This window comes from Paracoccus bogoriensis (genome assembly GCF_019431455.1).
GTDB lineage: Bacteria > Pseudomonadota > Alphaproteobacteria > Rhodobacterales > Rhodobacteraceae > Paracoccus > Paracoccus bogoriensis.
Map to the genome: position 1 here is coordinate 1 of NZ_JAHYSR010000012.1, position 54,769 is coordinate 54,769.

At 65.4% G+C, this 54,769-nt stretch carries 56 protein-coding genes and 1 tRNA gene (1 of these 57 cut by a window edge); 25 read left to right on the forward strand and 32 right to left on the reverse strand.

Going from position 1 to position 54,769, the window contains the following annotated elements; translation table 11 throughout:
• Positions 1-273 precede the first annotated feature (273 nt).
• Both KY389_RS07540 and KY389_RS07545 read right to left on the reverse strand, forming a co-directional pair.
• Complete coding sequence (locus KY389_RS07540) at positions 274-606, reverse strand: MliC family protein (protein ID WP_219830284.1); 333 nt, start codon at positions 604-606, stop codon at positions 274-276.
• Between the two features lie 5 nt (positions 607-611).
• The gene (locus KY389_RS07545) at positions 612-1,112 is read right to left on the reverse strand and encodes a GNAT family N-acetyltransferase (protein ID WP_219830285.1); all 501 of its coding nucleotides are present in this window, start codon (positions 1,110-1,112) and stop codon (positions 612-614) included.
• A 152-nt stretch (positions 1,113-1,264) separates the two neighbouring features.
• Between KY389_RS07545 and KY389_RS07550 the strand changes: the two genes are divergently transcribed.
• From KY389_RS07550 to KY389_RS07560, 3 genes are read left to right on the forward strand one after another with little or no spacing between them, the layout of a single operon-like run.
• On the forward strand, positions 1,265-1,963 hold the full coding sequence (locus KY389_RS07550) for a type 1 glutamine amidotransferase (protein WP_219830286.1): 699 nt from the start codon (positions 1,265-1,267) through the stop codon (positions 1,961-1,963).
• Positions 1,960-3,315 carry a glutamine synthetase family protein gene (locus tag KY389_RS07555; protein WP_219830287.1) on the forward strand — a complete coding sequence of 452 codons (1,356 nt, stop codon included), beginning with the start codon at positions 1,960-1,962 and terminating at the stop codon, positions 3,313-3,315. Before KY389_RS07550 ends, KY389_RS07555 begins: the two co-directional genes overlap by 4 nt.
• Positions 3,312-4,619, forward strand: a complete 1,308-nt coding sequence (locus tag KY389_RS07560) for an NAD(P)/FAD-dependent oxidoreductase (protein WP_219830288.1) — start codon at positions 3,312-3,314, stop codon at positions 4,617-4,619. Before KY389_RS07555 ends, KY389_RS07560 begins: the two co-directional genes overlap by 4 nt.
• Here KY389_RS07560 and KY389_RS07565 read toward each other — a convergent pair.
• The 5 genes from KY389_RS07565 to cobD form a co-directional block, all read right to left on the reverse strand.
• Positions 4,616-5,077: a tellurite resistance TerB family protein gene (locus KY389_RS07565; RefSeq protein ID WP_219830289.1), complete on the reverse strand. Its 462-nt coding sequence runs from the start codon at positions 5,075-5,077 to the stop codon at positions 4,616-4,618. The genes KY389_RS07560 and KY389_RS07565 overlap by 4 nt on opposite strands.
• A 4-nt stretch (positions 5,078-5,081) precedes the next feature.
• Positions 5,082-5,393: a DUF1330 domain-containing protein gene (locus KY389_RS07570; protein ID WP_219830290.1), complete on the reverse strand. Its 312-nt coding sequence runs from the start codon at positions 5,391-5,393 to the stop codon at positions 5,082-5,084.
• Positions 5,394-5,487: 94 nt separating this feature from the next.
• Positions 5,488-6,393, reverse strand: coding sequence for a polyphosphate kinase 2 (gene ppk2 / locus KY389_RS07575; RefSeq protein ID WP_219830291.1), 906 nt, complete (start codon positions 6,391-6,393; stop codon positions 5,488-5,490).
• A 58-nt stretch (positions 6,394-6,451) separates the two neighbouring features.
• A complete protein-coding gene (locus KY389_RS07580) occupies positions 6,452-6,940 on the reverse strand; it encodes a hypothetical protein (protein ID WP_219830292.1) in 489 nt (162 codons plus the stop codon).
• A 31-nt stretch (positions 6,941-6,971) separates the two neighbouring features.
• Positions 6,972-7,934 carry a threonine-phosphate decarboxylase CobD gene (cobD, locus tag KY389_RS07585; protein ID WP_219830293.1) on the reverse strand — a complete coding sequence of 321 codons (963 nt, stop codon included), beginning with the start codon at positions 7,932-7,934 and terminating at the stop codon, positions 6,972-6,974.
• 215 nt (positions 7,935-8,149) lie between these two features.
• On the opposite strand from cobD, the gene KY389_RS07590 reads away from it, so the two are divergent.
• Genes KY389_RS07590 through KY389_RS07605 form a run of 4 tightly spaced genes read left to right on the forward strand, consistent with a single transcriptional unit; the run spans position 8,150 to position 11,049 of the window.
• Positions 8,150-8,653 carry a type III secretion system chaperone family protein gene (locus KY389_RS07590; RefSeq protein WP_219830294.1) on the forward strand — a complete coding sequence of 168 codons (504 nt, stop codon included), beginning with the start codon at positions 8,150-8,152 and terminating at the stop codon, positions 8,651-8,653.
• Positions 8,654-8,690: 37 nt separating this feature from the next.
• On the forward strand, positions 8,691-9,506 hold the full coding sequence (gene proC, locus KY389_RS07595; RefSeq protein WP_219830295.1) for a pyrroline-5-carboxylate reductase: 816 nt from the start codon (positions 8,691-8,693) through the stop codon (positions 9,504-9,506).
• Positions 9,503-9,835 carry a tRNA-binding protein gene (locus KY389_RS07600; RefSeq protein ID WP_219830296.1) on the forward strand — a complete coding sequence of 111 codons (333 nt, stop codon included), beginning with the start codon at positions 9,503-9,505 and terminating at the stop codon, positions 9,833-9,835. The genes proC and KY389_RS07600 overlap by 4 nt, the downstream gene beginning before the upstream one ends.
• Complete coding sequence (locus tag KY389_RS07605; protein ID WP_219830297.1) at positions 9,832-11,049, forward strand: NAD(P)-dependent oxidoreductase; 1,218 nt, start codon at positions 9,832-9,834, stop codon at positions 11,047-11,049. The genes KY389_RS07600 and KY389_RS07605 overlap by 4 nt, the downstream gene beginning before the upstream one ends.
• Positions 11,050-11,111: 62 nt before the next feature.
• On the opposite strand, the gene KY389_RS07610 is transcribed toward KY389_RS07605, so the two are convergent.
• The 8 genes from KY389_RS07610 to KY389_RS07645 all read right to left on the reverse strand — a co-directional run bounded on the left by KY389_RS07610 (position 11,112) and on the right by KY389_RS07645 (position 18,220).
• Positions 11,112-12,119 carry a sn-glycerol-3-phosphate import ATP-binding protein UgpC gene (locus tag KY389_RS07610; protein WP_219830298.1) on the reverse strand — a complete coding sequence of 336 codons (1,008 nt, stop codon included), beginning with the start codon at positions 12,117-12,119 and terminating at the stop codon, positions 11,112-11,114.
• A 1-nt stretch (position 12,120) separates the two neighbouring features.
• On the reverse strand, positions 12,121-12,969 hold the full coding sequence (gene ugpE / locus KY389_RS07615) for a sn-glycerol-3-phosphate ABC transporter permease UgpE (protein WP_219830299.1): 849 nt from the start codon (positions 12,967-12,969) through the stop codon (positions 12,121-12,123).
• Positions 12,969-13,847 carry a sn-glycerol-3-phosphate ABC transporter permease UgpA gene (gene ugpA / locus KY389_RS07620; protein WP_219830300.1) on the reverse strand — a complete coding sequence of 293 codons (879 nt, stop codon included), beginning with the start codon at positions 13,845-13,847 and terminating at the stop codon, positions 12,969-12,971. The genes ugpE and ugpA overlap by 1 nt, the downstream gene beginning before the upstream one ends.
• Positions 13,848-13,935: 88 nt before the next feature.
• Positions 13,936-15,255, reverse strand: coding sequence for a sn-glycerol-3-phosphate ABC transporter substrate-binding protein UgpB (gene ugpB / locus KY389_RS07625; RefSeq protein WP_219830301.1), 1,320 nt, complete (start codon positions 15,253-15,255; stop codon positions 13,936-13,938).
• A 266-nt stretch (positions 15,256-15,521) separates the two neighbouring features.
• Positions 15,522-16,094: a fasciclin domain-containing protein gene (locus KY389_RS07630; protein ID WP_219830302.1), complete on the reverse strand. Its 573-nt coding sequence runs from the start codon at positions 16,092-16,094 to the stop codon at positions 15,522-15,524.
• 194 nt (positions 16,095-16,288) lie between these two features.
• Positions 16,289-16,852, reverse strand: a complete 564-nt coding sequence (locus KY389_RS07635) for a fasciclin domain-containing protein (protein ID WP_219830303.1) — start codon at positions 16,850-16,852, stop codon at positions 16,289-16,291.
• Positions 16,853-16,949: 97 nt separating this feature from the next.
• Positions 16,950-17,669 carry an anti-sigma factor gene (locus tag KY389_RS07640; RefSeq protein ID WP_219830304.1) on the reverse strand — a complete coding sequence of 240 codons (720 nt, stop codon included), beginning with the start codon at positions 17,667-17,669 and terminating at the stop codon, positions 16,950-16,952.
• The gene (locus tag KY389_RS07645) at positions 17,666-18,220 is read right to left on the reverse strand and encodes a sigma-70 family RNA polymerase sigma factor (RefSeq protein WP_343222921.1); all 555 of its coding nucleotides are present in this window, start codon (positions 18,218-18,220) and stop codon (positions 17,666-17,668) included. Before KY389_RS07645 ends, KY389_RS07640 begins: the two co-directional genes overlap by 4 nt.
• Before the next feature lie 130 nt (positions 18,221-18,350).
• Here KY389_RS07645 and cobS point away from each other — a divergent pair, with 130 nt between their 5' ends.
• The 9 genes from cobS to KY389_RS07690 all read left to right on the forward strand — a co-directional run bounded on the left by cobS (position 18,351) and on the right by KY389_RS07690 (position 28,988).
• Entirely contained in the window at positions 18,351-19,322 is a 972-nt protein-coding gene (gene cobS, locus KY389_RS07650) for a cobaltochelatase subunit CobS (protein WP_219830386.1), read from the forward strand.
• On the forward strand, positions 19,322-19,930 hold the full coding sequence (locus KY389_RS07655; protein WP_219830305.1) for a hypothetical protein: 609 nt from the start codon (positions 19,322-19,324) through the stop codon (positions 19,928-19,930). The genes cobS and KY389_RS07655 overlap by 1 nt, the downstream gene beginning before the upstream one ends.
• A gap of 51 nt (positions 19,931-19,981) precedes the next feature.
• Complete coding sequence (gene cobT, locus KY389_RS07660; protein WP_219830387.1) at positions 19,982-21,853, forward strand: cobaltochelatase subunit CobT; 1,872 nt, start codon at positions 19,982-19,984, stop codon at positions 21,851-21,853.
• 628 nt (positions 21,854-22,481) lie between these two features.
• Positions 22,482-22,772 (forward strand): hypothetical protein, encoded by a 291-nt coding sequence (locus KY389_RS07665; protein WP_219830306.1) that lies wholly within the window; start codon positions 22,482-22,484, stop codon positions 22,770-22,772.
• A 145-nt stretch (positions 22,773-22,917) separates the two neighbouring features.
• The gene (locus tag KY389_RS07670) at positions 22,918-23,736 is read left to right on the forward strand and encodes a glycoside hydrolase family 25 protein (RefSeq protein ID WP_219830307.1); all 819 of its coding nucleotides are present in this window, start codon (positions 22,918-22,920) and stop codon (positions 23,734-23,736) included.
• Positions 23,709-24,374 carry a CPBP family glutamic-type intramembrane protease gene (locus tag KY389_RS07675; protein WP_219830308.1) on the forward strand — a complete coding sequence of 222 codons (666 nt, stop codon included), beginning with the start codon at positions 23,709-23,711 and terminating at the stop codon, positions 24,372-24,374. The genes KY389_RS07670 and KY389_RS07675 overlap by 28 nt, the downstream gene beginning before the upstream one ends.
• 73 nt (positions 24,375-24,447) lie before the next feature.
• Complete coding sequence (aspS, locus tag KY389_RS07680; protein WP_219830309.1) at positions 24,448-26,223, forward strand: aspartate--tRNA ligase; 1,776 nt, start codon at positions 24,448-24,450, stop codon at positions 26,221-26,223.
• 120 nt (positions 26,224-26,343) lie between these two features.
• Positions 26,344-28,095, forward strand: coding sequence for an AMP-binding protein (locus KY389_RS07685; RefSeq protein WP_219830310.1), 1,752 nt, complete (start codon positions 26,344-26,346; stop codon positions 28,093-28,095).
• Complete coding sequence (locus tag KY389_RS07690) at positions 28,089-28,988, forward strand: bile acid:sodium symporter family protein (protein WP_219830311.1); 900 nt, start codon at positions 28,089-28,091, stop codon at positions 28,986-28,988. Before KY389_RS07685 ends, KY389_RS07690 begins: the two co-directional genes overlap by 7 nt.
• Positions 28,989-28,991: 3 nt before the next feature.
• Here the strand turns inward: KY389_RS07690 and KY389_RS07695 are convergent, their stop codons facing one another.
• Complete coding sequence (locus KY389_RS07695) at positions 28,992-29,726, reverse strand: response regulator (RefSeq protein ID WP_425517154.1); 735 nt, start codon at positions 29,724-29,726, stop codon at positions 28,992-28,994.
• Positions 29,727-29,853: 127 nt separating this feature from the next.
• Here KY389_RS07695 and mce point away from each other — a divergent pair, with 127 nt between their 5' ends.
• A complete protein-coding gene (gene mce / locus KY389_RS07700; RefSeq protein ID WP_219830312.1) occupies positions 29,854-30,258 on the forward strand; it encodes a methylmalonyl-CoA epimerase in 405 nt (134 codons plus the stop codon).
• The gene (locus KY389_RS07705) at positions 30,258-30,527 is read left to right on the forward strand and encodes a DUF1467 family protein (protein ID WP_219830313.1); all 270 of its coding nucleotides are present in this window, start codon (positions 30,258-30,260) and stop codon (positions 30,525-30,527) included. The genes mce and KY389_RS07705 overlap by 1 nt, the downstream gene beginning before the upstream one ends.
• On the opposite strand, the gene KY389_RS07710 is transcribed toward KY389_RS07705, so the two are convergent.
• Genes KY389_RS07710 through KY389_RS07720 form a run of 3 tightly spaced genes read right to left on the reverse strand, consistent with a single transcriptional unit; the run spans position 30,484 to position 32,039 of the window.
• Positions 30,484-31,203: an EI24 domain-containing protein gene (locus KY389_RS07710; RefSeq protein ID WP_246588017.1), complete on the reverse strand. Its 720-nt coding sequence runs from the start codon at positions 31,201-31,203 to the stop codon at positions 30,484-30,486. The two genes, KY389_RS07705 and KY389_RS07710, sit on opposite strands and share 44 nt — an antisense overlap.
• Positions 31,200-31,772 carry a nitroreductase family protein gene (locus tag KY389_RS07715; RefSeq protein WP_219830314.1) on the reverse strand — a complete coding sequence of 191 codons (573 nt, stop codon included), beginning with the start codon at positions 31,770-31,772 and terminating at the stop codon, positions 31,200-31,202. The genes KY389_RS07710 and KY389_RS07715 overlap by 4 nt, the downstream gene beginning before the upstream one ends.
• Positions 31,773-31,793: 21 nt before the next feature.
• Positions 31,794-32,039, reverse strand: coding sequence for a hypothetical protein (locus KY389_RS07720; protein WP_219830315.1), 246 nt, complete (start codon positions 32,037-32,039; stop codon positions 31,794-31,796).
• Between the two features lie 144 nt (positions 32,040-32,183).
• Between KY389_RS07720 and KY389_RS07725 the strand changes: the two genes are divergently transcribed.
• Both KY389_RS07725 and KY389_RS07730 read left to right on the forward strand, forming a co-directional pair.
• Positions 32,184-32,951, forward strand: coding sequence for a M48 family metallopeptidase (locus KY389_RS07725; RefSeq protein ID WP_246588018.1), 768 nt, complete (start codon positions 32,184-32,186; stop codon positions 32,949-32,951).
• A gap of 251 nt (positions 32,952-33,202) precedes the next feature.
• A complete protein-coding gene (locus KY389_RS07730; RefSeq protein WP_219830316.1) occupies positions 33,203-33,574 on the forward strand; it encodes a hypothetical protein in 372 nt (123 codons plus the stop codon).
• A 15-nt stretch (positions 33,575-33,589) separates the two neighbouring features.
• Here the strand turns inward: KY389_RS07730 and ilvN are convergent, their stop codons facing one another.
• The 3 genes from ilvN to KY389_RS07745 all read right to left on the reverse strand — a co-directional run bounded on the left by ilvN (position 33,590) and on the right by KY389_RS07745 (position 36,922).
• Complete coding sequence (ilvN, locus tag KY389_RS07735) at positions 33,590-34,150, reverse strand: acetolactate synthase small subunit (protein ID WP_219830317.1); 561 nt, start codon at positions 34,148-34,150, stop codon at positions 33,590-33,592.
• A 25-nt stretch (positions 34,151-34,175) separates the two neighbouring features.
• Positions 34,176-35,930, reverse strand: a complete 1,755-nt coding sequence (locus tag KY389_RS07740; RefSeq protein WP_219830318.1) for an acetolactate synthase 3 large subunit — start codon at positions 35,928-35,930, stop codon at positions 34,176-34,178.
• Positions 35,931-36,079: 149 nt separating this feature from the next.
• The gene (locus tag KY389_RS07745) at positions 36,080-36,922 is read right to left on the reverse strand and encodes an arginyltransferase (protein ID WP_219830319.1); all 843 of its coding nucleotides are present in this window, start codon (positions 36,920-36,922) and stop codon (positions 36,080-36,082) included.
• Positions 36,923-37,136: 214 nt separating this feature from the next.
• Here KY389_RS07745 and KY389_RS07750 point away from each other — a divergent pair, with 214 nt between their 5' ends.
• The gene (locus KY389_RS07750) at positions 37,137-39,938 is read left to right on the forward strand and encodes a [protein-PII] uridylyltransferase family protein (protein WP_219830320.1); all 2,802 of its coding nucleotides are present in this window, start codon (positions 37,137-37,139) and stop codon (positions 39,936-39,938) included.
• Here KY389_RS07750 and KY389_RS07755 read toward each other — a convergent pair.
• Together KY389_RS07755 and carA are read right to left on the reverse strand one after the other, a co-directional pair.
• Positions 39,935-42,025: a glycosyltransferase gene (locus tag KY389_RS07755; RefSeq protein WP_219830321.1), complete on the reverse strand. Its 2,091-nt coding sequence runs from the start codon at positions 42,023-42,025 to the stop codon at positions 39,935-39,937. The genes KY389_RS07750 and KY389_RS07755 overlap by 4 nt on opposite strands.
• 120 nt (positions 42,026-42,145) lie before the next feature.
• Positions 42,146-43,294 (reverse strand): glutamine-hydrolyzing carbamoyl-phosphate synthase small subunit, encoded by a 1,149-nt coding sequence (carA, locus tag KY389_RS07760; protein WP_219830322.1) that lies wholly within the window; start codon positions 43,292-43,294, stop codon positions 42,146-42,148.
• A 160-nt stretch (positions 43,295-43,454) separates the two neighbouring features.
• Here carA and KY389_RS07765 point away from each other — a divergent pair, with 160 nt between their 5' ends.
• Together KY389_RS07765 and KY389_RS07770 are read left to right on the forward strand one after the other, a co-directional pair.
• A complete protein-coding gene (locus tag KY389_RS07765; RefSeq protein ID WP_219830323.1) occupies positions 43,455-43,916 on the forward strand; it encodes a GatB/YqeY domain-containing protein in 462 nt (153 codons plus the stop codon).
• Positions 43,917-43,966: 50 nt separating this feature from the next.
• On the forward strand, positions 43,967-44,155 hold the full coding sequence (locus KY389_RS07770; RefSeq protein WP_219830324.1) for a DUF3008 family protein: 189 nt from the start codon (positions 43,967-43,969) through the stop codon (positions 44,153-44,155).
• Between the two features lie 18 nt (positions 44,156-44,173).
• Here KY389_RS07770 and KY389_RS07775 read toward each other — a convergent pair whose 3' ends face one another.
• The 7 genes from KY389_RS07775 to KY389_RS07805 form a co-directional block, all read right to left on the reverse strand.
• Positions 44,174-44,674, reverse strand: coding sequence for a DUF2244 domain-containing protein (locus KY389_RS07775; RefSeq protein WP_219830325.1), 501 nt, complete (start codon positions 44,672-44,674; stop codon positions 44,174-44,176).
• 14 nt (positions 44,675-44,688) lie between these two features.
• A complete protein-coding gene (gene ctaD / locus KY389_RS07780; RefSeq protein ID WP_219830326.1) occupies positions 44,689-46,365 on the reverse strand; it encodes a cytochrome c oxidase subunit I in 1,677 nt (558 codons plus the stop codon).
• 186 nt (positions 46,366-46,551) lie between these two features.
• Positions 46,552-46,992 carry a c-type cytochrome gene (locus KY389_RS07785; RefSeq protein WP_219830328.1) on the reverse strand — a complete coding sequence of 147 codons (441 nt, stop codon included), beginning with the start codon at positions 46,990-46,992 and terminating at the stop codon, positions 46,552-46,554.
• Positions 46,993-47,103: 111 nt separating this feature from the next.
• A complete protein-coding gene (gene lipB, locus KY389_RS07790) occupies positions 47,104-47,748 on the reverse strand; it encodes a lipoyl(octanoyl) transferase LipB (RefSeq protein ID WP_219830329.1) in 645 nt (214 codons plus the stop codon).
• A 9-nt stretch (positions 47,749-47,757) separates the two neighbouring features.
• Positions 47,758-48,567, reverse strand: coding sequence for a 3-methyl-2-oxobutanoate hydroxymethyltransferase (panB, locus tag KY389_RS07795; protein ID WP_219830330.1), 810 nt, complete (start codon positions 48,565-48,567; stop codon positions 47,758-47,760).
• A 35-nt stretch (positions 48,568-48,602) separates the two neighbouring features.
• Positions 48,603-49,460, reverse strand: coding sequence for a pantoate--beta-alanine ligase (panC, locus tag KY389_RS07800; protein WP_219830331.1), 858 nt, complete (start codon positions 49,458-49,460; stop codon positions 48,603-48,605).
• Between the two features lie 194 nt (positions 49,461-49,654).
• A tRNA-Gly gene (locus KY389_RS07805) sits at positions 49,655-49,729 on the reverse strand.
• A gap of 157 nt (positions 49,730-49,886) precedes the next feature.
• Between KY389_RS07805 and KY389_RS07810 the strand changes: the two genes are divergently transcribed.
• A complete protein-coding gene (locus tag KY389_RS07810; protein WP_219830332.1) occupies positions 49,887-50,936 on the forward strand; it encodes a DUF5671 domain-containing protein in 1,050 nt (349 codons plus the stop codon).
• On the opposite strand, the gene uvrA is transcribed toward KY389_RS07810, so the two are convergent.
• Entirely contained in the window at positions 50,920-53,772 is a 2,853-nt protein-coding gene (gene uvrA / locus KY389_RS07815; protein ID WP_219830333.1) for an excinuclease ABC subunit UvrA, read from the reverse strand. The two genes, KY389_RS07810 and uvrA, sit on opposite strands and share 17 nt — an antisense overlap.
• Before the next feature lie 230 nt (positions 53,773-54,002).
• On the opposite strand from uvrA, the gene pyc reads away from it, so the two are divergent.
• On the forward strand, positions 54,003-54,769 hold the 5' portion of the coding sequence (pyc, locus tag KY389_RS07820) for a pyruvate carboxylase (protein ID WP_219830334.1). The gene runs 2,668 nt beyond the window's last position; 767 of the gene's 3,435 nt are visible here — the first part of the coding sequence; it begins with the start codon at positions 54,003-54,005; its stop codon lies beyond the right edge, outside the window.

Consider the following 54,769-nt stretch of genomic DNA (forward strand, 5'->3'; position numbering starts at 1 on the left):
TGATTGATGGCTTCGCGCCTGCGCCCATTGCTCACGCCGCCGAATAATGGCACACAAAAAGAGAACAAACTCGACTTGCGAGTGGCCCTAAAACAGGGGCAGGTCGCCGATATTCCTGCCATCTTCCTATAACTCCTGAACTCCTGCAACCCCCGGGTCAACGCTTGGACGACCCGGCTCTATCGCTCCATCCAGTCGAGCCACGGAGGATTGCCTGTCGCTTCCATGGCGCCGGGCGTTCAAAGCCCAAGCCGCATGGCGTGCAGGGCCATATCAGCCGGGCAGTGCGCGGCATTGCGACAGCAGGACGGTTTGTGCATCTTCGGGTCCGTAAGACAGCACGGCCATGTCGCCCTTGCCCCAGATTTCGTATCCGGCCTCACCCTCGCGGTAGCGCGCGCCGGATGCCGAGCGGGCGATCCGCAGGATACGCAACCCACCCTCTATCCAGGCGACGGCCTGGGCATGCTCATCGGGGCCATTCACGTAGATGACGGGCAGCGTCACGCCGCGTTCGCATTCATAGGTAACGCGCTGCAAGTCCGGGGTCTCGGCCAAGGCAGCCAACGGCAGCAGCAGGAACAGGGCGGCAAGGGCAGGGCGCATCGGGGTCAGTCCAGCGCCAAGGTCATGAAGGTCGAATTGGGGTCGGGACGGTAATCCGCGAAGGGCGGGCATTCGACGAAGCCCTCGCTTGCATACAGCTTGCGCGCGGGGGCAAAGCTGGGCTGCGCGCCGGTTTCCAGCGAGAGACGCGAGAACCCCCTCTGGCGGGCAATGGCGATCATGTGACGCAGCAGCAGCCGCGACAGGCCGCGGCCGCGCGCTTCCGCCAGCACATGCATCGATTTGATCTCGGCCAGACCGCCGCCCAGATCGCTGAGTGCGCCCATCGCCAGCGGCTCGTTCCCCTGTCGCAGCACGAAGAAGGCGATGTCCCGCGAAGCCAGCGCCTCGCGCGGCATCATGTGAATCGATTCGGGCGGCGTATCGGCATGCATCGCCTGATGGTGACGCAGAAACAGCAGATCCAGTCCGGTTGCGCTGGGCGGTTCGGCCTGGATCGTCACGCCCTGCGGGAGTGGCGGCAGAGAGGGCTGGGGATAGGTCATGGCGCGCTTGACGGTTGCTGACGCGGCAAGCCTAGCCCTTTGGTGCCACCAGGTCCAGTCCGTCAAAGCCCTTGCAAAAGCGAGGCCAACCCCTTGCGGCCCCCCGGCCCGCGTGGCTACCTTGCTTCCATACCGCAACAGCAGGGGCATTCATGCGTATCGGCATCCTCCAATGCGGCCAGTCGCCCGCGCCGCTCAAGGACAGGCTCGGCGACTACCCCGACATGTTCATTCAACTTCTGGGCGGTCGGGGATTCGAGTTCAACACCTGGCATGTCGAGGCCATGGACTTTCCCGACGACGTTCATGACGCGGATGGCTGGCTTCTGACGGGCTCGCGCCACGGTGTCTATGAAGATCACGCCTTCATCCCGCCGCTTGAGGCGTTCATCCGCCGCGCCTATGGGGCGGGCGTGCCGCTGGTCGGCATCTGCTTCGGTCATCAGATCATCGCGCAGGCCCTGGGCGGGCGCGTCGTGAAATATCCGGGTGGCTGGGCGGTCGGCACACAGGATTACGATTTCGACGGCCAGACCTTGACCTTGAACGCCTGGCATCAGGATCAGGTCGTCGATCTGCCTCCGGGCGCCCGTGTCATCGCGCGCAATGCCCACTGCCAGGCCGCGGCGCTGATCTATGACGACCGCGCCTTGACCGTGCAGGCCCATCCCGAATTCACCGATGATTTCATCCGCGGGCTGATGGAAACGCGCGCCAAGGGAATCGTGCCGGACGATCTGCTGGACGGGGCGGGGCGCCGCATGGGCACGCCCAAGGATTCGGCGCTGCTGGCCGACAGGATCGAAGCGTTCTTCAAGGCGCCCCGCGTCCTGCAGGAGGGCGCGGCATGAGCGACTGGACTCAGAAGGCCCCGCAGGCGGTGCGCGACTTCATGGCGGGCCGGCGGCTCGACGAAGTGGAATGTATCGTCGCCGACATCGCGGGCGTGGCGCGGGGCAAGGCGATGCCGGCCTCGAAGTTCGCGCGGCAGGAACGGTTCTACCTGCCGAACTCGATCTTTCTGCAGACGATCACGGGGGGGTGGGCCGATAACCCCACGGGCGCCTTCACCGAACCCGACATGATCCTGACGCCCGATTACTCGACCGCCACGGCCGCGCCATGGACGGCGGACTGGACCGTGCAGATCATCCACGACGTGATGGATCAACAGGGCAATCCTGTGCCGATCGCGCCGCGCAACGTGCTCAAGCGCGTCGTGCGCCTGTATGAAGAGCGCGGCTGGAAGCCCGTTGTCGCCCCCGAGATGGAGTTTTTCCTGGTCGCGCGCAACATCGACCCCAACCAGCCGATCATCCCGCCCATGGGCCGCACAGGCCGTCGTGCGGCGGCCCGGCAGGCCTATTCCATGTCGGCAGTGGACGAATACGGCAAGGTCATCGACGATATCTACGATTTCGCCGAGGCGCAGGGCTTCGAGATCGACGGCATCCTGCAGGAGGGCGGTGCGGGCCAGGTCGAGATCAACCTCAATCACGGCGATCCGGTGGCGCTGGCAGACGAGATCTTCTATTTCAAGCGTCTCATCCGCGAGGCCGCGCTGCGCCATGACTGCTTTGCCACCTTCATGGCCAAGCCCATCGAGAACGAGCCTGGCAGCGCCATGCATATCCACCATTCGGTCGTGGACATGGCGACCGGGCGGAACCTGTTCTCGGACGACCAAGGGCGCGAGACGCCGGCCTTTCTGCATTTCATTGCCGGGATGCAGCGGCACCTGCCGGCCGTGATCGCGCTGTTGGCCCCCTATGTGAACAGCTATCGCCGCTATGTCCCGGACTTCGCGGCGCCGATCAATCTGGAATGGGGCCGCGACAACCGCACGACCGGCCTGCGCGTGCCGGTCTCTGGCCCCGAAGCGCGGCGTCTGGAAAACCGGCTGGCGGGGATGGATTGCAACCCCTATCTGGGCATCGCGGCCAGTCTGGCCTGCGGCTATCTGGGCCTGATCGAGGCCGAGAATCCGCGCGCCGAATGTCTTGGCGACGCCTATATGTCCGAGGACGAACTGCCCTATAATCTGGGTGATGCCCTGGACCTTCTGTCGGAAAGCGAACGCGTGCGCGAGGTTCTGGGCGGTGAGTTCTGCGCCGTTTACGAGGCGGTCAAGCGGCTGGAATACAAGGAGTTCCTGCAGGTCATCAGTCCGTGGGAACGCGAGCATCTGCTGTTGAACGTATGAACCTTCTGCATCTGAACGACCGGCCCGGCGCCTATCCGCCCAGCCTCTATGCCGCCGAGGTGACAGCGGATCTGCGACCCTCGCTGATGGGCGAGGCGCGGGCCGATGTCGCGGTGGTCGGGGCGGGCTATACCGGGCTGTCGGCGGCGCTGCATCTGGCGCGGCGCGGCTATCGGGTGGTCGTTCTCGAGGCGCAGCGCGTGGGCTTTGGCGCGTCGGGACGCAATGGCGGGCAGATCGGCAGCGGCCAGCGGCAGGATGTGGATTGGCTGGAGGCGCGGCTTGGTCCGCAGATGGCGCGCCGCCTTTGGGATCTGGCCGAAGAAGCCAAGGCCCTGACCCGCCAGATCGCTTCCGAGGCGGGCGTTCCGGTCCGCGAAGGCATCGCCCATGCGTGCCGCAACCGGACCGAGATCGACCATGCCCGCCAGATGGCCGACCACCTTGCCGCCCGCTACGACTACCCTCATGTCGAGATGCTGGACCGTGACGCGCTGGCCCATGCGCTTGGAAGCGCGGCCTATGAGGGCGGCGATCTGGACCGGGGCGCGGGGCATGTGCAGCCCCTGTCATTGGTGCTGGGCCTGGCCCGTCTGGCCGAGGCGGCGGGCGCGGTCATCCATGAACGCTCCGAGGTCGCGCGGATCGACCATGCCTCCCGCGCAGGCCAGGCCAGCCGGATCATCACGGACCAAGGCACGCTGCGCGCCGATCATGTGATCCTGGCGTGTAACGGCTATCTGGGCAGCCTTGACCGCGGCATCGCGGCCCGCGTCATGCCGATCAACAACTACATCGTCGCAACCCGCCCCCTTGGCGATGACTTCCCCGAGATCCTGCCCGAACGGATCGCGGTGGCCGACACGAAATTCGTCGTGAACTACTGGCGGCTGGATGATCAGCGACGGCTGGTCTTTGGCGGCGGCGAGACCGTGACCTATCGTTTTCCCCGCGATATCGCCGCCGTCGTTCGCCCGCATCTGCTGGCGGTCTATCCCCAGCTTGACGGGGTCGAACTGACTCATGCCTGGGGCGGCACGCTGGCCATCACCATGAACCGGATGCCCTGTTTCGCCCGGCCTGCGCCGAACTGCCTGTCGGCCAGCGGCTTTTCCGGCCATGGCGTCGCGCTGGCCCATCTGGCCGGACGCCTGATGGCCGAAGCCGTTGCGGGGCAGGCGGAACGCTTTGACGTGATGGCCTCGGTACCGGTGCGGCCTTTTCCGGGCGGCGCGATGCTGCGTCAGCCGCTGCTGGTGGCAGGCATGGCGTGGTATGGGCTGCGCGACCGGCTGGGGTTCTAATCGCGGGGCAGGCCCATCCGATCCAGCACCTGCAGGCGGATCTGGCCGTTCTCGCGGTCGGTCACACCCAGAAGCCCCGCGACCAGGCGGATCAGGCTTTCCTCGTCCGGGCCGCGCGTGTTGTCGGCATAGGCAACCTCCCACATGGCGGCCAGAATGCCCGCGCGATCCTCCAGCGCGATGCGGTCCTTGATCTGGCGGGTAAAGCGGACCGTGTCGGCAGCCTCGGCCTCGATTTCTTCGGCCTGAAGGCGGCGGGCAGCGGCCTCTTGCGGGGTCAGCCCACGGCGGCAGGCCAGAACGCGGTCTATGCGCCTGCGCTCGGCTTCGTCATAGTGATCGTCGGCGCGCGCCACCCGCACCAGAAGTGCGGCGATGGCCAGTTCCGCATCCTCGCCCCGAAGAGGCGGGGCGGGCGGCGTGTCGCCCATCAGGCGGTTGAGAAGATCCCTGAACATCGCGCTAGCGGCCCCCGTTCCCGCCCACGGCGCAGCCTTCGACGATTAGCACATCTGCGACCGGGACCAGAGCGCGCAGCACCCTGCCTGCCGGCCAGGCGGAACCGTGATAGCGGGCGCGGGCCGCCTTGACGCCGGGAAACCCGATCACCACGCTGCGGGGGCGGGCCGTGCCCTCGACCGCTTCCTGTGGCTCGGCGCGCTGGAGAAAACGCGCGCCGTATCCAGCGAAGGCTGCCGTCTTGGCCGCGCGACAGGGGTCATGGGCGGCGGGGTCGTCGATCGTCACATGCGCGATCCAATGGCGCTTGGGCATGGTTCCTCCGGGTCGGGCGAGCCGGAGATGACCCGCCGATCCGACAACGGTGACGCCCCTGCGCGCGTTCCGCAACCGCGCGAAGTTGCCGCCCCTAGTAGCGTTGCGGGACGTAAAGCTCGCGCGGCAGCACCTCGCGTTCGTAATCGGGGTTGAACACCCGCTGGGGCAGCGAGATCGGCTCGTGCGGCACCTCCTCATAGGGGATCTGGTCCAGAAGGTGGCTGATGCAGTTCAGCCGGGCGCGCTTCTTGTCGTTGCCCGGCACGATATACCACGGCGCCTCGGGGATGTTCGTGCGCTCGAACATCTCTTCCTTGGCCTTGGTATAGGCCTCCCACCGGACACGGGATTGCAGGTCCATCGGCGACAGCTTCCACTGTTTCAGCGGGTCGTGGATGCGCATGAGAAAACGCATCTGTTGCTCTTCATCTGTGATCGAGAACCAGTATTTGACCAGCCTGATGCCCGAACGCACCAGCATTCGTTCAAATTCGGGCACGTCCTGAAAGAACTGTTCGACCTGATCTTCGGTCGCAAAGCCCATCACGCGCTCGACGCCCGCGCGGTTATACCAGCTGCGGTCGAACAGCACGATCTCGCCCCCTGCCGGCAGGTGGGGGACATAGCGCTGGAAATACCATTGCGTCTTTTCGCGGTCCGATGGCGCGGGCAGGGCGACGACACGCGCCACGCGGGGGTTCAGCCGCTGCGTGATGCGCTTTATCGCACCGCCCTTTCCGGCGCTGTCTCGACCCTCGAAGATGACGACGACCTTTTCCTTGTGATGGCTGACCCAGTCCTGCAGCCGGATCAGTTCGGATTGCAGCCGCAAAAGCTCGGTGAAGTAAAGCTTGCGGTCCATCTGGTCGGGGTGATGGCTGCGATAGATGCGCCGGATCTCCTCCGAGAGGACGGCATCCTCAAGCTCGATCTCGACATCTTCGTCCAGCGTCTCTTGCAGTTCGGCGGCCAGCCAATCCTTGGCGCTGTCGTCCATCCTTGTCTCCTGCACAGGGGTTTGCGGCTTGGTAAGGCGCTATGGTAACGGTTTTGCGTCAGCCCCCGTGCCCGGCGAAAAGCCGCGCGCATTCCGGCGTCATCGCCAGCACCATGCCCCCGCCGCGCGGGTTGTCCACCGTGCCGCACCATTGCCCCGAGGTCGAGAACAGGCTTTTCGTCCCCCGCGCAGGGCGATAGGCGACGCGCCGCCCGTTCACGTCGAAGAGGTTCAGCACGCCCCCCGCATTCGGCGCGTAATAGCCCAGAACGTCGCCATGTGCGGTCAGGATCAGCCGGTTTTCGTTCGCGGGGTTCGTGGGGCGGTTTTGCCAGACCGATGTGCCATTCGCGGTGTTTGCACCTGAATTCCACGCGGCATGGGGCGCATTGCCGGGTCGGGTCGGGCTGTTGGCCGGGTGGCCCGGCCCCAGTTCAAAGGGCAATAGCCTTTGGTCCAGGATGATCAGCGCCGCATCGGCCGCAGCCTTTTGCGGCGACAGCGTCAGGGCCAGCGCGGAAAGGATGAACAAGAGCTTTACGGTCATGCCACCATCCTGCCTGCCGAAGAGAAGTTTGTCAGCCGCGCAACGCATCGGCCACGCGGTCGCGTTCCTCGCGCGAGCCGGGGATGCCAAGACGCAGCCAGCGGCCCGACCACGGAAAACGCCGCGACCAGATCCGGGCGCGAGCCAGCCTGTCCTGTGCGGCGCCTGCGTCGGGGGTTGCGTAAAGCCGGAAGAGATGCGTGCCGCCCACACAATCCCAGCCCGCGCGCGACGCCTGGATGTCCAGCCACAGACCGGCCTCGCTGTGATAGACGATCGTCTCGTCCGCAAAGGCACGGTCGGCCATCGCCAGGGCGCCGATCTCCAACGCGGGGCCGCTGACGGACCAAGGGCCCGCAATCTGGCGCAGGGCGTCCAGGGTTTCGGGGCGCGCCAGAGCAAACCCCAGGCGCAGCCCCGCCAGACCCCAGAACTTGCCGAAACTGCGCAGGATCACGGCGTTGTCCGGGATGGCGCGGGCCAGAGACAGGTCGGGGCGCGGATCGGCGAAGCTTTCATCCACGATGAGGCGTCCGACCTTGGCGGCCAGCCGGGCCAGAGCCTCGGGCGGCCATTCGCGGCCATCGGGATTGTTGGGATTCACCACCACGGCCAGATCGGCGCCTTGCATCTGGTGCGGATCGGCCAGGCGCGTGACCTGCCATCCCGCCGCTGCAAGGCTGGCGCCGTGTTCGTTGTAGCTGGGCCACAGGATTGCCGCGCGACCGGGGCGGTCCAGGCGGGGCAGGGCCTGGATGGCCGCCGTCGCACCTGCCATCGGCAGGACGTGATCGGGCGGGCAGCCGAACCAGGACGCGGCCTCTTGGATCAGGCGCGATTCGGCCTCAAGCCCCGGCAGTGCGGTCCAGCTTTGGGCCGAGAGCGACGGAACCGGCCAGGGGTTGCGGTTGATTCCTGTGGACAAGTCGATCCAGTCATCGCCGCCAAAGCGCGCCCGCGCCACGTCCAGATCGCCTCCATGATCCCGCTTCATCCCTGCGATCCTGCTCTTGCTCTGGGTTATGCACAGCCCCTGCTGCTAGGACGCAATCTGTCCACAGGCAATGCGTTAACGAAATTTTACTTTACACCCGACGGAAAGCCGCACACGATATATGGTAAGAACATTCCGGCGACCCCGCCTGATCTAGCGGCGTTGCCATAAGGCTAGCGGCAGCAGAACCGCATCCGGCGAAGGACAAGGCAGGCATGGCACAGACCGACCACTATATCGCCAGCGATGAAATCCACCCCATCGACATCGTCGAAGCTGTGGCCACTCATCACGACTGGGATTTCGACCGCGTGGCCGACGACCAGATCGCCATGGTCGTCGAAGGGCAATGGCGCAGCTATTCCCTGACGCTGGCCTGGTCGGCGCGCGAAGAGGTGCTGCGCCTGATCTGCACCTTCGACATGGACCCGCCCTCGGACCGGATGGCCGCGCTGTATGAGACGCTGAACCTGGCCAATGATCAGGTCTGGGACGGCGGCTTCACGCTCTGGGCGCAGCAGCGGCTGATGGTCTGGCGCTACGGGCTGGTCCTGGCGGGCGACGCCATCGCCTCGGCCGAGCAGATCGACCAGATGATCGGCAATGCGCTGATGGCCTGCGAGCGGTTCTACCCCTCGTTTCAACTGGTCGCCTGGGGCAACAGCAGCCCCGCCGCTGCGCTGGACATCGCTTTGGGCGAAACCTACGGTCGCGCCTGACGGGGGTGCCCACCCCCGAGTCGATGCGGGGGGAAAGATGAGCGATTTCGACGAGATCAACCGGCGCGGGCTGGTGCTGGTCGGCTGTGGCCGGATGGGCGGCGCGATGCTGAAAGGCTGGCTGGCGCGCGGCCTGAATCCGGGCGCGGTGACGGTGATCGACCCGAGGCTTGCGCCCGAATGGCAGGACAAGGGCCTGCGGGTGAATGCCGACCTGCCCGACAGCCCGGCGGTGCTGGTCCTGGCCGTCAAGCCGCAGATGATGGCCGATGCGCTTGGCCAGATGCCACGCCTGACCGATACGCTGGTCGTCTCGGTCGCCGCCGGCACCAGGATCGGGGCTTTCGAGGCGGCCTTTCCCGGTGTGCCCATCGTGCGGGTCATGCCCAACACACCCGCCGCCATCGGGCAGGGGATTTCGGCCATGATCGGCAATGCGCGCGCCGGGGAAGGCGAGCTTGCGCTGGCCGAATTGCTGATGTCCGCCGTGGGCCGTGTCGTGCGGCTGGACTCCGAGGATCAGATGGACGCCGTCACCGCCCTGTCGGGCAGCGGCCCGGCCTATGTATTTCACATGATCGAGGCGATGGCCGCTGCGGGCGAGGCGCAGGGCCTGGCCCCCCACCTGGCGCTGGATCTGGCGCGGGCGACCGTCGCGGGGGCGGGCGCCCTGGCCATTCACGAGGACGAAGACCCCGCAAGGCTGCGTGAGAACGTCACCTCGCCCGGCGGCACCACAGCGGCGGGGCTGCGCGAGCTGATGGATGCCGAACGCGGCTTGAAGCCCCTGATGGCGCGCACCATCGCCGCCGCGACCGAACGCGGTCGCCAGCTTGGCCGGGGCGAGGCATGACGATCAGCTTCGACGATTTCCTCAAGGTCGATATCCGCGTGGCGAGGATCACCCGCGCCGAACCCTTCCCCGAGGCGCGCAAGCCTGCCATCAAGCTGTGGCTGGATCTGGGCGATCTGGGCGAGCGGAAATCATCGGCCCAGATCACGCGGCATTACGCGCCCGAGACGCTGATCGGCAAGCAGGTCCTGTGCGTGGTGAACTTTCCGCCGCGTCAGATCGGCCCGGTCCGCTCCGAGGTTCTGGTGCTGGGGGTGCCCGACGCCGAAGGCGAGGTCGTGCTGATCCGCCCCGATCTGGACGTGCCGAATGGCGGGAGGCTCTATTGAAGCTGCTGGTGACGCGCCCGATGACCGAACGCGCGACGGCGGCGATCAACGCGCGCTTCGACGCGACCTTTCGCGGCAATGATCCGCTGACCGAAGCCGGGGCCGCGCAGGCGATGCGCGATTACGACGCGATCATTCCGACGCTTGGCGATGCCTTCACGGCGGCGGCCTTCGAGGGGCCGCTGCGCTGCCGGATTCTGGCCAATTTCGGCGCGGGCTACAATCATATCGACATCGCGGCGGCCCATGCGGCGGGTGTGACCGTCACCAATACGCCCGATGTCGTGACCGACGCCACTGCGGATCTGGCGATGGCGCTGATCCTGATGACTTTGCGCCGCGCCTCCGAGGGCGAACGCATCCTGCGCTCCGGGGCCTGGGAGGGCTGGAACCCGACGCAGCTTCTGGGCCGCGATGTCACGGGACGGCGGGTCGGGATCATCGGCATGGGCCGGATCGGCAAGGCCATTGCCCGGCGTTGTCATCTGGGCTTCGGGATGGAGGTGATGTTCTTCAACCGCTCGGCCGTCTCGGCGCTGGACATTCCCGCGCAGCGCATCCGCGACCTGCACGAATTGCTGCGCGCCAGCGATGTGGCGGTGATCGCCGTGCCGGGCGGAGAGGAAACGCGGGGCATGATCGGAGAGACGGAACTGGCCGCGCTTGGTCCCAACTCGGTTCTGATCAATATTGCACGGGGCGATGTGGTGGACGAGCCCGCGCTGATCGCCGCGCTGGAAACGGGCAGGATCGCGGGCGCGGGCCTTGATGTCTATGCCGCCGAGCCGCATGTGCCGCCCGCGCTGATCGCCGCGCCCAACACGACGCTGCTGCCGCATCTGGGCACCGCCACGGAGGAGGTCAGAACAGGCATGGCCCTGCGCGCGCTGGAAAACCTGATCGCCCATGCCGAGGGTCGCCCGCTGCGCGACCCGGTATTGCCGCCGCGGCAGGGAACCGGTGCGCAGCCCTCGTCGTTGTCTCTGCATATCACGCAGGAATTGCAGGAGACAGACATGAACTGGGATATCATCCAAGGCAAGTGGAAACAGCTCAAAGGTTCGGTCAAGGAAAAATGGGGCGAGCTGACTGATGACGAACTGGATGTGATCGACGGCAACAAGGACAAGCTGGCCGGCAAGCTGCAAGAAAAATACGGCTGGACGAGGAACGAGGCCGAGAAGCACATCGACGACCATTTCCGCGACCGCTGATCGCCGGACATGAACGGAAAGGGCGCCCGCCGGGCGCCCTTTTGCGTGTCAGTGTTTGCGTATCAGTTGATGCGCTTGCCGGTTTTCCGGTCGAACAGGTGCAGCGCGTCCGGGCGATAGGACAGGCGCAGGCTGTCGGGGATCGACCCTTCCGGCGGCAGCGCGATGGTCAGCTTCTCGCCGCCCGTCGTGCCATGGACCAGACGCTGCGCGCCCAGTTCCTCGATGGCCAGAACCTGCATCTCGATCGGTCCGTCCGGTGCAAGGGTCAGATCCTCGGGGCGGATGCCGACCATGCCGGCATGGGCGGTGCCCGGTAGATGCGGCACGGCGCGGCTGTCGATCAGGTTCATTGCGGGGCTGCCGATGAAGCCCGCCACAAAGGCCGAGGCCGGGCGGCGATAGACCTCAAGCGGCGTCCCGATCTGTTCGACCTTGCCGCCGTTCAGCACCACCAGCCGGTCGGCCAGGGTCATCGCCTCGAGCTGATCATGCGTCACATAGATCGAGGTCGTGGCCAGACGCTTCTGCAACTGCTTGATTTCAAGCCGCATGGCGACACGCAGCTTGGCATCAAGGTTCGACAGCGGCTCGTCGAACAGGAAGGCGGCCGGCTCGCGCACGATGGCCCGGCCCATCGCGACGCGCTGGCGCTGTCCGCCCGACAGGGCGCGGGGCTTGCGGTCGAGGAAGGGGCCGATCTGCAGGATCTCGGCCGCCTCGTTGACGCGGCGTTCGATCTCGGCCTTGGGGGTGCCGCGGTTTTTCAGGCCATAGGCCAGGTTCTGGCGCACCGACATATGCGGATAGAGCGCGTAGTTCTGGAACACCATGGCGATGTCGCGTTCGGCCGGCTCCAGCTTGTTCACGACGCGGTCGCCGATGCGGACCTCGCCCTCGGAAATCTCCTCGAGGCCCGCGACCATACGCAACAGCGTGGACTTGCCACAGCCCGAGGGGCCGACCAGCACGATGAACTCACCATCCGCGATGTCGAGATTCACGTCCCCCACCGCGCGGCTGCCGCCGGCATAAAGCTTGCCCAGATTGTGAAGGGTGATGGACGCCACGTTATTTCTCCGTCTCGACGAGGCCTTTGACGAACAGGCGCTGCATGAAGATCACCACCAGAACGGGCGGGATCATCGCCAGCATGGCTGTCGCCATGACAAGATGCCATTGCGGCAGACCGTCCACGGCGTCAGCCATGCGGCGGATGCCGGCTACGATGGTGTAGTAATCGGCGCTGGTCGTGATCAGCAGCGGCCACAGATACTGGTTCCAGCCATAGATGAACAGGATCACGAAGAGCGCCGCAATATTGGTGCGCGACAGGGGCAGCAGGATGTCGCGGAAGAACTTCATCGGACCCGCGCCGTCGATGCGTGCGGCCTCGGTCAGCTCGTCCGGGATGGTCAGGAAGACCTGCCGGAACAGGAACGTGGCTGTCGCCGATGCGATCAGGGGAATCGTCAGGCCCGCATAGCTGTTCAGCATCCCAAGATCGGCCACGACCTGAAAGGTCGGCACGATCCGCACTTCGACCGGCAGCATCAGCGTGACGAAGATGCACCAGAAGGCCAGGCCGCGGAAGGGAAAGCGGAAATAGACGATGGCAAAGGCCGATGTGACCGATATGACGATCTTTCCAACGGCGATGCACATGGCCATGATGAGGCTGTTCATCATCATGTGCCCGACCGCGGGCGTGCCGCTGGTCGAGAGCCCGCTGTCCAGCATCCGGCTGTAATTCTCCACCAGATGCGGGCCGGGCCACATCGGAATCGTGCCCGACATGAAGGCCGTGGGTCCGTGGGTCGATGCGACGAAGGCCACCCAGACCGGCAGCGCGACGACGCAGACGCCGAAGATCAGCAGAAGATGGGCGGCCAGATGAAGGCCGGGGCGGTTCTCGATCATCAATAGGCCACCTTCTTCTCGATGAAGCGGAACTGGATCACGGTCAGCACCGTCACGATCAGCATAAGGAAGACGGACTGCGCTGCCGAACTGCCCATGTTCTGCCCCACGAAGCCGTCGAAATAGACCTTGTAAACCAGGATGTTCGTGGCCTGCGCCGGCCCGCCCCGCGTCGTGGTGTCGATCACGGCGAAGGTGTCGAACATGGCATAGACGATGTTGACGACCAGCAGGAAGAAGGTCGTGGGCGACAACAGAGGGAAGGTGATATCGAAGAAGCGCCGCACCGGGCCCGCGCCGTCGATGGCGGCGGCCTCGCGCAGGCTGTTCGGGATGGCCTGCAACCCGGCCAGGAAAAACAGGAAGTTGTAGCTGATCTGCTTCCAGGCACTGGCGATCACGACCAATGTCATCGCGTCACCCGGGTTGCTGATGTGATTCCAGTTGTATCCCAGCTGCCCCAGCACATAGGGCATGATCCCAACGGTCGGGTTGAAGATGAACCACCACAGGATTCCCGCCACGGCAGGCGCCACCGCATAGGGCCAGACCAGCGCGGTCGTATAGATGCGCGATGACCGGATCATCCGGTCCACCGCCACGGCCAGAATCAGCGCGAAGCCCATCGAAAGCAGCGTTACCGAGACTGCGAACACTGCCGTCACCTGCAGCGAGTTCAGGTATTCGGGGCTGTTCAGCAGCCGCTGGAAGTTCTCGAACCCGACAAAGGTTGTGCGGATGCCGAAGGCGTCCTGGCGCAGAAAGCTCTGGCGGATGGCCTGGGCGGCGGGCCACAGGAAGAAGATGAATGTGATCGCCAGTTGCGGGGCCAGCAGAAGCCAGGGCAGAAGCTGGCTGTTGAATATCGTGCGCTTCATCCGGGCGACGGGCCTTGTTGCGGTATGGAAAAACGGACCAACAGGGGCCGCGCGGTGTCGCGCGGCCCCTGCGATCATCAAGGGCAGATTACTGGTTCTGCGCCTGGAATTGCTCGATCAGATCGTTGCCGCGCGCCACGACCGAGTCCAGCGCGGCCTGGGCATCCTTGGCGCCCGACAGCATCTGTTCGAATTCCTCGTCGATGATGCCGCGGATCTGGACATAATTGCCGAAACGCAGACCCTTCGAGTTCTCGGTCGGTTCGTTCAGCGTGATCTGCTGGATCGGTGTTTCCGCGCCGGGATTGTCGGCGTAGAAGCCCCGCTCGGCCGAGAGGTCATAGGCGGCCTGGGTGATCGGCAGATAGCCGGTCGCCTCGGCCCAGTCGGCCTGGACCTCGGGTTGGGTCAGATAGTCGAAGAAGGCCGCGACGGCGCGGTATTCGTCATCCGACTTGCCCGACAGCACCCACAGCGTCGCGCCACCGATGATCGAGTTCTGCGGCGCGCCCTCGATATCGTCGTAATAGGGCAGCATCCCGAAGCCCAGATCGAAGGCCTCCGTGTTGGCGATGACGCCCGCGCGTGCGGCCGAGCTGGCCATGTAGATCACACATTCCTGCGCATAGAACGCCGGAGGCGCGTTGTCGCCGCCGACCGGGCCGCCATAGCGGAACAGCCCCTCGTCGGCCCATTGCTTCAGGTTGCCCCAGTGACGCACCTGCGCCGGACCGTTCAGCGTCAGGCGCGAATCCAGACCGGCAAAGCCATTCTCGCCGGTGCCGATGGGCTGATTGTGCCAGGCGCTGAAATTCTCGGTCTGGATCCAGCTGACCCACTGGCTGGTGAAGCCGCAGGGCGCCGCGCCGGATTCCATGATCTGGCGGCTCATCTGCTCCAGCTCCTGCCAGGTCCGGGGCGGCTGTTCGGGGTCAAGGCCGGCCGCCTCGAAGACGGTCTTGTTGTAATAGAGGATCGGGGTCGAGCTGTTGAACGGCATCGACAGCATGTTGCCATTCGTGTCGGTGTAATAGCCCACGACCTGCGGCAGGAAGATCGACGGGTCGAAGCCATCGCCATATTCTTCCATCAACTGATGGACGGGAACGATCGCGCCCTCGGCGGCCATCATCGTGCCGGTGCCGACCTCGAAGACCTGCACGATGGCGGGCTGCTGATTGGCGCGAAACGCCGCAATGGCCGCAGTCATCGTCTCGGGATAGGTGCCCTTGTAGGAGGGCATGACACGGAACTCGTCCTGGCTGTCATTGAAGTTCTGCGCAACCTCTTCGAGTTTCGCACCAAGCTCGCCGCCCATGGCATGCCACCATTCGACCGTGGTCTGAGCCTTTGCGGCCCCGAGCGAGGCAATCAGCGCGAGAGCCGATATTGTGCTGTAACGGATCATGTTCCCTCGTTTCTCCCATTCGAGATTGCGTGATGCGCTCCGCCTAGCGGTAATGTGCGACGGTCACGCAAAACAGATATGACAGTGATGTGAAATCCAGACCGGGCGGTCAATGTTTTTCGTTCCTGCGCGCAAGTTTTCCGTGAGACGCCGGCTTGCGGCCAATGCGAAGGAATTTATGTGCCGAAACGCAAAAAAAGCCCGCATCCTGAAGGGATGCGGGCTGAATCCGCCGCCCCGCGGGGCGGCGGCAGAGGGATTTCCCATCACGACGCGGGCAGCAGCACCGTGTCGATGACGTGAATGACGCCGTTCGATTGATCCACATCCGCGATGGTGACAGTGGCGGCATTGCCGTTCTCGTCCGTGATCTGGACCGAGCCGTCATCGGCCAGCGAGGCGGTCAGGGTGCAGCCGCCCACCGTTTCCAGCGCGGCCTCGCCGTTGCCGGCCTCGATCAGTTCGGCCACTTGCGCGGCGTGCACGTCACCGGCAACGACATGGCAGGTCAGAATGGTCTGAAGCTGTTCCTTGTTTTCGGGTTGCAACAGCGACTCGACGGTTCCGTCGGGCAGTGCCTCGAAGGCGGCGTTGACGGGGGCGAAGACGGTGAACGGCCCTTCGCCGGCCAGCGTATCGACCAGATCGGCGGCCTGCACCGCGGCGACCAGCGTGGTGTGGTCGGCCGAGTTCGCGGCGTTCTCGACGATGTTGCGGTCGGCCAGCATTTCGGCACCGCCAACCATGGGATTGGCATGATCGTCAGCCATGGCCGGCAGGGCCACCATCATGCTGGTTGCAAGGATCGAGGCACCGAGGGTCTTGAAGCGATTGGTCATGATTTCCTCCAATTCATGGTGGCGGGCGATCCGGTCGCCCGATGTCCCTATCCACGAAAAAGGCCACGCAAAGTTGCCTCGCTGCCGATCAACTCGGGTTGACATCGTCGTGATCTCGGGCAAGGGCAAGCGGCATGAAAAGACCCGCCCGGGCTGCATCCGGACGGGTCGGGTTGTCTTGACGCGCGTGGTTGTCAGGACGCGGGCAGAAGCACCGTATCGATGACGTGAATGACGCCGTTGGACTGATCCACATCGGGGATGTTCACAACCGCCGTGGTGCCGTTTTCGTCCGAGATCAGCAGCGCGTTGTCGGTGTCGCGGATCGAGGCGGTCAGCGTGCAGCCGCCAACCGTCTGCAATTCGGCGCTGCCGCCGCCCTGCATGATCTTGCGGCCCAGGGCGGGCGAGAACGCCTCGGTCGGGACGACATGGCAGGTCAGGATCGTTTGCAGCGTGCTCAGGTTCTCGGGCTTCAGCAGATCCTCGACCGTGCCTGCGGGCAGTTTGGCAAAGGCCGCGTCGGTCGGCGCAAAGACAGTGAAGGGGCCGGGGCCGGTCAGCGTCTCGGCCAGACCAGCGGCCTGCACGGCAGCGACCAGGGTGGTGTGATCGGCCGAGTTCATCGCGTTTTCGACGATGTTGCGATTCGGAAACATCTCGGCGCCGCCAACGATGCGGTTCTGCGCGATGGCGGGCATGGCCAGCGCAATGCCTGCGGCAAGCAGGGCGCCGAGTTTCAGAGTCGATTTACGCATGTCTGGTTCCTCCGTTGGCGGGGTGCGCAATGCACCCTGTGCTGCCATCAACGGAGCGGGGGCGGCCAAGTTGCGCCCGCCGCACCAGTTCGACAGATCACGATGGCGTGAGCGACGCGATGGCGACGACAGGGCCCGTCGCCTGCCCGGTGGGCGATCCGCCCTCGGGTTCGTCCGACAGCGCGATGCGGATGGCGTCGGATGGCTCAAGCCCCGCGGGCAAGGCCATGCGCAGATTGCCCGTGCGCGGGACGAGGCCAATCGAGATCGGCGCGGAGCCGTCCGGCTCGATCCACCAGATCTCGTAATCGCGGCCGGCGGCGGCCGGGCCGCTTTCCAGCGCAATCTCCATCTCGCGACCCTCGACCCGGGCAGAGACGCGCAGCGCCTGATCTTCGGACAGCAGCTCGGCGCGATAATCAGGACCGGCAGGCGCCGGAGCCTCGCGTCCCGGCAGAGCGGGCAATACCAGGATCGCGGCCAGGACGGCGACGGCCAGCAACCCGGCCAGCACCGCCCAGGGGCCGCGCCACCAGCCGCTGGGCGCCGCCGGATCCTCGGACAGCGGCGCGGCGCTGTGCCCGAGGCGTTCGCGGATCCCCTGCCGGGCGCGGGCGGGGGCCATTACAGGCGTCAGGCTTTCGGCCAGCGCGGCCAGCCGTTCCTGCCAGTCGCGCACAAGCTGGGCAAAGGCCAGGTCCGTGGACAGACGCGCCACGGCGGCCTCTGCCTCGGGGCCGTCGAGCAGCCCAAGCGCCAGTTCGGCGGCCAGCGCCTGATCCTCTTGCTCGGGCGTCAGGGGAAGATCCTCGGTCATTGGCTTACGCAATCCTTCAAGCGCAACAGGCTGCGACGCAGCCAGCTTCGCACGGTATTGATGGGCATCCCCTCGCGCTTGGCCAGATCGGCATAGGTGACGCCTTCAAGATAGACGGCCCGCACGGCATGGGCCTGTGGCGCGGCCAGCTGCGCCAGGCATTCGTCCAGCAGCCGCCGCTGCTGGGCATGGATGGCGGCGTGTTCCGGGCCGGGCGCGTCGCAGGGGACGCATTCGGCCGCCTCGGCAGGGGCGGTGGCGGGGCGCGAACTGCGCGCCCGCAGCCGGTCGATGGCACGGTTGCGCGCGATGGTGATCAGCCAGGTCATCGGCGACAGCCCGTTCGCGGCATAACGCGAGGCGTTCTGCCAGATGCGGATATAGACTTCTTGCAGCGTTTCCTCGGCCTCGGGGCGGTCCTTCAGGACCGATAGGCAGACGGCATGAAGTTTGGCCGAGGTTGCTTCGTAAATCTGGTCGAAGGCATCGCGGTCCCCCAGAGCCACGCGGGCGATCAGCTGTTCCAGTTCGGTGCGGCGAACGTCTGTCACGGGCGGTCCGTCCTGTTGTGCAAGGTCACGTCACCTTATGAAAGGGGGCATGGCGCGTCAACGCGGCCGCCTTGCGCCTTCGGCGGGAATGCGCGATCAATGCGCCGACATGCAGGAAAGGGCTGGACCGATGCTGGACATGAACGCCAAACCCACCGAAGAGATCGACCTGCGCGAGGTGTTCGGTCTGGACAGCGACATGAAGGTCAAGGGCTTCGCCGAGCGCAGCGAACGTGTGCCCGATATCGACAGCACCTACAAGTTCGACCCAGACACCACGTTGGCGATCCTGGCGGGCTTTGCCTATAATCGCCGAGTGATGATCCAGGGCTATCACGGCACCGGCAAATCGACGCATATCGAACAGGTCGCCGCGCGCCTCAACTGGCCCTGCGTGCGGGTGAACCTGGACAGCCATGTCAGCCGGATCGACCTGATCGGCAAGGATGCGATCAAGCTGGTGGACGGCAAGCAGGTGACGGTCTTCCACGAGGGCATCCTGCCCTGGGCCTTGCGCAACCCGACCGCGATCGTCTTCGATGAATACGATGCGGGCCGCGCCGATGTGATGTTCGTGATCCAGCGCGTGCTGGAGGCGGACGGCAAGCTGACCCTGCTGGACCAGAACGAGGTCATCACGCCCAATCCCTATTTCCGCCTGTTCGCCACGGCCAATACCGTGGGTCTGGGCGACACGACGGGCCTCTATCACGGCACGCAGCAGATCAACCAGGGTCAGATGGATCGCTGGTCGCTGGTCGCCACGTTGAACTATCTGTCCCACGACGCCGAGGCCGCGATCGTGCTGGCCAAGGTGCCGCAATACAACAACGAGAAGGGCCGCAAGATCATCGGCCAGATGGTGACCCTGGCCGACCTGACGCGCACAGCCTTCATGCAAGGCGACCTGTCCACCGTCATGTCGCCGCGCACGGTCATCGCCTGGGCGCAGAACGCGCGCATCTTCAACAATGTGGGCTATGCGTTCCGGCTGACCTTCCTGAACAAATGCGACGAGCTGGAACGTCAGACGGTGGCCGAGTTCTACCAGCGCCTGTTCGACGAAGAGCTGCCCGAAAGCGCGGCCGCCAAGGCGCTGTGATGCGCGCGGCGCTGGCTCTTGCGCTGATGGCGGGGCCAGCCCTGGCCCAGCTTGGCGATGACGAAGCGGCGATCCTGCCGCGCGTCCTCTCGGCCGTCCCGGTCGAGATCTCGGACGCCCATATCGGTGAGGAACGCGCCATTCTTCTGGTGGATGAGGCCGAGGGACTTGCCGATCTGGTGATCCTTGCGGGCCATCCCGACGAGGCGGCGGGTCAGCCGGTGCTGGTCGCGCGCGGTCTGGTCTGGGCCGGGCAGATGGCGGGGCAGGGGCCGTTCCTTGATGTCGCGCCGAATGGCAGCCTTCGCGTTCATGCCCAGCAGACCGCCATCGGCCGCCACGCCTGGGAAGAAACGCTGACCCTTGCTGAACGCGGCGGCCAGATCCTGGTGGCGGGCTATACGCTGTCCAGCTGGGACCGCATCACCGCCGCGACGGGCCGCTGCGACTGGAACCTTCTATCGGGGCGGTGGGAATCCGTCTCGGGCGGGCCGGACTCCGAAGATGTGACGCTGACCGGGCGCAAGGCGCTGCGCGTCACCCCCGCCGAATGGGCGGCGCGCGGGGGCGAGGCGCCGGAATTTTGCCGCTTCGAGAGTGACGATTAGGCACGGCCGCACCCCCTTGCTTGCGCGCGCCCGCGGTGGTCTATCTTGAGCATGATGAAATCCGACAACCCCGCCGATCCCTTCAAGAAGGCCCTGACCGAGGCCACCCGCGCCCTGTCGGGCGAGAGTGAACTGAACGTGACCTTCAGCGCGGACCCGGCCGGGGTGACGGGCGACACGATGCGTCTGCCTCTGGTCAGCCGGCGGATGTCGCGTGACGAGGTGCTGCTGGCGCGCGGCACAGCCGACGCCCTGGCGATGCGGATGCGTCATCACGACCCGGCGACCCATGCGCGCTATGCCCCCGCAGGCCCCATGGCGCGCGAGATCTACGAGGCGTTGGAAACCGCGCGCTGCGAGGCGCTTGGCGCGCGGGACATGCCGGGCGCGCTGTCCAATATCGACGTGCGGATCGGTGCGGATGCCGACAAGAAGGGTTATTCCCAGATCAGGTCGCCTGCCGATGCGCCCTTGTCGGTGGCAGCGGGTTATGTGCTGCGTCAGGCGGCCACCGGGCGTGCCCTGCCGCCCGGCGCACAGCATGTCGCCGATCTGTGGCGCCCTTTCATCGAGGAACAGGCCGGCGGCGCGCTGGCCGATGTGGAGGCGGCGCTTGCCGACCAGGCGTCCTTTGCCCGCCTTGCCCGCAGGATCATCAGCGACCTGGGCTATGGCGATCAGTTGGGGGAAGACCCGGACGAGCCGCAGGAAGACGACCGCGACGAATCCGCCGATGAGAAAGAGGAGGAATCCGGCGACAACCAGTCCCGCGACCAGGACGACAGCGACGAGGCCGAGGCCAGCCCCGAACGCAGTCAAGAGCAGACCCGTGACGAACGCCAGGCCCAGGTCAGCCTGGAGGACGACTCCGAAGACGAGATGTCCGACGAGGCCGAGGCGCCCGAGGCCGAGTCCCCGCCCGACCTGCCGCCTCCGGTCAGCGAAGCAAGCCCCGATTACAAGGTCTTTGCCCAGACCTGGGACGAGGAGATCCGCGCCGAAGATCTGGCCGACCCGGCCGAGCTGGAGCGCCTGCGCGCCTATCTGGACAAGCAGCTCGACCCCCTGCGCGGTGCCGTCAGCCGTCTGGCCAACAAGCTGCAGCGCCGCCTTCAGGCCCAGCAGAACCGCAGCTGGGAATTCGACAAGGAAGAGGGCGTGCTGGATGCGGGCCGTCTGGCGCGGGTCGTCGCCAACCCGACCATGCCCCTGTCCTTCAAGGTCGAGAAGGACACCGAGTTCCGCGATACGGTGGTGACGCTGCTGATCGACAATTCCGGCTCGATGCGGGGGCGGCCGATCAGCATTGCCGCGATCTGCGCCGACGTTCTGGCCCGCACGCTGGAACGTTGCAGCGTCAAGGTCGAGATCCTGGGCTTCACCACCCGCGCCTGGAAGGGCGGTCAGTCGCGCGAGGCCTGGCTGGCCGGCGGGCGTCCGGCCCAGCCCGGCCGTCTCAATGACCTGCGCCACATCATCTACAAGCCCGCCGATGCGCCCTGGCGCCGGGTGCGGCCCAATCTGGGCCTGATGATGAAAGAGGGACTTCTGAAGGAAAACATCGACGGCGAGGCGCTGGAATGGGCCCATAGGCGCCTGCTGAAGCGCCCCGAGGCACGCAAGATCCTGATGGTGATTTCGGATGGCGCGCCGGTCGATGACAGCACGCTGTCCGTTAACCCCGCGAATTTTCTGGAACGTCATCTGCGCGATGTGATCGCGATGGTCGAACGCAAGCGGGCGGTTGAGTTGCTTGCCATCGGCATCGGCCATGATGTGACGCGCTATTATCAGCGCGCGGTCACGATCACCGATGCCGAGCAGCTGGCCGGAGCCATCACCGAACAGCTTGCCGCCCTGTTCGACACCGACCCCCGCAAGCGCGCGCGCGTTCTGGGCATCGGATCGCAGCGGCGCGGTTGAGCCCCTTGCCTGGCCTGCGATCAGAACGCATGGGGCAGACATGGCCTGCTTCATCGGCGGACAGGACCGGAAAATGTCGCCGAAACATCCTTGACCATCGCGAACCGCCCGCGACCCGTGGTGCGGCGACATACCGGCATCAGGAAGGGCGCGGTGCGCTATCCGGTCCAGGCCATCGCGACCATCCCCGATGCGGGGCTACAGAAATTGGTCATGGGCCTGACCCGACCATTCTGCCATGCCGTTGCTGCGGGGTTGGACGGCGGATCGCGTCCTTGTCGCAGCCCATTGCGATCCGGGACGGGTCCGGGGTTCGCTGCAGCGTGCCGGACTGCTTTTTGACATCGCCGCCCGGCGTCCGACCTGCCGGCAGCGAAAGAGCCAACACGGCAAGCCGTCCGGCGCCTGGCTGCTCGCGTCAACCCGCGCCGCCTTGTCACTCGCCGCGTCCCGAACCGGATCAGAGACCCGGTCGGCTGCGGGACAGACGGCTCCGGCCGACATTCCGTCCTGCGCTTGCTTGTCGCACCCCATCCCACGAGGTTGCGGGGAACCCCCGGCTTTGCTGCCGCGTTGCCCGGTTGAGAGAACAAGGACCGAGGTTGAGAGAACAAGGACCGAGCATGAGATGTCCCATAATCACGAACCCCCCAAGGCGGCCTCGCGCCACAAGCCCGCGCTGATCGCGATTGCGGCTGCCCTGCTGGCCGCTTTGATCGCCTTCATGGTCTTTCGTCCCGGTGTCGTCGAAGAAGGCGGCGATGGAATAGCCAGCACCCCGCCACCCGCAGATGTCACGACAACAGAGGCCGAGGGCCTCGAGGAACAAACCGCGCCCCCGGTGACATCCGACGCGCTGACCTCTGAGCCCGCCCCGGCAGGCTCGCCCGTGAACGACGCCGCGACCCCGAGCCAATAAAGCATCGCGCTTTCCTCTTCGGCATCCTGACGGTTTCGTGACCGCCCATGCGCGATGACTTTGTCCCCGTCCTCTGAGATAAACGCAAGAAACGTGCGGCAAGCACGGACAGGCGATGGTCTTGGAAAAAAGGGAACGGGGCAGGATGAAACATCTGGTCAGGCTGCTGCTTGGGGTGATGATTGTGGTCGTGGCGGTGGCGTGTTCCCGAACGCCGCCAAGGACCAGCGCTCCGCAGATCGGACGCGGGGTGATGGAGGTCTCGCCTGGCCCGGGCGCGAACCCTGCACTTGGCGACCGCGCACCCCATCCCTGGAGCGGCGGCTCGCCCTATGTGCACCAGGTCCACGGCATCGACGTGTCGCGATGGCAGGGGGACATCGACTGGATGCGCGTTCGCAATGCGGGCATCAGCTTCGCCTTCATCAAGGCGACCGAAGGAGGCGACCATGCCGACCCGAATTTCCGCCGCTACTGGGCGCAATCGGCTCAGGCCCGCATTCCGCGGGGGGCCTATCACTTCTACTTCTTTTGCCGCACGGGGGCCGAGCAGGCGCGCTGGTTCATCCAGAATGTCCCACGCGAGGCCGGATCGTTGCCGCCCGTGCTGGATCTTGAATGGACCAACTCGCGCAATTGCCCACGCCGTCCCCCGGCCAGCGAGATCCACCGCGAGGCGAATATCTTCCTGGATATCGTCGGGCGGCATTACGGGCAGCGGCCGATCATCTACACCACCGTAGATTTCTACCGCGAGAACGACATGGGGCGCATGAATGCGGAATTCTGGCTGCGCTCGGTCGCCAATCACCCCAGCGTGACCTATCCGGGACAGCGCTGGACCTTCTGGCAATATTCCGGCACAGGCATCGTCCCCGGCATCCAGGGGGACACTGACCTCAACGCCTTTGTCGGCTCGGCTCAGGACTGGGCAAGATGGTTGCAGAGACGAATGGTCAGGTAAGACGGGCACATCGCTGGCTGATGGTGGAATTCGCGGCGCTCTATATCGGGGCGCCGCTTGTCATTGCGCTGTTCCTGCCGCCGGGGCAATTGTTCACCGCGCTGGCTCTGGTCAGCGTCGTGGGCATGGCGCTGCTGTGGCATACGGGCGGTTTTCAATGGCGGACGCTGGTGCGCGGCTGGCGGCGGATGCCATGGCTTGAACTGGCGGGGATCAGCGCGGCCACATTGGCGGCGGGCTGGATCATCCTGTCGCTGATGCGCCCCGAGGCGTTGTGGTTCCTGCCACGCAACCGGCCCGATTTCCTGCTGGTGCTGTTCCTGCTCTATCCGCTTCTGTCGGCGCTGCCGCAGGAACTGGTCTTTCGTCCGCTGTTCTTTCATCGCTATGGGGCTATCCTGCCCAACGGGCAGGGGGCAATCGCGCTGAATGCAGGGATCTTCGCCTTCGCGCATCTGATGTACTGGTCCTGGATCGTCGCGGTGATGACCTTCATCGGCGGCTGGATCTTTGCGCGCGCCTATCTGCGCCACGGCTTTCCGGCGGCCTTTGTCCTGCACGCCGTGGCGGGAAATCTGCTGTTCGCGATCGGAATGGGGGTCTATTTCTACACCGGCAATGTCACGCGCCCGTTCTGAGCGCCGCGACAATGGTTGACTTCCCGCGCGTCCCGCGTTTTCTGCGGGGGCTGGAAACACGGGGACCAAGATCATGCACGCCTATCGCAGCCATACCTGCGGCGACCTCAAAGCCGCCCATGCCGGTGAAACCGTCCGTCTGTCGGGCTGGGTGCACCGGGTGCGCGACCACGGGGGCGTGTTGTTCGTCGATCTGCGCGACCACTATGGCATGACGCAGGTTCTGGCCGACAGCGATAGCCCGGCCTTTGCCGCCATGGACAAGCTGCGCGCCGAAACGGTCATCCGCATCGACGGGCGGGTGAAGCTCCGCGACGCCGCCTTGGTCAACCCCAAGCTGCCCACCGGCGAAATCGAGGTCTATGCGACCGAGATCGAGGTTCTGGGCCCCGCCGAGGAATTGCCGCTGCCTGTTTTCGGCGATCAGGAATACCCCGAAGAGACACGGCTGACCTATCGCTTTCTCGACCTGCGCCGCGAACGCCTGCACAACAATATCATGCTGCGCTCGCGGGTGATCCGCTCGATCCGCAACCGGATGTGGGATCAGGGCTTTACCGAATTCCAGACGCCGATCATCACCGCATCCTCGCCCGAGGGCGCGCGCGACTTCCTGGTGCCCTCGCGCCTGCATCCGGGCAAGTTCTACGCGCTGCCGCAGGCGCCCCAGCAGTTCAAGCAGCTGATCATGGTCGCGGGCTTCGACAAGTATTTCCAGATTGCCCCCTGCTTCCGCGACGAGGACCCGCGCGCCGACCGCTCGCCCACCGATTTCTACCAGCTGGACATCGAGATGTCCTTTGTCCGGCAAGAGGATGTCTTTGCCACCGTCCAGCCCGTGATCCAGGGCCTGTTCGAGGAATTCGGCGGCGGTCGCCGCGTCGATCCGGACTGGCCGCTGATCCCTTATGCGGAATCGCTGCTGAAATACGGCACCGACAAGCCCGACCTGCGCAACCCCATCAAGATGCAGGTCGTCAGCGATCATTTCCGCGGCTCGGGCTTTGCCATCTTTGCCAGGCTGCTGGAGCAGGAGGGCACCGAAATCCGCGCCATCCCCGCGCCCACCGGCGGCAGCCGCAAGTTCGCCGACCGCATGAATGCCTTTGCTCAGTCGCAGGGCCTGCCGGGCATGGGCTATATCATCTGGCGCAAGGCCGAAGATGGTTCGACCGAAGCTGCCGGCCCCATTGCCAAGGCGCTGGGGCCCGAAAAAACCGAGGCGATCCGCCTCCAACTGGGTCTGGGCGAGGGCGACGCGGCTTTCTTCCTGGGCGGCAAGCCCGAGCAATTCGAGCCGGTGGCCAGCCGCGCCCGCACCGAAATCGGTCGCGAACTGGGGCTGATCGACGAAAATCAGTTCAAGTTCGCCTGGATCGTCGATTTCCCGATGTATGAGAAGACCGACGACGGCAGGATCGACTTCAGTCACAACCCCTTCTCGATGCCGCAGGGCGGGATGGAAGCGCTGGAGGGCGATCCGCTCAAGGTGCTGGGGTATCAATACGATCTGGCCTGCAACGGCTACGAGCTGATTTCCGGCGCGATCCGCAACCACAAGCCCGAGATCATGTTCAAGGCCTTCGAGATTGCGGGCTATTCGGCCTCGGAGGTGGAAAAGCGCTTCGGCGGCATGGTCAAGGCCTTCCGCTATGGCGCACCCCCGCATGGCGGCTGCGCCGCTGGCATCGACCGGATCGTGATGCTGCTGGCCGACGAGGTGAATATCCGCGAGGTCATCATGTTCCCGATGAACCAGCGGGCCGAGGATCTGATGATGGGCGCGCCCAGTGAGCCCACGAACGAACAGTTGCGCGACCTGCGCCTGCGCGTCCTCCCGCGAGAGTGACCTTGCGGCGGGGCAGGTTCGTGTTCCGTAACGTCCGCGCTTTGCCAAAGCGCTTTTCGCAACAGGCTTTGGTCGCTTAACATCCTTCCCGAGGACGGAGAACAGTCCCGGGGAGGAAGCATGAACGACGACGCATCGCCGCCACGGCCGTGGCTGGCGTCCTACGGCACATCCATACCGCGCGACCTGCCGGCGCCACGATATCGCAATCTGGCGGATCTGGCCGACCAGACCTGCCGCCAGAACGCCGCCCGAACGGCCTTCACCTGCGTCATGCCCAACGGCATGAACGGCAGTCTGTCCTATGCCCGATTGGCCGAGTTGTCGGATGCCTTCGCGGCCTTTCTCCGGGTCGATTGCGGTTTGCAGCCGGGCGACCGCGTGGCCGTGCAGCTGCCCAATGGGCTGGCCTATCCGGTCGCGGCCTTCGGCACGTTCAAGGCGGGCTGCGTCCTGGTGAACACGAACCCGCTCTATACCGCGCCCGAGATGATCCACCAGTTCCGCGACAGTGGCGCCAAGGTGCTGGTCATCGTGGACATGTTCGCCGACAAGTTGGCCGAGGTGATTCCGCAGACCGGTATCGACACCGTGGTCGTGGCGGGCGTGTCGGAATTCTTCCCGTCCCTGCCTAACCTGATCGTGCGGGGGGTGCAGAAATACTGGAACCGGGTTCTGCCGCCCGTGCCGGAGCTGTCAGTCCGCAGCCTTCGCCTGCGCACGGCGCTGAAGGCGGGGCGCGCGCATCGCGTGACTGTCGCGGATTACTGGCAGGGCGCGGGCCGCGATGATCTGGCGCTGCTGCAATATACGGGCGGCACGACCGGGGTGGCCAAGGGGGCGATGCTGACCCATGGCAATATCCTGGCCAATCTGGACCAGGTTCATGCGGTGTCGGGCGGGGTGATGACGCGCGACGATTGCGTGCTGACGGCGCTACCGCTTTATCACATCTTTGCCTTTACCGCGAACCTGATGACCTTTTTCGCACTGGGTGCGCGCAACATCCTGATCCCTTCGCCGCGTCCGGTGCAGAACCTCCAGCGCGCGATCGAGAACTACCCCGTGACCTGGATGACCGGGGTGAACACGCTTTTCAACGCCTTGCTGAACGAGGAATGGTTCGCGGCCTATCCGCCCCGCCGGCTGCGCGCGGCCATAGCGGGCGGCACGGCTCTGCACCAGGCCGTTGCCCGGCGTTGGCGGGCGATGACCGGCACGCCGCTGGCCGAAGGATACGGCCTGACCGAGACGGCCCCCCTGGTCAGCTTCAACCCGATGGACGACCGCGCGCGCCCCGGCAGCATCGGCCTGCCGGTGCCGGGCTGCGAGGTGATGCTGATGGACGATGACGGCCGTCCTGTCCCGCAGGGTCGGCCGGGTGAACTGGCCGTGCGCGGCCCGCAGGTGATGCGCGGCTACTGGCAACGCGATGACGAGACCGCGCGTGTCATGCGCGACGGCTGGCTGCTGACCGGCGATGTTGCGGTGATGGACAAGGATGGCTTCCTTCGGATCGTGGACCGCAAGAAGGATCTGGTGCTGGTCTCGGGCTTCAATGTCTATCCCAACGAGGTCGAAAATGTCCTTTCCCTGATGGAAGGGGTGCTGGAATCCGCCGTCGTTGCCATACCCGATCCCAGGACCGGCGAGGCCGTTCGCGCCTATATCGTGCCCAACCCCGACCACCCGGGCGAGCTGACCGAGTCCGATATCGTCGCGCATTGCCGCACCCATCTGACCGATTACAAGCGGCCGCGTTCGATCGTCTTCCGCGATGAACTGCCAAAATCCCCGATAGGCAAGATCCTCCGCAAGGATCTGAAGGCCGAGATCGCCCGTGAATTCGCCCGAAAGGCTGCGCCATGCTGACGGAAACCGAAACGACGCTGCTGGGGATCATGATGATGGTGATCATGCTGGGCATGGGCGCCTCGATGACCTGGCGCGATTTCCTGATCGCGTTCCGCAAGCCCAGGGGGATTCTGGTCGGACTTGTGTCGCAGTATGTCATCATGCCGTTTCTGGGCTATGCCCTGGCGATGCTCCTCGACCTGCCTCCGGCAATGGCCGTAGGCCTGATCCTGATCGCCTGTATGCCGGGAGGGACGACCAGTAACATTTTCGCCTATTTCTCCAAGGGTGTGCTGGCGCTGTCGATCATGATGACGACGGTCTCGACCCTGGTCGCGGTGGTGACCGTGCCGCTTCTGCTGAGCTTCTATAGCGGGCTGGCCGGGGTGACGGGTGAATATGTCATCCCCGCTGGCAATATTGCGCAGGTGCTGGCGGTGCTGCTGGTGCCGACCGTGCTGGGCATGGTTCTGCGAAAGGTCAACGCCAATGTCGGCGCCACGATCGAGCTTCTGGGTGCGTTGCTGGGTGTGGTCGTCATCCTGTTCCTGATCGGATCCTGGGTGCCGCGCAACTACGGGATGTTGCTGGACACGGGCCTGCCGGTCTATGTCGCGGCCATCGGGATCGGCCTGACGGGGATGTTGCTGGGCTACTGGCTGGCGCGCGCGTTGCGGCAGGACAGCAATCGCGCCCGCACCATCAGCCTTGAGACGGGGATCCAGAACGGGCCGCTGGCTGCGCTTGTGATCACGCTGACCTTCACCGGCACCCAGCAGCAGGAGGTGCTGTTCATACCGGTTCTCTACAGTCTGTTCATCGTTATCACCTCGTCCTTCGTGACGCTGTGGTATCGCCGGCAGGCCACCGCCGAGGCGCTGGCGCGCGAGGCGGCCAAGATCCGGGTCTGAGCCCTACATCTCGGCCACGCGGGACAGGCGGTCATGGACCAGCGTGCTGACCCGCGCCAGGTCGGCGGCCACCGCGTGCCCTGCCTCGTGGTCGCGGACCAGGGCGTTGGCGGCCTCTTCCAGCGCCCTGTCACGGGCCGAGCGCGCGACCCCGGCCAGAAAGCGAGCGATATAGTCGATTTCGGTCGTGTCGCTGGCCTGTGTCAGCACCTCGGCCGCATGGGCCAGATCGTCGCGCAGACCCGTCGGGTCCGGCTGGATCATGTCATCGGGCACGATCCGCGGCCCCGGGCCGGTCTGTTCTGGCGGCATGGCTGACAGGATCGCCTGCTGGAACTGCGCAAGGCTTTCGACGGGCTTCAACAGGAACCCGTCCGCACCAGCCGCAAGGGCCACGCCTTGGGCATCCGGGTCGCCCGAGATGCCCAGAATCACCGGCACGCGATGATCGGCCCGCGCCAACTTGCGGATCAGATCGGCGCCATCACCATCCGGCAGACCAAGATCCACGATCACCACGGCGGGCCGGTATGTCTGAAGATGGCGTGCCGCCGACGCCAGGCAATCCGCGCGGCGAATCCGCGCACCCGAGCGCAGGCAGAGCAGCCGCACCGCCTCGCTGGCGAAACGCGAATCCTCGACCACCAGGACCGTCAGCCCGGTCAGAGGTCGCTTGGGCAGTGTTAAACGCCACATGGGCAAGGGCTTTTCGACGGCGTGCTGATGATGTGTCTGCATTGGTTCGATCCCCTGAACGGCTTTGCGTCAGTAAAGACCCGAATCGCTAATGCGCGGTTAACCGCACCCGCTTTTCCTTTTCTCTACCTGTCGAAAGGCGTAGAAGGTGTAGCAGACGGAGAAAAAGATGATCGGACGCCTGAATCACGTGGCCATCGCCGTGCCGGACCTTGCGGCATCCTCGGCGCAGTATCGCGACACGCTGGGCGCGGTGGTCCATCCGCCGCAAGACGAGCCCGATCACGGCGTCACCGTGGTCTTCATAGATCTGCCGAACACGAAGATCGAACTGATCGCCCCGCTGGGCGACGACAGCCCTGTCGCGGCTTTTCTGGAACGGAACCCGGCAGGCGGCATTCACCATATCTGCTACGAGGTCGCCGATATCCTGGCCGCGCGCGACCGGCTAAAGGCGGCGGGGGCGCGCGTCCTTGGCTCGGGCGAGCCGAAGATCGGTGCGCATGGCAAGCCGGTGCTGTTCGTGCATCCCAAGGATTTCAACGGCTGCCTGATCGAACTGGAGCAAGTCTGATGAGCCTGACCGGCGGAATCGTCCTTTACGCATCCTTGTGGTTTCTGACCCTGTTCGTCGTCATGCCGATCGGCCAGCGCAGTCAGGCCGATGCGGGCGAAATCTTGCGCGGAACCCATGCCGGCGCCCCGGCTGGTGTGCCTTGGCGGCGCAAGCTGATCTGGACGACGCTGATCACATCGGCGACCTGGGCGGTGATCGCTTTCATCATCTTCGGCGAGATCATCACCCGATCCGATATCTCGCATCTGGACCAGCTGATCCGCTGACCTTGTGGTAAAGATGCGCAAATGCCGCCGCCGCCAGCAAGGGCAGCGCGATGTTCAGCAGCGGCACGGTCAGCCCCGCCGCGACCAGCGCACCCGTGATCAGGATCGTCCCCGCATGGCGCTGGCGCAGACGATGTGCCTCGGGCTCTGACAGGTGGCGACGCGCGGCCATCTGGAAGAACTCGCGCCCCAGAAGCCAGCCATTCGCCAGGTAGAACAGCACCGGCGCCAGCGGGCCCAGAAAGGGTGCCAGCAGCAGCGCCACGATGCCGATGCCAAGCACCGCCGCCATGACCGCCAGCGCTTCCAGCAAGGAATCCATGAAATCCAGCGAGACACCTTGCCGGTCGGGGTAATGCCGACGTTCGACCTCGGCGGCGACATTTTCGGCGAAGAGACCTGAAAAGAGGGCCGCAACCGGCGCCATCAGGAAGAATCCCATCAGCGGAAACAGCGCCAGCGAGCCCCAGGACAGGACCGGACCGATCTGCACTTCGCCCAGCCAGGGCAGCGAGAAGCCGCCCGGCACCATCAGCCGCAGTGCCCAGAAAATTGCGGCCTGGAGGGCGATGAACAGTCCGATCGTCAGCGCCACGCCTGCCAGAACAAGCCGCAGCGCCGCGGGCCTCAGCAAATCCGCCCAGCCAAGCGCCAGGACATGCAGCGCGCGCATCATTCCAGCCAGGCCGTCTTGGCCTCGATATTTGGTCGGGGGCGGTCGGGCGGGGCGTCACCGGAACTGCCAATATGGATCAGCCCGGCCACACGCTCGCCGGGCGCGAGGCCCAGATGGGCCGCCGCGAAATCCTGGTTCAGCGCGGCAAACCCTGTGAGCCAGCTCGCCCCCCAACCAGAGGCCAAAGCCGCGTTCACCAGCCCCAGACAGACCGCGCCCGCCGACAGAACCTGTTCCCATCCGGGCACCTTGGGGCTTGCGACCGGGCTGTGGATCACCCCGACAATCAGCGGCGAGGACAGAGCCGCGGCCGCCTTTTCGGCAGCGGCTTCGTCTTGCCCGTCATCCAGAACCGCCTTGTGCAGAAGCGGCTTGAGACGGTCCAGCGCCGGTCGCGTCAGGACCAGAAAGCGCCACGGTTCCAGTTTGCCGTGGTCGGGGACACGGGCGGCAAGGGTCAAAAGGCGCATCACCTCGGCCCGATCAGGCGCCGGCTCGGCCAGAAGTTTGGGCGGATGCGACCGTCTGGTGGCCAGAAAGGCCAGGGCGGCGTCGTTTCTTTTTGACATCTTCGGTTCCTCCGGCAGGGATCAGATGCGGCGTTCCAGCCGGTAATTGCCCTCGGGCAGGTTCAACGCCGCGCGCAGTTCGGCCAACTGATGCATGGTGAAGGTGATGCGGGCCACTTCGTCGCCGTGCTCGCTCATCTGTTCGATCACAACGCGGTCATCGAAGGTCAGAATCACCACGTCTTCGTTCAGAGGGCGGGTGTTCGGCTCGGCTTCGTCGATCAGCGTGATCACGGTGGCGTCGAAATCATGTTCGATGGTGAACATCGCATCCTCCTGTCATGCAAGCCCGACAATCGCGTGATTGCGCGCCGGGCACAAGCGCCGGGGGTTTGCAGGGGCTGCTGCCGCGGGATATGCTTGGCCGAACAGGAATGACGGCAGGATCGAGGCAGAGCGATGGGTCTCAGGTTGAACAGGTTTCCAGCACTGATCCTGGCAGGGCTGCTTGCCCTTGGCGCCTGTGCGCCCATGCCGATGGATGTGGCTGCGCCGGGCGGGCCGGTTCCTGCGCCCGTGGCCACGCGGGTGACGCTGCCGCCGGCGGCGGCGCCGCATCAGGGCACGCCGGATGCTGCTGCCCGCACATTCGTTCAGGTCATGCGCCGGATGGAACCTGTCGTTCGCGAAGAATGCCTGCTGCGCCGGACGCGCCCGATCAGTTGCGACTTTACCTTTGTCGTCGATGATCGCCCCAACCAGGAACCCAACGCCTTTCAGACCGTGGACCGAAACGGGCGCCCCATCGTGGGCTTCACCCTCTCGTTGATTGCCCAGACCCGGAACGCCGACGAGATCGCCTTTGTCGTCGGCCACGAGGCTGCGCATCATATCCTGAACCATCTTGACCGCCGCTCGGGCGCGGCTTCGGCGGCTGCGGTTGTGCTGGGAACGCTGGCCTCGGCCTATGGCGGCGATGCCAGCGCGATCGAGCGCGCGCAGCAGATCGGCGCGACGGTCGGTTCGCGCTATTACTCGCGCGAGTGGGAGCTGGAGGCCGATTATCTCGGTTCGATCATCGCGCTCAATGCGGGCTTCAATCCGATCAACGGCGCCCGCCTGTTCGAGCGGATCCCGGACCCGGGCAATCATATTCTGGGCACGCATCCTTCGCGCGCACAGCGGATCGCCCAGGTTTCGCGCGCCGTCAGAGATGTGGAAACGGGCCGCATCCGATAGAAGGCCACTGTCTGGCAACTTGCGCACCCGCAGTCCCCGACCGGCAGATCGGTCTGTGGACCCCTGCGGCGGGGGATTCAGGGTTGTGTCCCCAGGGTCGCACGGCAACCGCAAGGTGAAAAAAATTCTTCGTCTGCAACAAAAGACTGGCGAGTCGGCGGATTTCTGCTTTACTTCCTGTTAACTGCGATTGATCGCAGATTTGAATTGACATGGTTGACGCGCGTCGGCCGCGGCAGGAAGGATAGTGGATGATCGGGGTCGTGGTCTGGACGAATGTGTCACGCGAGAAGGCGATCATCTGGTGCGAAGACCAGGCGACATTGGCCTATCTTCAGGGACGCGCCAATCTTGTCGAGGCCGAGGGCCGCTGGCCCGAGCCCGGCGACCTTGTCGAACTTGAGACCCAGACCATCGGCAATCTGCGTCACGCGCTGGTCGTGTCGATATTGTCGGAACAAAGCTGCCCGCAACTGCCGCGTCTGCTGGCCGAATCCCGGCCAGCGGCCGAAGCGCGTCCGCGGGTGGTCAATCTGCACAACGATCAGAGGCAGAGCGACCAGAGGCCGAGCGTTTCGCAGGGACTGGCCTTGCCCCGCATGAGGACAAGTGCGGCGGGCTGAACCCGCAGCACTTTTTCAGAGCCCGCGCGCCAGCGCCGCAACGCCGGTTCGTGCCAGATCGACCAGTCCCAAAGGCCGCATCAGATCGGCAAAGGCATCCAGCTTGGTCGGCGTGCCCACCAGTTCGAACACAAAGCTCTCCAGCGTCGAATCGACCACGTTCGCGCGAAAGATTTCGGCGATGCGCAGCGCCTCGACGCGCTTTTCGCCCTGACCGCGAACCTTGAACAGACCCAGTTCGCGTTCGACGGCAGGCCCCTCGACGGTCAGGTCATGGACCTCGTGCACCGGCACGATCCGGCCAAGCTGCGCCTTGATCTGTTCGATCACGGCAGGCGTGCCGCGCGTGACCACGGTGATGCGAGAGCGGTGCCCCTCGTGGTCGATCTCGGCCACGGTCAGACTGTCGATATTGTAGCCGCGCCCGGAAAACAGGCCGATCACGCGGGCCAGGACGCCCGGTTCGTTTTCGACCAGGACGGCCAGGGTGTGGCTTTCCTCGACCTGGGAATGGGGGTCGCGCAGGTCATAGGCCGAATGGCGCGACATGCCCTTCTGGATGTTCAATGCGTTCATGACTTTGCCCTTTCCTGTCCGGCCGTCAGACCAGCACCGCGCCTTCGGATTCGATCACGCCCTGCGTCTCGGCCTCGCCCAGCAGCATCTCGTTATGCGGCTTGCCCGAGGGGATCATCGGGAAGCAGTTCTCGTGCTTCTCGACCAGCACGTCCAGGATGAAGGGGCCGTCATAGTCGATCATCGCCTGGATGGCCGCGTCCAGATCCTTGGGGTCGCGCACCTGCGCGCCGCCGCAGCCGAAGGCCTCGGCCAGCTTCACGAAATCGGGCAGGCTGTCCGACCAGGACTGGCTGTAGCGTTCGCCATGCAGCAATTGCTGCCACTGGCGCACCATGCCAAGGCGCTCATTGTTCAGGATAAACTGCTTGACCGGCAGGCGGAACTGCACCGCGGTGCCCATTTCCTGCATGTTCATCAGCCAGCTGGCATCGCCCGCGATGTTGATGACCAGCGCCTCGGGATGCGCCATCTGCACGCCGATCGAGGCGGGCAGGCCATAGCCCATCGTGCCCAGGCCGCCCGAGGTCATCCAGCGGTTCGGCCTCTCGAAGCCCAGATATTGCGCGGCCCACATCTGATGCTGGCCGACCTCGGTCGTGATGTAGCGGTCGTGATTCTTCGTCAGCGCCTCAAGGCGTTGCAGCGCGTATTGCGGTTTGATGATTGTGTCGCTGTTGCGATAGAACAGGCACTTTCTTGCGCGCCATTCCTCGATCTGCGCCCACCAGCGGGAGAGGCCCTCGGAATTGACCTTGCGGCCGCGCGCCTTCCAGACCTTCAGCAGATCTTCGAGCACATGGCCGACATCACCCACGATGGGCACGTCCACGCGGACGACCTTGTTGATCGAGGAAGGGTCGATGTCGATATGCGCCTTGACCGATCCGGGGCTGAAATCGGCGATCCGGCCCGTGATGCGGTCGTCGAACCGCGCGCCGATATTGATCATCAGATCGCAGCCATGCATCGCCAGATTTGCCTCGTAGAGGCCGTGCATCCCCAGCATCCCCAGCCAGCCCTTGCCCGAGGCCGGATAGGCGCCCAGCCCCATCAGGGTGGATGTGACCGGAAAGCCCGTCGCATCGGCCAGTTCGCGCAGAAGTTGGCTGGCACCCGGGCCTGAATTGATGACGCCGCCGCCAGTATAGAGGATCGGCCGCTCGGCCTGCTCGATCAGCTCGACCAGACGGGTGATGGCGGCCGGATCGCCCTTCTTGACGGGCTGATAGAGGCTGGCCTCGATCTGTTTCGGGCCGACATAGCGGCCGGTGGCGAATTGCACATCCTTGGGAATGTCGATCAGCACCGGGCCGGGGCGGCCCGAAGTTGCGACGTAAAAGGCCTTGTGGATCGTCTCGGCCAGTCTGTCGGTGTCCTTGACCAGCCAGTTGTGCTTGGTGCAGGGGCGGGTGATGCCGACCGTATCGGCCTCCTGAAAGCCGTCGGTGCCGATCATGAAGGTCGGAACCTGACCCGACAGGACGACCAGCGGGATCGAATCCAGCAGCGCATCGGTCAGGCCGGTCACGGCATTGGTGGCGCCCGGTCCGGAAGTGACCAGAACGACGCCCGGTTTGCCGGTCGAGCGGGCATAGCCCTCGGCCATGTGGACCGCGCCCTGTTCATGGCGCACGAGGACATGGGTGATGTCGTTCTGCTGGAAGATCTCGTCATAGATGGGTAGCACGGCCCCGCCCGGATAGCCGAATACGGTATCGACGCCCTGATCGCGCAGCGCCTCGACCACCATTCTTGCACCCGTCATCGTTCGGGACATCTTTTGCTCCATCACAAATCAAGCTCAGACACAGGGCAGGCTGCCCCGGCGTCGGCGCAAACTATTGTCGGCCCAAGGCGGGGTCAATGGGGTTGGATGGAGAAAATGACGCAGGCGCGTGCTAAATTGAAATTATATTTCCCAACTCGTCAGCGGTCGAATTGCGGCAGCGCGATCCGTGCGACCTGCTCGACGATGGGATCGACCGACAGGGGATGCGCCTCGTCGCCGTGATCCTGCGGGTTTCCGATATCCTGCCAGGCGCCGTTCTTGTAGATTTCGAGGGCGCCGAACCGCGCCTTGTAGTCCATCTTGCGGCTGCCAGGCACCCAATAGCCCAGATAGACATAGGGCAGGCCCGCCGCGCGCGCGATCTCGATATGGTCAAGGATGACATGCGTGCCGAGGCTGGCTTGGCGCAGTTGCGGGTCATAGAAGCTGTAAACAAGGCTCAGCCCGTCATCCAGAACATCGGTCAGGCAGACTGCCGCAAGATGATCGTCGCCGGCCGCGACCGAGGGCAATGCGGAAGCCGCGCAGCGATACTCGATCACCCGCGTCTTGACCGGCGTTTCCTCGATCATCGCGGCGAATTCGAAGATATCCATGTCGGCCATGCCACCATCGGCGTGGCGGCTGTCCAGATAGCGGCGGAACAGATCGAACTGCTCTTCGGTCGCCCAGGCACTGGTGGCCAGCCGCCGCAGGGACGCGTTGCGCTGTGCCGCCCGCCGCTGCGTGCGCGAGGGCTGGAAATCCGCAACGCGGATGCGCGCCGACATGCAGGCGACACAGGTCTCGCAACTGGGGCGGTAAAGCACGTTCTGCGACCGCCGGAAGCCTTGCCGCGACAGGGCGTTGTTCAGTTCGGCCGCGTTCTCGCCCTGAAGGGCGGTGAACAGCTTTCGTTCGGCACGGCCATGCAGATAAGGGCAGGGCTGGGGGGCGGTAACATAGAACTGCGGGGCATGGGGCAGGGTATGACGCGTCATATCCCCTCCACAAGGTGGGTCATCTCGTTGGGGCAGATCCACCGGTCAAGGCTCATCATCCCGGAACTGCGCCATCCATTCCGCTGTGTATCCGATGTGAAAGCCTAGCAACGATTCGAATGCAGGCCAAGTCGAGAAAGGGTTAACGCAATGTCGTGTCCCCTGCTGATCCGTGCGTTGACGGCCCTGCGTCTTTGTGCGGAAACTGCCGCGCATGAGCTTTGCCGAACGCATCACCCGTAGTCCCATCCCCCTCGACCCTGATCGCGGCGCCGAGGCGGTGCAAGCCCTCGGTCTGCCGCCCGGCCCGCTGGCTGAACTGATCGCGGGGGCGGCCGGGTCAAGCCCCTATCTTGCCGGGCTGATCCGGCACGAGGCCGAGTGGCTGCCCGGGGGGCTGGAAAATGACGATGTCGTGACGCACGAGACCGCCGGGTTCGAGGATCTGTCGCCCGACGATCTTGGGGTCGCGTTGCGCCGTGCCAAGCGGCGCGTGGCGCTGTTGACGGCCCTGGCCGATCTGGGCGGGGTCTGGCCGCTGGAACAGGTCACGGGCGCGCTGTCCGATCTGGCCGACCGTGCCGTGGACCTGGCCCTTCGCGCTCATGTCACGGTCGAGACCCGGCGCGGCAAGTTGCCCCCGACCGCTTCGGACGCCGGCGGCATCTTTGCGCTGGCCATGGGCAAGGGGGGCGCGCGCGAGCTGAACTACAGTTCCGACATCGACCTCATCGTGCTGTTCGACGAAACCGCCTATTCCTCCGATCAACAGATGGAGGCCCGCGCCGCCCTGATCCGCGCCACGCGCAGGATGGCGGCGACCCTGTCGGACGTGACCGCGCATGGCTATGTCTTTCGCACCGATCTGCGGCTGCGACCCGATGCGGCGGTCACGCCGGTCTGCATCTCGACCGCCGCGGCGCTGGCCTATTACGAGGCCGAGGGCCGCACCTGGGAGCGCGCCGCCTTCATCAAGGCGCGTGCGGCGGCCGGCAACATTGCTGCGGGCGAGCGGTTCCTGCGCGAATTGCGCCCCTTCGTCTGGCGCAAGCATTTGGATTTCGCCGCCATTCAGGACGCGCATGACATGCGGCTGCGCATCCGCGACCACAAGGGCCTTGGCGGCCGGCTGGAGGTGCCGGGGCATAACATGAAGCTGGGTCAAGGCGGCATCCGCGAGATCGAGTTCTTCACCCAGACACGCCAACTGATCGCGGGCGGGCGCGATGCCTCGCTACGGCTGCGCGACACGGTTGGCGGGCTGCGGGCCCTGGCGGCAAGCGGCTGGGTTCCGCAGGACGTGGCCGAGGAGTTGATTGCGCATTACCGCGCGCATCGCGACATCGAGCATCGCATCCAGATGGTGAACGACGCGCAGACCCATTGCCTGCCCCGCGATCCGCAGGGATTGGCGGCGATCGCGGCGCTTTCGGCCGAGCGCGATGTTCAGGCGTGGTGCGCGCATCTGCATCAACGCCTGTTGCGCGTCCACCAGCTTACCGAGGATTTCTTTGCCCCCGGAGAGAGCGCGGCCAGCACCCCCGACCTGTCGGACGAAGCGCGCGCCATCATCGCGCGCTGGCAGGGCTATCCTGCGCTGCGATCCGAACGCGCGCAGCAGATCTTTCGTCGGATCGAGCCGCAGCTTCTGTCGCGCATGGCCGCCTCGGGCCACCCGACCGAGGCTTTGGCCCGTTTTGACAGCTTCCTGTCGCGTCTGCCCGCCGGCGTGCAGCTTTTTTCGCTGTTCGAGGCCAATCCGCAGCTGATCGAACTGATCGTGGATATCTGCGGCACCGCGCCCGCGCTTGCGGGCTATCTGGCGCGCTATCCGGCGGTGCTGGACGCGGTGCTGGCGGGCAGCTTCTTCGCTCCCTGGCTGGGCTCCGAGGGGCTGGCACGCGACCTGGCCTCGGTTCTGGCGGCCACGCTGCGGGCACCGCAGGGCGGATACGAGCGCGCGCTGGATGCCGCGCGGCGATGGGCGCATGAATGGCATTTCCGCATCGGCGTGCATCACCTGCGCGGCCTGATCGACGCGGACGAGGCCGCGGTTCAATACGCCGATCTGGCGGATGCCTCGGTCGCTGCGCTGTTCCCGGTCACGGCCGAGGATTTCGCGCGCCGTCACGGACCGCCTCCGGGGCGGGGGGCGGTGGTCCTGGGGATGGGCTCGCTTGGGGCGCGGGCGTTGAATGCGGGATCGGACCTCGACCTGATCGTGATCTACGACGCGGCGGGGACCGAGGGCTCGGACGGGCCGCGTCCGTTGGCCGCGCGCCCCTACTACGCACGGCTGACCCAGGCGATGATCACGGCGCTGTCGGCCCCCACCGCCGAGGGGCGGCTTTACGAGGTGGACATGCGCCTGCGTCCCTCAGGGCGGCAGGGGCCGGTTGCGACAGCGATCCAGAGCTTCGAGAATTACCAGATGACCGAGGCCTGGACATGGGAACATCTGGCCCTGACCCGCGCGCGTGTCGTGGCCCGCACAGGTGCCGATGCCGAAGCGCTGGCCGCCGAGGTCGAGGCGCTGCGGTTGAAGATCCTGACCACGCGCGGCAGCGATCCCCGCGTGATGCCCGATCTGGCCGAGATGCGCGCCCGCATCTTCGCTGCCCGTCGGCCCGATGGCCCGTGGGAGGCCAAGGTCGGCCCGGGCCGTTTGCAGGATATCGACCTGCTGGCGCAGGCCTGCGCGCTAAGAGCAGGCCAGCCCGTTCGGGCGACGCTGGCGCAATTGCGCGCCGGGCAGCGGGCGGGGCTGCTGACGGCGGATGCGGCGGGGCGGCTGGCTTCGATCTGGCGCGCCTTGTGGCGGCTGCACGCCTCGGGCCGGCTGCTGACGGACCGGGCGCTGGATATGGAGGCGATCGGTCTCGGAGGCCAATCCTTTCTGCTGCGCGAGACCGGGGCGGCGGATCTGGCGGCGTTGCAGGCCAGCCTGGAGCGCGATACGGTCGAAGCGCGGATTCTGATCGACGCCGAGGCCCCGGTTGAGGCCCCACTCGCCTAGCCTGCCCGCCGCTGCGCGGCCACGGCAATGTCAGGGACGACGGCTGGTGCTGGGGCAGGGGCGGGTTCCGCGTCGATCCCGGCGCGACGTTCCCCGATCTGACCCAACAGCGGCACTTCGACCGTGCCGGGCAGGGGCGCGGGCGCCGTCTCTGTCGCCTCGGCATAGAGGCCATGAGCGGTTTTGTCCCAGTAGAAGGGCTTGGTCACAACCTCGTAGATTGCCTTCCACCCGGCCAGACAGCCGAGCGGAAAATAGAAGTGCATCCCCGGCACCCAGGGCAGCAGATGCCGGTGCTTGGCGCGCCGCACTGCGCGCAGGCCGATGATGATCGAGAGCGCCTCGGACGCGATGAACAGACCGAACAGAAGCGGGATCGCCCAGCCGCCCCACATCCCCTCCAGCGGCGCGCGCAAAGGATGGGGCAGACCCAATGCCAGCAGCCAGAAACTCCACAGGACCGGCGCCAGCAGATATTGCGACAAGGCGCCAAGGAACTGCACCTGAAAGCCCCAGAAAGCCCAGGCGCCAAGCTGACGATACAGCGCGACCGGATCGCGCATATGGACGCCCCAGGTCATCGCATAGCCCTTGAGCCAGCGCGAACGCTGCTTGATCCAGGGCAGGGCGCGGCAATTGGCCTCTTCGTCGGTCGTGGTCTCGATGATCTGGGTGCGATAGCCGCGTCGGGCCAGACGAACGCCCAGATCGGCGTCCTCGGTCACGTTCCAGCTGTCCCAGGCGCCCACTTCCTCCAGCAGATGGCGGCGGAAGAACAGCGTCGTCCCGCCCAGAGGCACGACCAGCCCCAGCCGCGCCACACCGGGCAGCAGAACCCGGAACCAGGTTGCGTATTCGATCGTGAAGCAGCGTGCCAGCCAGTTGGTGCGGGGATTGTAGAAGTCCAGCGCACCCTGAAGACAGGCCACATCGGCAGGCGCGAAATGGAAGGCCCGCGCGATCTTGTGCAACTGATCGGGATCGGGGCGGTCCTCGGCGTCCCAGATGCCGACGATCTGGCCGCGGCAGAAGTTCAGCGCATAGTTCAGCGCGCGCGGCTTGGTCTTGATCGGGCCGTCGGGCACGCGCACGACGCGGATCCAGTGGGGCAGTCGTGCACCTTCCAGCGCCTTGGAGGTCACCGCATCGCTTTCTTCGATGACCAGCAGCAGATCGGTCAATTCGCGCGGGTAATCAAGCCGCGCGAGCCGGGCGACCAGCTTATCCGCGACATCGCTTTCCTTGAAGAGCGGCACCATGACCGAGATCACTGGCAGCGGCGCGTCCATCTCGGCCGGGGTGATCTGGCCGCACGCGATTGCGGCGGCAAGCCTTTCGTCATCCGCCCGCGTCCGTCGCGCGGCGAGGGCGGCCATCAGCTTCAGACCGCTCTGCGCGAGCAGGGTCAGGATGGCCCAACCCACCAGAAGCCCAGCCATCGATCTTGGGGCGATCCAAAACCCCAGCAGCGCCGCCGCCAGCAGCCCTAGCGCCAGCCGGCTGGTCCGAGCCTGATTCTGCGTGCGGCAGCTTTCGGCGGCGGGCACGCGCGACTCGGCCTCGCGGATCAGGCGGATGCGGCGGTTGTTCAGCACCCCTTCCTGCGCCTGAGCCTCGGTGCAGAGCAGCATCCGCACGATGCCGAATTCGGCCGGAAGGCGCGGCAACAGGCTTGCGAATTCGTCGGGCCGCGCGGTTGCGATCCAGGTGACGCCGCCGATTCTGCGCCAGGGCAGGATAGCGTGCGTCAGGCAGAATCCCGCGCCTGCTGCGTCGATCAGGCGTGGATCGGGGGGCGTCTGCGCGGGGTCGATCGTCGTGGTGCGCCATTGCCGCGACAAGGCGCGCGCCAGCGCCTCGGGCGTGACCCAGCCGTGACCCAGCAGGATCTGGCCAAGGCGCGCATTTTCGCGCCGTCGCATGACGGTCGCCTTCAGCAGATTGCGCGGATCGACGGCACCGTCCTCGATCAGGATCTGGCCCAGCGGTGCTTCGTGCCGAGGGGCAAGGGTCGGGCCGCCGAATTGCACGCCTCCATCAGCCTGCGCGATGGCATCGGGTTCCTGCGGTGCTGCCAAAGATGCCATCGACGAATCCCCGTTGTTTGGTTCGTCGTGGCATGGCGATGCTTAACAGGCGGTTAAGCGAAGGGGCGGTGTGACCGAATTCGCAACGCCCCTGCATCAGGTTCCATGACTGTTCCCGTTTCAGGCGCGGCGGTTCTGCATCGACTCGGCAAAACGCTGGAACAGATACAGGCTATCCTGCGGCCCGGGCGAAGCCTCGGGGTGGTGCTGGACGGAAAAGACTGGCCGATTCTCGACGCGGATGCCGCAATTGCTGCCGTCGAACAGGCTGACATGGGTCTCGATCACCCCTTTGGGCAGGCTCTGCGAATCGACGGCGAAACCGTGATTCATCGAGGTGATCTCGACCTTCCCGGTCTCGATGTCGCGGACGGGATGGTTCGCGCCATGATGGCCGTGGCTCATCTTGACGGTCCTGGCGCCAAGCGCCAGCGCCAGCATCTGGTGGCCAAGGCAAATGCCGAAGATCGGCAGGTCGCGTTCCAGCAGGCTGCGAATCATCGGCACGGCATATTCGCCCGTGGCCGCCGGATCGCCGGGGCCGTTCGACAGGAACACGCCTTCGGGTTCGTGGGCCAGAACGTCCTCGGCGGTGGCGGTCGCGGGCAGGACCGTCACCTCGGCGCCATGAGCCACCAGCGAGCGCAGGATGTTGCGCTTGGCGCCGTAATCCAGCGCGACGACCTTGAAGGGCTTGCCGGTCTCGGCGCGTCCGAAACCCCTGGGCCAGTGCCAGGCACCCTCGTCCCAACGATAGCTCTGGGCGCAGCTGACTTCGCGGGCAAGGTCCAGGCCGACCAGACCCTTCCAGGCGCGGGCCTTGGCGATCAGCGCGGGCAAGTCGAACAGCCCTTCGGGGTGATGGGCCAGGACGACATGGGGCGCGCCCTGCTGGCGGATCGCGCGGGTCAGTCGGCGGGTGTCCACGCCGCCGATGCCGATGCGGCCGCGCCGCGCCATCCAGACGGTCAGCGCCTCGGTCGCGCGCCAGTTCGAGGGCAGCGTCGGATCCCACCGAACGACAATGCCGGCCGCGACCGGTTCCTGTGCCTCGTCATCCTCGGGGGTGACGCCGGTATTGCCGATATGAGGAAAGGTGAAGGTGACGATCTGGCTGGCATAGGAGGGATCGGTCATGATCTCCTGATAGCCGGTCATGGCGGTGTTGAAGACCAGTTCGGCGACAACCTCGCCCGGGGCTCCGAAGCCCCGACCATAAAAGACTGTGCCGTCTGCAAGCACCAGGCAGGCGGTCGGTTTCGTGGCCATGGGGCACCTCTGGTCTGAAATCATCGGGTGAATAGGGGGCGCGCCCCCCAAGGTCAACCCGCCGCAGGGCCGGGCCTTGTCACCGGCTTGAACTGAGGGGGCGCTTGCCCTATGTCGCGCAGGTTCTGGCATGGCCAGCATGAAGCAAGGATACCCGATCATGGAACTGCGCGCCCGACTGCAAGACGCCACCAGGCAGGCGATGAAGTCCAAGGACAGCGCCCGCTTGTCCACGTTGCGCCTGATTGCCGCTGCCATCAAGGACCGTGAGATTGCGGCACGGGGCGGTGATGGCGAGGGCACCCTGACCGAGGCCGATCTGGTCCTGATCCTGTCGCGCATGGTCAAGCAGCGTCAGGAATCGGCGCGCGCCTACGAGGAAGGCGGGCGGCTGGAACTGGCCGCCAAGGAGGAGCAGGAAATCAGCATCATCCAGGAATTCCTGCCCCGCCAGATGACCGAGGCCGAGACCCGCGCCGCCATCGACGCGGCCATCGCCGATCTGGGCGCCTCAGGGATCCGCGATATGGGCCGAGTGATGGCTGCGCTGAAGGAACGTCATGCCGGGCAGATGGATTTTGCCGCGGCAGGCCCGTTGGTCAAGGATCGGCTTCTGGCCTGAAACAATCGGCGCCTTTCCGCGTTGGCATGGGACCAGCGAAAGAGGTTTCCATGGATGCGCGTTCCAAGGCCCAGCAGCGCGCCGCAGGCGCCGCCCTGTCGGCAAAGCGGGGCGAAACGAAAGTCAGTGATCTGCAAGGCGCTTCGCGCGACATGTATGACAGCATGACCGAGGCTGAACTGGAAGAGATGGCTTCGACCAGCCACGACGACTTGCCCGAACGTAAAAGCGATACGTGAAGCGATTGAAGGGGCCGGTCACGGCTCCTTCAGTTTGCCGAAGGCACGGGTAAGTTCGTCAAAAAGCGCGCGGCGTTCTTCGGGGGTCAGGAAGGCGCCCAGTTCGATCTCGCGCTGGCCATCGGTCAGGGTCAGATAGTTTTCGACCGGACCCTTGCGAAGGCCCGCCCGGACCCAGTAGCTGTTCGTCTGCCATTCGCGCACGGGCCGCCCTGGATCGTGGCGCGTGACCCGCAGGATCTGCCGGTCCAGGATCAGTTCTTCATGCGTCTGACCGCTGCGATAGGTTTGCTGTATTGCGAACCAGGTTCCGCCCACGGCCAGCGCCATGAAAGGCAACAGCCCCCACAGGACCGCCGTTCCCAGAACCGCCAGAAGCGGCAGCGAGACGAAGGCGGCCGTTATCCCGATGAACCAGACGAAGCCTTTGCGCGGCAGCGAACGATGCGGCCACAGGTGCAATTCACGCAAAACGGCCCCGGTCTGATCCGGGGCCGCGTCTTTCCATTCATAGGGCATGATGATGCCTTGCCTCAGTGCGCCGGGCTGCGATCCCAGTCCTCGCGTTTGGGCAGTTCCTCGAACGTGTGCTCGGGGGGCGGCGAGGGAAGGGTCCATTCCAGCGTGTCGGCGTATTCGTTCCAGTAGTTGTTCTCGGTCACGCGCTTGCCCGCGAACAGCGTGTAGAACACGACGCCGATGAAGAACAGGAACGAGGCAAAGGACAGATAGGCGCCCCAGGAGCTGACCGCGTTCCAGAACGCATATTCGACCGGATAGTCGATATAGCGGCGCGGCATGCCCTGGCGGCCCAGGAAGTGCTGCGGGAAGAAGGTCAGGTTCGCGCCGATGAACATCATCCAGAAATGCAGCTTGCCCGCCCATTCCGGATATTGACGCCCCGACATCTTGCCGATCCAGTAATAGATGCCTGCAAAGATCGCAAAGACCGCGCCAAGCGACATCACATAGTGGAAATGCGCCACCACATAGTAGGTGTCGTGATAGACGCGGTCCAGCGGCGCCTGGCTCAGGACAACGCCGGTGACGCCGCCCACGGTGAACAGGAACAGGAAGCCGAAGGCCCAGAGCATCGGCGTCTTGAACTCGACCGAGCCGCCCCACATCGTCGCGATCCAGGAAAAGACCTTGATGCCCGTGGGCACGGCGATCGTCATCGTGGCCAGCATGAAATAGGCCTGCTGGGTCAGCGACATGCCGACGGTGTACATGTGGTGCGCCCACACGACGAAGCCCAGGATCCCGATGGCGGCCATGGCCAGCACCATCGGCAGGTAACCGAAGATCGGCTTTTTCGAGAAGGTCGCGATGACGTGGCTGATGATGCCGAAGCCGGGCAGGATGATGATATATACTTCCGGGTGGCCGAAGAACCACAGGATGTGCTGATACAGCACCGGGTCACCGCCGCCGGCCGGGTTGAAGAAGTTCGTGCCGAAGTTGCGGTCCATCAGCAGCATGGTAATGGCACCGGCCAGGACCGGCAGGGCCAGCAGGATCAGCCAGGCAGTGATAAAGACCGACCAGGCGAACAGCGGCACCTTGAACAGCGTCATGCCGGGGGCGCGCATGTTCAGGAAGGTGGTGATGATGTTGATCGCACCGACGATGGACGAGGCACCCGAGACGTGGATCGCGAAGATCGCGAGGTCCATCGAATAGCCGCCCTCGTTCGTGGACAGCGGCGGGTAGAGAACCCAGCCCACGCCCGAACCCAGCTGCTGGTTGCCGCCCGGCGCCAGCAGCGAGGCGATACCCAGCAGGAGGCCCGCCACATAGAGCCAGTAGCTGAGGTTGTTCATGCGCGGGAAGCTCATGTCCGGCGCGCCGATCTGCAGCGGCATGAAGTAGTTGCCGAAGCCGCCGAACAGGGCAGGGATCACGACGAAGAACATCATCAGGACGCCGTGATAGGTGATCAGCACGTTCCACAGATGGCCATTGGGCGTGCATTCGCGACTCGCATCGGCGAAGAAGCGTGCGCCCTCCATGCACATGTATTGCACGCCCGGTTCATGCAGCTCGAGTCGCATGTAAACCGTGAAGGCTACCGCGATCAGGCCGGCAAGACCGGAGGTGAAAAGGTAAAGAATACCGATGTCTTTGTGATTGGTGGACATGAACCAGCGGGTAAAGAACCCGCGGGTGTCATGGTGCTCGCCGTGGCCGTGTGCGGCTGCGTCTGCCATACCCGAACTCCCTCAAGATTCCGTCAGGCCGGCCTGGCAGACCGGCATAATCACGCTTTCTTTAGACCACAGACCCCGAGCGGGCAATGCGTCACGATGGTCTGACGGGTCCGATAGCCCCGCAGGCTTGCATCTTTCCGGGCGCGAGGCGATGCGTGGCTGCGACAGGACGCCGCAGCCCGTCCGTCACTCGGCCGCCGGAGCGTCCGGAGACACGCTGGTCAGGTAGGCCGCGATGTCTTCCTGTCCGCGATTGAGCTTGAACGTCATCTTCGAGCGCGCCGAAGCGTCGCCCGATTTCTCGCGCACCCAAGCCTGGGGATCGGTAATGTAGGCCACCAGTTCCTCCTCGGTCCAGACGAGATCGGGATTGGCGGCGGCGGCGGCCAGGATGCCTTCGCCATAGCGGTAGCCCTCGACCGAGGCGATGGGCTGGCCCATGATGTTCCACAGGTTCGGCCCGGTGACGCCGCCCTTGACGATGTCATTGCCGTCCGCGTCCTGGATCATGTGACAGGCGCGGCACTTGCGGTATTCTGATTCGCCCGCCGCCGCGTCGCCGGCAAGAGCGGCGACGGGAAGGCTGAGACTTGCACCCATCAGGGCGGCGATCATGGCTGGTTTCATCTTGTCCTCGCTAGACCAGTAAGGCGGTCTCCCGCAGCGCAACCTTACAGGTCGCCTCCGCCGAATCCAGCCACCGATAAGTCGCAAGCGCTGACATTGTGACGCAGCCGGCTATCCCATCACGCGGGCAAAGCTGGCCTGAAGCGCGACATCCAGATCCTGCATCGTCACCGGCAGGCCCAGATCGACCAGGCTGGTGACGCCGTGGCCGCTGATTCCGCAAGGGATAATGCCTGCATAATGCGACAGGTCCGGCTCGACATTGATCGAGATACCGTGAAAGCTGACCCATCGGCGCAGCTTGATGCCGATGGCGGCGATCTTGTCCTCGCGCATCGTGCCGTCGGGCAGTGGGGGCTTGTCGGGGCGGGGCACCCAGACCCCGACACGGCCCGGCCGGGTCTCGGCCCGCAGGCCGAACTGCGCCAAGGCGTCGATCACCCAAGCCTCGAGATTGCCGACAAAGGCGCGAATGTCGCGCCCGCGCCGGTTCAGGTCCAACATCACATAGGCGACCCGCTGGCCAGGCCCGTGATAGGTGTATTGGCCGCCCCTGCCGGTTTGGTGGACCGGAAAGCGACTGTCCAGCAGGTCGCGCGGATCGGCGCTTGTTCCGGCGGTATAGAGGGGCGGATGCTCGACCAGCCAGATCGCCTCGGATGCGCGGCCCTCGTGGATGGCGGCGACGCGGTCCTCCATCACGCGCACGGCCTCGGAATGATCGGTCAAGTCCGATGTGGCGATCCATTCGACCATGACACGCGCCTAGCGATAAAGCTCGGCTTCGGCGGGGAAGCTGCGGGCGCGCACGGCAGCGGCATAGGCGGCGATCGCCTGGTCGGCGCGGGGGCCAAGATCGCCGAACTTGCGCACGAAGCGCGGCACGCGGCCGGACAGGCCCAGCATGTCGTCCAGAACCAGAATCTGTCCGTCGCAACGGGCGCTTGCGCCAATGCCGATGGTCGGGATCGCGACCGCCCCGGTGATTCGGTCGGCCAGGCCCTCATAGACGCCCTCGACCACGACCGAGAAGGCGCCCGCCTCGGCCACGGCGACCGCATCGGCGACATGCGTCTCCCATGTCGCCTGGTCCTTGCCTTGGGTGCGAAAGCCCCCCATGACCAGCATGGCCTGCGGAGTCAGGCCGACATGGGCCATCACGGGGACGCCGCGTTCGACCAGGAAGCGGATCGTGGCGGCCATGCGCGCGCCTCCTTCCAGCTTGACGGCGGCCGCGCCGGTTTCGGCCAGCACGCGGGCGGCGTTGCGAAAGGCCTGTTCGGGCGATTCCTCGTAGCTGCCAAAGGGCATGTCGATCACGACCATCGCGCGGGACGAGCCACGCATCACCGCCTGACCGTGCAGGATCATCATCTCCAGCGTGACGCCAATGGTCGAAGGCAAGCCATGAACAACCATGCCGAGGCTGTCACCCACAAGGATGACATCGGCATGGGCATCGACCAGCGCAGCCATCGGAGCGGTGTAAGCGGTCAGCGCGACAATGGGCACGTCGCCCTTGCGGGCGGCGATCTGCGGGACGGTGATCCGCTTGACGGGGGCTTGCGCTGACATGGGCTGGCCTTTCCAGGGATGCGCCGGGGCGCGGGTCAGGGATGGGCCACACGCTGGTCGATCAGCAGCACGTCGCCAAAGCGGACGGCCAGCAGGATCACCACGGGGCGGGTGGCGTCGGTGACGCGCGACAGGTCGTCGGCGTTGCGGATGTCGATGGACCGGATGTCGGCGCGCGGCTCGGCGCGCAGCGTCTCTCGGATGGCGCGGCGGGCCCGTGCCACGCCCGCGCCCTGGACGATCAACGCGGCGCCGCGATCCAGCGCGCGCGCCAGAACGGGGGCCGCCGCGCGATCCTCGGGCGTCAGGCGCTGATTGCGCGAGGACATGGCAAGGCCGTCGGGCTCTCGCATCGTGGGCACGGCAAGAATCGTCACCGGAATGTCCAGATCCACGACCATGCGGCGGATCAGCGTCAATTGCTGGTAATCCTTTTCGCCGAAGGTCGCTGCATCGGGCTGCACGAGGTTGAAGAGCTTCGTCACAACCGTCGCCACGCCTCGGAAATGACCGGGCCTGAGTCGGCCCATCAGCATCCGGCCAAGGCTCGCGACCTCGACATGGGTCTGGGCGCCGGGGCGGTACATATCGGCGACCTGCGGCAGGAACACCGCGTCACAACCCACTGCCGTCAGCTTGGCCAGGTCGCCGGCCTCGTCGCGGGGATAGCGGTCAAGATCCTCGTTCGGGCCGAACTGCGTCGGATTCACGAAGATCGAGGTGACGACACGGCCGCCGCCCTGTTCGCGCAGCCAATCGCGCGCGCGCGCGACCAGCGACAGATGCCCGTCATGCAGCGCGCCCATCGTGGGCACCAGCACGACCTTGTCTCCGTCCCGGCGCCAATCCTGCCGGATCGCCCGCATTTCGGGCGTGCTGCGGATGATCTGCATGGCGCTATCCTCTGCCCCCCTCGGCGTGGCGCAGAACCTAGCGACAGGCATTTGCCGGGGCAAGGTGCCACGCTGCGGCCTTGGGCTTTTCGCCCCGGCGGGGGCCTGTGACGCGGCGTTTTCGTCGTGCGGCACCACCCGGACAGCAGGGCGCAAAGCAAAAGGCCGAACCCGAAGGTTCGGCCTTTTTGTTCTGGAGCGGGCGATGAGATTCGAACTCACGACCCTTACCTTGGCAAGGTAATGCTCTACCCCTGAGCTACGCCCGCGCTCCGCACCGTTTGGCTGTCCGCCTTCGGTGAGCGGGGAGATACGAAAGCGCGCGGGGGGTTGCAAGGGCAAAAACGCGCCTGATGCGAAAAAAATCTGGCTTGCTTCGGATAGCGGGCTGAGATGCCTGTGGTGCAGGACGAGAGGGGCAAGGCAATGCGTGACAGTGACAGGCTGGAAGCGTTTCTGAGGACGGGGTTGGCGGCAGGGCATCCGCCCGAAGAACTGGCGGCCGCCTTGCGTGCCGCGGGCTGGAGCGAGGGCCAGATCAAGGCCGGACTGGCAGAATGGCATGTCGAGCCGGGGCTGCCGCCCGTGCCACGCGCGGGCTCGGGGCGGGCGGCGGGTTTGGCGCTGTTGGATGGCTTGGGCTTTCTGGCGCTGGTCGCACTGTGCTGGCAACTGGTCCAGCTTGGCTTCCAACTGGCCGAACATGCGACGCCTGGTCTGTCGTCGGACTGGCCTCTCGCCACGCAAATGGGCTGGCCGATCGCGGTTCTTGTGGTGATGACCCCGGTCTTTGCCGTGCTGCACCTGCGGCGGGATGCTTCGGGCTGGCTGCGGCGCTGGCTTGCGGCGGCATCGGGATTTATGGCGGGGACCGCCTTGCTGGGCAGTGCCGTCGCCGTGGTCCATGCGCTGCTATCGGGCGATCTGACCGCGCGCTTCGCGCTGAAGGCCGCCGTGGTGGTTGTCGTCTCGCTGCTGGCGCTGCTGGTCTATCGGCGCGAACTGGACGCGGGTATGGCGCGTGCCGATGTCGGAGCGCGCGGCCTGATCGGGCTGGCACTGGCGATGGTCGTGGCGGGCATCTGGGTCTCGGGCGGGCCCGCGGCGGGCCGGGCCGAGCGGCGCGACCAGCAACGATGGGCCGATCTGGACGCGATCGCTCTGCAGGCGATGTGTCTTGTGAAAGAGGGGGTTGCGGTGCCGCCTGTCATCGCGACCGAGACCTGCCCCGATCTGCCGAATCTTGCGGATCGGCAGACCGGGATGCCCTACCGAATCGCATTGGTGCGGCCCGGAATTCTGCGAGTCTGTGCCGAGATGGAGTCCGAGGCGATGGCAAGCCGGTCATCCCTTGCCGGGCCGGGTTGCCGCGACGTGGCCTTGCTGGACGAATCGCGGACCGGGCCGGGGCTGATGCCGCCCGACGGCGGTATCCTTGCGCCCGATCACGCGTTGGGGGTCATTCCGCGGCCTTGACGCGCCCCCGCCGCAGCAGCGGGCCGAGATAGCGGCCAGTATGGCTGGCTTCGACCAGGGCAACCTGTTCGGGGGTGCCTGTGGCGACCACGCGCCCGCCGCCATCCCCTCCTTCGGGGCCGATGTCGATGATCCAGTCGGCGGTCTTGATGACATCCAGATTGTGTTCGATCACGACCACCGTATTGCCCTGATCGACCAGCTCGTGCAGCACTTCCAGCAGCTTGCGGACATCCTCGAAGTGGAGGCCGGTCGTCGGCTCGTCCAGGATGTAGAGCGTGCGGCCCGTCGAGCGGCGGCTGAGTTCCTTGGACAGCTTGACGCGCTGCGCCTCGCCGCCCGAAAGGGTCGTGGCCTGCTGGCCGACCTTGATATAGCCAAGACCCACCCGCATCAGCGCGTCCATCTTTTCTCGGATCGAGGGGACTGCGGCGAAGAAGGTCTGGGCGTCCTCGACGGTCATGTCCAGCACGTCGGCGATGGATTTGCCCTTGAACTGCACCTCAAGCGTTTCGCGGTTGTAGCGCTTGCCCTTGCACGTCTCGCATTCCACATAGACATCGGGCAGGAAGTGCATCTCGATCTTGATGACGCCATCGCCCTGACAGGCCTCGCAGCGCCCACCCTTGACGTTGAAGCTGAAGCGGCCGGGCTTGTAGCCGCGGGCCTTCGATTCGGGCAGGCCCGCGAACCAGTCGCGAATGGGGGTGAAGGCGCCGGTATAGGTCGCGGGGTTCGACCGGGGCGTGCGGCCGATGGGGCGTTGGTCAATGTCGATGACCTTGTCCAGATGCTCCAGCCCCTTGATCGTCTCGCAGGGGGCGGGGGTCTGGCGGGCACCGTTCAGACGCAGGGATGCGGTCTTGAACAGCGTCTCGATGGTCAGCGTGGACTTGCCCCCGCCCGAGACGCCGGTGACGCAGATGAATTTCCCAAGCGGAAATTCTACGGTCATGTCCTTGAGGTTGTTACCGCTGGCTTTGACCACGGTGATCTTCTTGCCGTTGCCCTTGCGCCGGCTGGTCGGCACGGCGATTTCGCGCGCGCCGGACAGATACTGGCCGGTCAGGCTGGCCGGATCGGCGGCGATCTCGGCCGGGGTGCCGTGGCTGACCACCGTGCCGCCATGCACGCCTGCGCCCGGCCCCATGTCAAAGACGTAATCGGCGTGCCGGATCGCGTCCTCGTCATGCTCGACCACCAGCACCGAATTGCCCTGATCGCGCAGGTTCATCAGCGTGGCCAGCAGGCGGTCATTGTCGCGTTGGTGCAGCCCGATCGAGGGTTCGTCCAGGACGTAAAGAACCCCGGTCAGGCCGCTGCCGATCTGGCTGGCCAGCCGAATACGCTGGCTTTCCCCACCCGACAGGGTGCCCGCCGCGCGCGACAGGGTCAGGTAATCCAGACCGACATTCACAAGAAAACCAAGCCTTTCGCGGATTTCCTTGAGGATCGCGGCGGCGATCTCGTTCTTCTGTTTCGACAGGTGGTCAGGGGCGGCGCGGACCCAGTCAAGCGCGTCGCGAATGGAAAGCTCGACCACGTGGCCGATATGGACGCCCGCGATCCTGACGGCCAGGGCCTCGGGCTTGAGGCGATAACCCGCACAGGCTCCGCAGGGGCGGTTGTTCTGGTATCGCTCGAATTCCTCGCGCACCCATTGGCTGTCCGATTCGCGCAGGCGGCGTTCCATGTTGGGGATCACGCCCTCGAAAACGCGACTGATCTCATAGACGCGACCGCCATCGTCGAAGCGGAACCTGATCTCGTCCTGGCCCGAGCCATGCAGGAACATCTGCCGCACGTTCTCGGGCAGATCCTTCCAGGGGGTCTTCTTGTCGAAACCGTAATGCCTGGCCAGCGCATTGATCGTCTGCGTAAGGTAGGCCGATTTCGACCTGGCCCAAGGGGCAATGGCGCCCTTGTCCACCGACAATGCAGCGTCGGGGACGATCAGCCTTTCGTCAAAGAACAGCTCGACCCCCAGCCCGTCGCAGACCGGGCAGGCGCCGAAAGGTGCGTTGAAGCTGAACAGGCGCGGCTCGATCTCGGGGATGGTGAAGCCGCTGACCGGACAGGCGAATTTCTCGGAAAAGGTGATGCGCTGCGGGTTCTCCTCGGCGGTCTCGAGGATGGCAATGCCATCGGCCAGATCCAGCGCGGTTCGCAGGCTGTCGGCCAGCCGCGTCTCCAGCCCCTCGCGGACCACGATCCGGTCCACGACGACATCAATATTGTGGCGGAACTTCTTGTCGAGGCTGGGCGGTTCGTCCAGTTCGAAGAACTCGCCATTGACCTTGACGCGCTGAAAGCCGGACTTCCGCAACTCCATGAATTCCTTGCGGTATTCGCCCTTTCGGTCGCGCACGACGGGGGCCAGCAGATAGGCGCGCGTGCCCTCGGGCAGGGCCATGATGCGATCGACCATATCCTGGACCTGCTGCGCCTCGATGGGCTGGCCGGTCGCGGGCGAATAGGGCGTGCCCGCGCGCGCAAACAGCAGCCGCAGGTAATCATAGATCTCGGTCACGGTGCCCACGGTCGAACGCGGGTTCTTCGAGGTCGTCTTCTGCTCGATGCTGATGGCGGGGCTGAGGCCCGAGATGTGGTCCACGTCGGGCTTGCCCATCATGTCGAGGAACTGACGCGCATAAGCGGACAGGCTTTCGACATAGCGGCGTTGGCCTTCGGCGTAGATCGTGTCGAAGGCCAGCGACGACTTGCCCGACCCTGACAGCCCGGTGATGACCACCAGCTTGTCGCGCGGGATGTTCAGATCCACACCCTTGAGGTTGTGCTCGCGCGCGCCGCGCACCTCGATGAACTTCTGTTCCATGCCCTGTCCCCGGTGATCAGCCGCATGACATAGGGACGCGCGGGCGAAAAGCAAGTTCCAGATGCGAACGGAGGGAGAACTTCTTGCGGGCCGCGCTGTCGCCCCATCCTGGCCTGCCCATGTCGCGGCTTTGCCCGGCCTGGGGAAATCATCGCGCGACGTTAACGCAAACGCTTGCGCCGCATCGCAGCACCGCTAAGGTGCTGCGCGTGAAAGCAAGAGGGCCGGCCATGTTCAACAAGATCCTGATTGCCAACCGGGGCGAAATCGCGATTCGCGTCATGCGCGCGGCCAATGAACTGGGCAAGAAAACGGTTGCGGTCTTTGCAGAGGAGGACAAGCTGAGTCTGCACCGCTTCAAGGCGGACGAGGCCTATCGAATCGGTGAAGGGCTTGGCCCGGTCGCGGCCTATCTGTCCATTCCTGAAATCATCCGGGTTGCCAGGGAATCGGGCGCCGACGCGATCCATCCGGGCTATGGTCTCTTGTCCGAAAACCCCGATTTCGTGGATGCCTGCGGCGCGGCGGGCATTGCCTTCATCGGCCCGCGCGCCGACACGATGCGCGCGCTTGGCGACAAGGCCAGCGCCCGGCGCGTGGCGATCGAGGCAGGCGTTCCGGTCATCCCCGCGACCGAGGTGCTGGGCGACGACTTCGACGCCATCAAGCGTCAGGCCGCCGAGATCGGCTATCCGCTGATGCTGAAGGCCAGCTGGGGCGGCGGCGGGCGCGGAATGCGGCCTATCAACAACCCCGATGAACTGGTCGAGAAGGTCCGCGAGGGCCGACGCGAGGCCGAGGCGGCCTTTGGCAATGGCGAAGGCTATCTGGAAAAGATGATCCAGCGCGCCCGCCATGTCGAGGTGCAGCTGCTGGGCGACATGCATGGCGGGCTTTACCATCTGTTTGAGCGCGACTGCACCGTCCAGCGGCGCAACCAGAAGGTCGTGGAACGCGCCCCAGCGCCCTATCTGACCGATGCGCAGCGCGCCGAGGT

Excerpts from the sequence above, each read along its gene's own strand:
- KY389_RS07540 (WP_219830284.1), bottom strand. The coding sequence starts at position 606 with ATGCGCCCTGCCCTTGCCGCCCTGTTCCTGCTGCTGCCGTTGGCTGCC.
- KY389_RS07545 (WP_219830285.1), bottom strand. The coding sequence starts at position 1,112 with ATGACCTATCCCCAGCCCTCTCTGCCGCCACTCCCGCAGGGCGTGACG.
- KY389_RS07550 (WP_219830286.1), top strand. The coding sequence starts at position 1,265 with ATGCGTATCGGCATCCTCCAATGCGGCCAGTCGCCCGCGCCGCTCAAG.
- KY389_RS07555 (WP_219830287.1), top strand. The coding sequence starts at position 1,960 with ATGAGCGACTGGACTCAGAAGGCCCCGCAGGCGGTGCGCGACTTCATG.
- KY389_RS07560 (WP_219830288.1), top strand. The coding sequence starts at position 3,312 with ATGAACCTTCTGCATCTGAACGACCGGCCCGGCGCCTATCCGCCCAGC.
- KY389_RS07565 (WP_219830289.1), bottom strand. The coding sequence starts at position 5,077 with ATGTTCAGGGATCTTCTCAACCGCCTGATGGGCGACACGCCGCCCGCC.
- KY389_RS07570 (WP_219830290.1), bottom strand. The coding sequence starts at position 5,393 with ATGCCCAAGCGCCATTGGATCGCGCATGTGACGATCGACGACCCCGCC.
- ppk2 (WP_219830291.1), bottom strand. The coding sequence starts at position 6,393 with ATGGACGACAGCGCCAAGGATTGGCTGGCCGCCGAACTGCAAGAGACG.
- KY389_RS07580 (WP_219830292.1), bottom strand. The coding sequence starts at position 6,940 with ATGACCGTAAAGCTCTTGTTCATCCTTTCCGCGCTGGCCCTGACGCTG.
- cobD (WP_219830293.1), bottom strand. The coding sequence starts at position 7,934 with ATGAAGCGGGATCATGGAGGCGATCTGGACGTGGCGCGGGCGCGCTTT.
- KY389_RS07590 (WP_219830294.1), top strand. The coding sequence starts at position 8,150 with ATGGCACAGACCGACCACTATATCGCCAGCGATGAAATCCACCCCATC.
- proC (WP_219830295.1), top strand. The coding sequence starts at position 8,691 with ATGAGCGATTTCGACGAGATCAACCGGCGCGGGCTGGTGCTGGTCGGC.
- KY389_RS07600 (WP_219830296.1), top strand. The coding sequence starts at position 9,503 with ATGACGATCAGCTTCGACGATTTCCTCAAGGTCGATATCCGCGTGGCG.
- ugpE (WP_219830299.1), bottom strand. The coding sequence starts at position 12,969 with ATGATCGAGAACCGCCCCGGCCTTCATCTGGCCGCCCATCTTCTGCTG.
- ugpA (WP_219830300.1), bottom strand. The coding sequence starts at position 13,847 with ATGAAGCGCACGATATTCAACAGCCAGCTTCTGCCCTGGCTTCTGCTG.
- ugpB (WP_219830301.1), bottom strand. The coding sequence starts at position 15,255 with ATGATCCGTTACAGCACAATATCGGCTCTCGCGCTGATTGCCTCGCTC.
- KY389_RS07630 (WP_219830302.1), bottom strand. The coding sequence starts at position 16,094 with ATGACCAATCGCTTCAAGACCCTCGGTGCCTCGATCCTTGCAACCAGC.
- KY389_RS07635 (WP_219830303.1), bottom strand. The coding sequence starts at position 16,852 with ATGCGTAAATCGACTCTGAAACTCGGCGCCCTGCTTGCCGCAGGCATT.
- KY389_RS07640 (WP_219830304.1), bottom strand. The coding sequence starts at position 17,669 with ATGACCGAGGATCTTCCCCTGACGCCCGAGCAAGAGGATCAGGCGCTG.
- cobS (WP_219830386.1), top strand. The coding sequence starts at position 18,351 with ATGCTGGACATGAACGCCAAACCCACCGAAGAGATCGACCTGCGCGAG.
- KY389_RS07655 (WP_219830305.1), top strand. The coding sequence starts at position 19,322 with ATGCGCGCGGCGCTGGCTCTTGCGCTGATGGCGGGGCCAGCCCTGGCC.
- cobT (WP_219830387.1), top strand. The coding sequence starts at position 19,982 with ATGATGAAATCCGACAACCCCGCCGATCCCTTCAAGAAGGCCCTGACC.
- KY389_RS07665 (WP_219830306.1), top strand. The coding sequence starts at position 22,482 with ATGTCCCATAATCACGAACCCCCCAAGGCGGCCTCGCGCCACAAGCCC.
- KY389_RS07670 (WP_219830307.1), top strand. The coding sequence starts at position 22,918 with ATGAAACATCTGGTCAGGCTGCTGCTTGGGGTGATGATTGTGGTCGTG.
- KY389_RS07675 (WP_219830308.1), top strand. The coding sequence starts at position 23,709 with ATGGTTGCAGAGACGAATGGTCAGGTAAGACGGGCACATCGCTGGCTG.
- aspS (WP_219830309.1), top strand. The coding sequence starts at position 24,448 with ATGCACGCCTATCGCAGCCATACCTGCGGCGACCTCAAAGCCGCCCAT.
- KY389_RS07685 (WP_219830310.1), top strand. The coding sequence starts at position 26,344 with ATGAACGACGACGCATCGCCGCCACGGCCGTGGCTGGCGTCCTACGGC.
- KY389_RS07690 (WP_219830311.1), top strand. The coding sequence starts at position 28,089 with ATGCTGACGGAAACCGAAACGACGCTGCTGGGGATCATGATGATGGTG.
- KY389_RS07695 (WP_425517154.1), bottom strand. The coding sequence starts at position 29,726 with ATGCAGACACATCATCAGCACGCCGTCGAAAAGCCCTTGCCCATGTGG.
- mce (WP_219830312.1), top strand. The coding sequence starts at position 29,854 with ATGATCGGACGCCTGAATCACGTGGCCATCGCCGTGCCGGACCTTGCG.
- KY389_RS07705 (WP_219830313.1), top strand. The coding sequence starts at position 30,258 with ATGAGCCTGACCGGCGGAATCGTCCTTTACGCATCCTTGTGGTTTCTG.
- KY389_RS07710 (WP_246588017.1), bottom strand. The coding sequence starts at position 31,203 with ATGATGCGCGCGCTGCATGTCCTGGCGCTTGGCTGGGCGGATTTGCTG.
- KY389_RS07715 (WP_219830314.1), bottom strand. The coding sequence starts at position 31,772 with ATGTCAAAAAGAAACGACGCCGCCCTGGCCTTTCTGGCCACCAGACGG.
- KY389_RS07720 (WP_219830315.1), bottom strand. The coding sequence starts at position 32,039 with ATGTTCACCATCGAACATGATTTCGACGCCACCGTGATCACGCTGATC.
- KY389_RS07730 (WP_219830316.1), top strand. The coding sequence starts at position 33,203 with ATGATCGGGGTCGTGGTCTGGACGAATGTGTCACGCGAGAAGGCGATC.
- ilvN (WP_219830317.1), bottom strand. The coding sequence starts at position 34,150 with ATGAACGCATTGAACATCCAGAAGGGCATGTCGCGCCATTCGGCCTAT.
- KY389_RS07740 (WP_219830318.1), bottom strand. The coding sequence starts at position 35,930 with ATGTCCCGAACGATGACGGGTGCAAGAATGGTGGTCGAGGCGCTGCGC.
- KY389_RS07745 (WP_219830319.1), bottom strand. The coding sequence starts at position 36,922 with ATGACGCGTCATACCCTGCCCCATGCCCCGCAGTTCTATGTTACCGCC.
- KY389_RS07750 (WP_219830320.1), top strand. The coding sequence starts at position 37,137 with ATGAGCTTTGCCGAACGCATCACCCGTAGTCCCATCCCCCTCGACCCT.
- KY389_RS07755 (WP_219830321.1), bottom strand. The coding sequence starts at position 42,025 with ATGGCATCTTTGGCAGCACCGCAGGAACCCGATGCCATCGCGCAGGCT.
- carA (WP_219830322.1), bottom strand. The coding sequence starts at position 43,294 with ATGGCCACGAAACCGACCGCCTGCCTGGTGCTTGCAGACGGCACAGTC.
- KY389_RS07765 (WP_219830323.1), top strand. The coding sequence starts at position 43,455 with ATGGAACTGCGCGCCCGACTGCAAGACGCCACCAGGCAGGCGATGAAG.
- KY389_RS07770 (WP_219830324.1), top strand. The coding sequence starts at position 43,967 with ATGGATGCGCGTTCCAAGGCCCAGCAGCGCGCCGCAGGCGCCGCCCTG.
- KY389_RS07775 (WP_219830325.1), bottom strand. The coding sequence starts at position 44,674 with ATGCCCTATGAATGGAAAGACGCGGCCCCGGATCAGACCGGGGCCGTT.
- ctaD (WP_219830326.1), bottom strand. The coding sequence starts at position 46,365 with ATGGCAGACGCAGCCGCACACGGCCACGGCGAGCACCATGACACCCGC.
- KY389_RS07785 (WP_219830328.1), bottom strand. The coding sequence starts at position 46,992 with ATGAAACCAGCCATGATCGCCGCCCTGATGGGTGCAAGTCTCAGCCTT.
- lipB (WP_219830329.1), bottom strand. The coding sequence starts at position 47,748 with ATGGTCGAATGGATCGCCACATCGGACTTGACCGATCATTCCGAGGCC.
- panB (WP_219830330.1), bottom strand. The coding sequence starts at position 48,567 with ATGTCAGCGCAAGCCCCCGTCAAGCGGATCACCGTCCCGCAGATCGCC.
- panC (WP_219830331.1), bottom strand. The coding sequence starts at position 49,460 with ATGCAGATCATCCGCAGCACGCCCGAAATGCGGGCGATCCGGCAGGAT.
- KY389_RS07810 (WP_219830332.1), top strand. The coding sequence starts at position 49,887 with ATGCGTGACAGTGACAGGCTGGAAGCGTTTCTGAGGACGGGGTTGGCG.
- uvrA (WP_219830333.1), bottom strand. The coding sequence starts at position 53,772 with ATGGAACAGAAGTTCATCGAGGTGCGCGGCGCGCGCGAGCACAACCTC.